The organism is Streptomyces sp. NPDC013455 (genome assembly GCF_040632975.1).
Taxonomy (GTDB): domain Bacteria; phylum Actinomycetota; class Actinomycetes; order Streptomycetales; family Streptomycetaceae; genus Streptomyces.
Genome location: NZ_JBEYCX010000001.1, coordinates 847,235 through 902,010, shown reverse-complemented (window position 1 = coordinate 902,010; position 54,776 = coordinate 847,235). Strand labels below are relative to the sequence as shown.

Here is a 54,776-nt window from a genome sequence, read left to right as displayed (position 1 = left end):
GGCTCCGCCGTCTCCCGCGCGGGGCGGTGGGGGCCGCTCGTTCCCGCCGGTGTTTCGACGGCGGGCCGGTGGGCGGTGCCGGGTTCCGGGCCCGCTTCGGCCACGGACCGGTACCCCGGCCCGGGCTCCGCCGTCTCCCGCGCGGGGCGGTGGGGGCCGCTCGTTCCCGCCGGTGTTTCGACGGCGGGCCGGTGGGCGGTGCCGGGTTCCGGGCCCGCGGCCGTGGGCCGGCGGGCGGTGCGATCCGGAGCCGTTTCGGGGAGGGGCCGGTGTCGGCCGGCGGGGTCCGGTCCCTGGGCGCCGCCCGTCCCGGGACGGGTCATGACGTGCGCCCCGGACCGGGTGCGCGGTGTGCTGTCACCGTCATCGCAGGGCCGCCTCCCCCGCCACCGCTCCCCGGCGTGCCGGTACGGTCGGGCGTTCGCCGGAGGCGAGCTGGTCGGCGCCCACCAGGGACCACCAGGCGGCCAGCCCGAAGCACACCGCCGTCAGCACGGTCGACGGGCCGCCGATGTCGGCGTACACGAAGTCCACGAGCTGCCACACCAGCAGCCCGCAGGCGACCAGCGCGCAGTCCAGGCCCCGGCCGCCCGCCGTGCGGGTCCGCCGCAGGCCGCGCAGCGCGCACACCAGCAGGGCGAGCCAGCCGCCCGCGAGGCAGAGCAGCCCGATCAGGCCCTGCTCACCGAGGACCAGCAGGTACATGTTGTGCGGGGAGAGCAGCGGCTGCCGCCGGTACGCGGCGCCCGCGCCCTCGGTGTCGCTGCCCGAGGACAGCGCCAGCGAGGCGTGTCCGTCGCGGTACTCGGGGAACCCCTTCAGGCCGACGCCGGTCAGCGGGCGGTCGCGCCACATGTCGGCGGCCGCGGCCCACATCGTGTACCGGTCGGTGACCGACTGGTCGGGCGCGTCGGTGACCCGGGTGATGCTGTCGATCCGCTCCTGGAGCATCGCCGTACCCACCCCCAGCCCGCCCACCAGCACCACGCCCGCGGCCACCACGGCCGCCCCGGCCCGCACCGCCCGGCGCGGGCCGGCCAGCACCAGCTGCACGGTCAGGGTGAGCGCCGTGGCGATCCAGGCGCCCCGGCTGAAGGACAGCGCGAGGGGGACCGTCAGGGCGAGCGCGCAGCAGAGGGCGATCGCGCGTTCCCGCGCAGCGGACCGGCCGAGCGCCAGCCCCACCGCGCAGACCAGCCCGAGGGACACCACGGTCGCCATGCCCATCACGTCCGACACCCCGAAGGTGCCCACCGCGCGGACGTCCTGCCCCTGGTACGAGGCACCCGTCCCGGTGACGTACTGGTGCACGCCGACCGCCCCCTGCCAGCCGGCGAGGGCCACGAACGACCAGGCCAGCAGCCGGAAGTCGGCCCGCCCGCGGACGAGGAGCAGCACGGCGGCCGGAACCAGGACGAACACCTGGAGATAGCGGCCGAGGCCGGTCAGCCCGGCGCCCGGCGACACCGCGTGCAGCGCGGCCAGCGCGACACCGGCCACCGGCAGGCCGAGGACCACCGCGGCGGTGCGGGTGAGCGGGCGGCGGCGCGCCCGCAGCAGTCGTGCCGCGCAGAAGAGGACGACGAGCGCGGACAGCGCGTCGGCGGGACCCGCGCCGCCGTCGTCGCCGGGGGCGACCGGCAGCGCGAGCAGCGCGACCACGGCCACCACCGGCAGCACGGGGGACAGCCGCGGGGGACGGCGGAGCGGCGGGGCGAGGGCCATCGGTCAGCTCCCCGTGGGCCGCACGAGGGCGGCGGCGGTGCGCAGCAGGATGCAGACGTCCTGCCACAGCGACCAGTTGTCGATGTAGGCGTTGTCGTACCGGGCCCGGTCCTCGATGGAGGTGTCCCCGCGCAGCCCGTTGATCTGGGCCAGCCCGGTGATCCCGGTCTGCATCCGGTGACGGGCCGCGTAACCCGGGTAGGTCTGGCTGAACTGGGCGACGAAATACGGCCGTTCGGGCCGCGGGCCGACCAGGCTCATGTCACCCCAGAAGACGTTCCACAGCTGGAGCAGTTCGTCCAGCGAGGTCTGCCGCAGGAACCTGCAGAAGGGACTCATCTGCCGCTCCCCGGCCACGCTCCACCGGGTGGCCGCCTCGTGCTCGTCCACCGGGCGGTGGGTGCGGAACTTCAGCAGGGTGAAGGGGCGGCCGTCCTTGCCGATGCGCTCCTGCCGGAACACCACCCCGGGCCCGTCGGTGAGCCGCAGCACCACCGCGCACACCAGCAGCACCGGGCTGACCAGCACCAGCAGCGCCCCGGACACCGTGACGTCCAGCAGCCGCTTGCCCACACTGCCGCGCCGGCGCGCCCCCAGGTCCAGGCGGCGCACACCGAACCCGGCGAGCTGGTCGCGCGCCTCGTACGCCGGGCAGTCCGCGTCGACCTCCCACACCGTGCAGCCCGACTCCGCGAGCGCCCGCAGCAGCGGCCCCTGCTCCGTGCGCACGCCCGGGTGCACGGTGAGCACGGCCCGTACCCCGTTCTGGATGAGGGCCCGCTCCACCTCCTCGCCGGTGGTGAGCACCGGCAGCCCGCCGGTGCCCTCCGGGCGCTCGGCGACCACACCCACCGGCCGCACCCCGCAGCGCGGGTGCCGCAGCAGGGCGGCCGCCACCCGCTGCGCGGTCGCGGCCGGCCCGATCACCAGGGCGGTGTCCGGGCGGCGCAGCAACAGCACGCGGCGCCGCCAGTGCACCGCTCCCCGGGCCGCGCAGGCCGCCGCCGCGTGCAGCGCGCAGCCCAGCAGCAGGGCCCCGGCGGTGAGGACGCGCTCGGGGTCGAAGGCACCGAGCAGCGCGGCCAGGCCCAGCCAGGTCACCGCGATCCGTCCGCACACGGCGGGCAGTTCGTCCAGCATCCCGGGCACCGGCCGCGCGGAGTGCGGGCGCAGCAGCAGTGCGCCGCACACCAGTGCGGCGAGCGGCAGCGGCCGGCGGGCGGCCTCGTCCAGCGCCACCGCGCCCACCAGCGCGGCGAACAGGTCGGCGGCGAGCAGCGGCAGCGACGAGGCGGGCCGGGCGGGCGGACGCCGCAGCGGGAACCGGAAGCCGCCGGCGGCACGGGCCGGCAGGACCGAGACGGGCGGGAATCCGTGGTCCCATGGCTGCGCGCCGGGGGAGGGGACAGTACTTTCCGCAGTCACGAGTGGATGGACTCCCTGCACTCGGAGGGCACGGGCTGGGCTGTTTCTCGGTTCGCCGCCGGGACGCGGCCGAGGAGCTCGCGGTAGAGGGCCGCGACCTGTTCGGCGGTGTGCCGCACGTCGTGCGTGGCCAGGACGTGCCGGTGGCCCTGGGTTCCGAGTGCCGCGCGCAGCGCCGGATCGGACAGCAGCGCGGTGACCGCACCGGCCAGCGCCACGGGGTCCTCGGGCGGCACCAGGCAGTGCGCGGCGAGCGCGGGCGGCAGGCTCTCGCGGGCACCGTCGACGTCGGTGAGCACGACGGGCCGCCCGCAGCCCAGCGCCTCCAGCGGGGCGAGCGCCATGCCCTCCCAGCGCGAGGGCAGCACCACCAGGTCGGCGGCCCGGTACCAGGGCACGACGTCGGTGACGGCGCCCGCGAACCGCACGGAGGGGTGCGCCCGGCGCCGTAACTCCTCGCGGTCCGGGCCGTCGCCGACCAGCACCAGCCGTGCCTGCGGCAGCACGGCGAGCACGTCCCGCCAGGCGCCCAGCAGCACGTCCTGGCCCTTCTGCCGGCACAGGCGGCCGACGCAGACCACGAGGGGCCGGGCGTCGTCGGCGGCCCGCGGCGCGGTCGCCGGTGCGAAGCGGGTCGTGTCGATGCCGTTCGGGATGACGGTGTACGCGGCGCGCACCCCGGCGCGCAGACCGGTCGCACGCTCGGCCTCGCTGACGCACACCACCTGGTCGGCCCAGCGCGCCCCCCACCGCTCCCAGCGCAGGGCGAGCGCCGCGGTGAGGCCGCCGACCGCCTCGAACGACCAGGCGTGCGGCTGGAACACGGTGGGGATCCGGCCGCGGACGGCGAGCCGTGCGGCCAGTCCGGCCTTGGCGCTGTGCGCGTGCACCAGTTCGGGCCGTACTTCGTCGATCACCCGCGCGAGCCGCCGCACCTCGCCCGGCAGGCCGGGTCCCGGGGACCGGGCCGCCTGCCAGTCCCGTACGTCGACGCCCAGTTCCCGCAGGCCCGCGCCGAGCGGGCCGCCGGGACAGGCCGCCGAGACCCGCAGGCCCGCCGCGAGCTGGGCCCGCGCCAGGTCGAGCACGACTCGGGCGACACCGCCGTCGACGGGTTGCGCGAGGTGCAGGACCCTGGGCCGCAGGGCGGCTGCTGACTGGTGCATTCGCGGAATACCTCGCTCACGGGGGCGCTCGGGACTGCGGTCGTGAACGCGCCTCTACTTGCGGGCGTCCACGGCGGCGAAGAGCGCACCGGCCCACGCCGCGTCCGGGTGGGAAACGAGCCGGAAGCCCGGCTGGTCACCGCCACCGCGCAGAGCCGGACCGAGATCGAACACGTCGGAGTCGTAGCCGAGCGTGTTGGCGTAGGCCGGAACCCGCCGGGCGGGTACGGCGTCCGGTTCACTGATCGTGGAGTTCAGTACGTCGTCCGGGGGACCGGCGGCGTCGCCCAGTGCGACGGGCGTGCGCCGGGGGGCGGCGGTGAGCGTGAACCGCTCGCCCGCGCTGCCCCGGTCGCCGTCGTACGCCACCAGGCCGGCGCGTCCGCCGCCCCCGGCCGGTACGCGCACCCCGGTCAGCCGGACCTCGACGGGCGTGTCCAGCGTGTCGAAGCCGTCCCACAGGGTCAGGTCCCGGAGCGGCTCGCCGGGGTTCTCGTAGGCCACCACGAGCGTCCAGCCGCCCCACGCCCCGGCCGCCGAGCGGCCCATGGCGATGTTGACCTGGGCGACGGTGTACAGTCCCGAACCGCTGTCCCGCACCAGGCGGGTGACGTCGGCCGTCGCCTGGAAGGCGTCCGCGCCGTCCGCCACCCGGTGGCCCACGACGGTGTCGGCGAGCACCTCTTTGTACTCCCCGCCCGGTTCGGCGATCAGCACCCGCCCGTTGTCGCGCGGCGGCTTCTGCTCGCCGACGCGCAGGTTGCCGCCCCAGTACAGCCGGGCGTAGGTCACCCGGCCGCCCTCGGGGACGCGGACCTCGGCCCGGGAGGAGTTGTAGGTGTTGGGGTCGCTGTCGACGTCGACGTAGAACATGTCGAAGTCGCCGTTGACCGCGCTCCGTCCCGCCCTCACCGCCCGGCAGTCGCTCGCCTCCGCGGCGCGGCAGCTGATCGAGGCGTTGGCCGCGCGGACGAACCCGCCGTGCTGCACCGCGTGGTGGCGCACGGCGAAGGCCAGGCGTGCCGCCTCGGGCGAGGGGAGCGGCGGGGCCGAGGGGCGCTCGGGAGATGCGGGAGGCGCGGGAGGCGCGGGAGGTGCGGGAGGTGTGGCGGCTCCGGCCGCGGGAGCGCAGAGGAGGGCGAAGGCGAGGGCACCCGCCGTCGTACGCAGCAGCGGGCCCAGGAACTTGCGCATGGCCGGGGTGCCCTTTCACACGTGCTGGAGAGATCCGCAACTCTAGTGGGCATCCGTACCAATCGGGAGAAACTGGGCAAGTGTGTCGGAATCGTGAAGGCATACCCCGCCGTGCATCACCCCATTGGCGGCACAACTCCGCCGGAGGGCCACGCGTTGACACAACGCCGGGTATCCCGCCCGGATGTTGTGTCGATCCCAAGGAGCACCACCTCATGTCGCGTATCGCGAAGGGCCTGGTTCTGACCTCCGCCGCCGTAGCGGCCGTCGCCGGCGGTGCCGGTGTGGCCTCCGCCGATGCCGGTGCGGGCGCCGTCGCCGCCAACTCGCCGGGTGTGCTGTCCGGCAACGTCATCCAGATCCCGATTCACGTGCCGATCAACCTGTGCGGCAACACCATCGACATCGTGGGTCTGCTGAACCCGGCGTTCGGCAACACCTGCGTCAACGACTGACGTCGGGACGCCACCCTTCGGCCGGCCGTCCGCCCCGCGCATCCGCCGCGGGGCGGACGGCCGGTTTTCCGCCCCCCGGACGGGTCACCCCGGGTGTGCAAGCGGTTGCGGGGAGCGATCGGTGAACTGACGGTGGGACCAGGTCCCACTGTTCACCGAAAGGAACACCCATGCGTGATCTGCCTGCCCGGCGTCTCGCGTCCACCGTCCTCTGCGCGGCCGTCCTGGTCGGCATCACCGGCCCGGTCGCCGTCGCCGCCGACGCGGCCCGGGAGCACGACCGCGCCGCCTCCCGGGCACCTGTCCCGGCAGCGGAGAGGGAGAAGCTGCTCGCCCAGGTCAGGGCCCTGAGCACCACGGGTTCCGTGCTCAATCCGGTCATCGACCTGCTCAACCGGTCGCTGGAGAAGGGGCAGCTCCCCGCCGACGAGGCCAGGAGGCTGGGCGAGGCGGCGAAGGCGGCCATCGCCAGGGCCGCGGCCGACCCGCAGCCGGTGACGCCCGTGGCGGCGGCCCCGACGACGCCCGCGACGCCCACGGCACCGGCCAAGCCCGCGCCCCAGACGGCGCCGACGGCCCCCGCGTCCCCGGCGACCCCGGCGAAGCCGGCCAACCAGACGACGCCTGCGGCTCCGACGACGCCGGCGACGTCCGCGGCGCCGACGACGTCTTCGACATCGGCGGCACCGACGACACCCGCGGCATCCACGACGCCGGCCACCTCGGCGGTGCCCGCCAAGCCTGCGACCTCTGCGGTGCCCGCCAAGCCTGCGACCTCGGCGGTGCCCGCCAAGCCTGCGACCTCGGCGGTGCCCGCCAAGCCTGCGACCTCGGCGGTGCCCGCCAAGCCTGCGACCTCTGCGGCGCCTGCGGCCCCGGTGTCGGCGGCGAGGCCTGCGGCGTCCGCGGTCCCGGTGTCGGCGGCGAGGCCCGCGGCTGCCACGCCTGCGGCACCTACTGCGTCCGCGTCCCCGGCGAAGCCCACGGCGCCTACTGCGTCCGCGTCCCCGGCGAAGCCCACGGCGCCTGCCGCGTCCGCGTCTCCGTCCAGGCCGACGGCGTCCGCGGTGCCTTCGGCTCCGGCCTCCGCGGCGCCTTCCGCTCCGGCGTCTCCCGTGTCCGCGGCGAGGCCCGCGCCTTCCGTGTCTCCGGTGTCCGCGGCGAGGCCTGCGGCACCTACTGCGTCCGCGTCCCCGACCACGTCGGCGAAGCCCGCCGCGTCCGCGTCCCCGGCCCGACCCACCACGTCCGCGGCGCCTTCCGCCCCGGCCTCTCCGGCTACGTCGGCGAAGCCAGCTACGTCCGCGTCTCCCGCGACGTCGGCGAAGCCCGCTGCGTCCGCGTCCCCGGTGACATCGGCCAAGCCCGCTGCCTCCGCCTCACCCGCGACGTCGGCCAAGCCCGCCGCGTCCGCGTCCCCGGTCTCGGCCGCCAAGCCCGCGGCGCCCACCGCGTCCGCCGCGCCGAGCACCCCCACCAACTCCGCGTCCCCGGCCAATTCCGCGTCTTCGGCCAATTCCGCGTCTTCGGCCAATTCCGCGTCCCCGGTCACGTCGGCGAAGCCCGCCGCGTCCCCGGCCGCCCCCCACTCTCCGGCGGCTTCGGCGCCGGCGGGCAAGCCGTCCTCCCCCGCGGTCTCCTCCCTCCCCGCGGGCTCCGCCGTACCGGTGACCCTGACCGACCCACTGGCCGTGCGGTACGCCCACATGCTCAAGCCGCCGTCGACCCGCGACCTCACCACTGACGCGCTCTCCGCGCTCCAGGCCGCGATCGACGATCTGGTGAAGGCGGTCACCGACCAGATCGACCAGCTCCTGTCGTCCGCCACCGACGTGGTGTCCGGCCTGGTCGACCTGCTCGGGGTGACCCTCCTCGGCAAGGACATGCCCGCGCCCAGCGTCGAGAACCTGCCGTCACTGCCCAGCCTCCCCGCGGACCCCGGCCTGCCGGCGACGAGCTGACGCGGGACACACCCGGCGGTCGCACAGGGATCTCATATGTCTTCTCGGTGCCGGGTTTCCGGTTCGCACGGGACTCGTTAGGCACGGCGTCATGTACCCCCGGGTGACGTGAGTTGCCGAAGAAAGGAACACGATGAAGTCCCTGAAGGCTGCCGCCGTGCTCGCTGGTTCCGTGGCCCTCGCCGGCGTCGCCGCACCCGCGTTCGCCTACGACGCCCACCACCTGCCCCCGATGAGCCTCAACGGCGCGGTGGCCGAACTCACCGAGAAGCCGCCCACCGTGAAGGACCTGCTGCCGGTGCAGCACCAGTCCGACGCGCTCAACACCGAGAACAAGGACTCCGTGCTGAGCGGCCTCAACGGCGCCACGGCTTCCCTCAACAAGCAGGGACTCCTCGGCGGCCTGCCCGTACAGCACTGAAGCCCGACCCACCGCCCGGGCCGGTGCCGCACCCCTGCGGCACCGGCCCTCGGCGCGTCCGGCGCCGCGGCATCCGCCCTCGGCGCGTCCGGCGCCGCGTCGCTCGATCGTGTGGCGCGGCCGCGGGCACTGCTCCGGAAGGGTGAGAAGGCACCGGGCGACGCCACGGCCCGTCGATATGGTCGCGCGGTGACCTCAGTATCAAGCGAACCCCGCCTCTTCCGCCCCGCCGACCTCGGCACGCTCGGCCTGATCCCCTGGATGGCCAGGAACGAGGAGGGCGACGGCAAGACCCCCTGCCTCCTCGCCTGCTCCCTGGGCGACGGTCCGGGTGGTCCGGAGGCCGCGTCCGCCGCCGTCACGCACCTCCTCGAGGACATCGGCCTGACCACGGGCGCCGAGCCCGTGAACGGCACCACCCGGCCGAGCCTGAAGGTCAGCCTGCTGGTCATCGCCGGCCAGATCGTCCTCCAGCTGCCGCACAACATCAGCAGCCAGGTCACCCCGCCGGCGGACTGGCTGAAGGCGGTCGAGGAACTCGGGTACGCCTACTTCATGTTCACCACCCGCATCTGCCCCTCGACCGGGCCCCGCCGGCCGGCCGAGGGCGCGGAGCTGGCCGCGTTCGCGGGATCACCGGACACCACGAACGCCGCCGCGCACGTCTACCTGCCTGCGCGCGGCCTGCGCGCTTGATGCGCCGCTACGCGGGCGGTGGCCGCGGGCTCGCCCTGCTGGTCGTGCTCACGGGCGCCGCCGGGCTGCTCGCCTCCTGGGTCATCACCCTGGACAAGTTCAAGCTGCTGGAGGACCCGGGCTTCGTCCCCGGGTGCAGCCTGAACCCGGTGGTGTCCTGCGGCAGCGTCATGCTGAGCGACCAGGCCTCGGCCTTCGGGTTCCCCAACCCGATGCTGGGCCTGGTGACCTACGGCATCGTGATCTGCGTCGGCGTGAGCCTGCTGGCCGGTGCCCGCTTCCCCGACTGGTACTGGCTGCTGTTCCTGGCCGGCTGCCTGTTCGGCGTCGGGTTCGTGTCCTGGCTCCAGTACGAGTCGCTGTACCGGATCAACGCGCTGTGCCTGTGGTGCTGCCTGGCCTGGGTCGCGACCATCCTGCTCTTCTGGTACGTGACGTCCGTCTGCGTACGCGAGGGTTTCCTGCCCGCGCCCGGCCCGGTGAAGGCGTTCTTCGCCGAGTTCACCTGGGTGGTCGCGGTGCTGCACATCGGCGTGGTCGGCATGCTCGTGCTGACCCGTTGGTGGGACTTCTGGACGAGCTGACTATTACGGCGATCGGGCGATTTGTGAAATGAAGGCGTTTTCCGCTCGTTACGCGGTACGGACGTCGAACCCCCGCATTCCGAAAGGGACCGTACCTGACATGAAGCCGACCACCCGAGGAACCCTTGCCGCCGTCGTCACGGGCGTCGCGGCCACCGTGGGAGCCGCCGCTCCCGCCGCGGCGGCCGGCACGGTCCCCGTCCCGCTGCCCCTGGGCGGCGTCTCCAAGGCGCTCGACATGGAGGTGCCCAGGCTCAGCGCCGAGCTGCCGCTGATCAAGCCCGGGGCCCCCGAAGGGCCCCGGTACGTCACGGGCCGGTTGCTGCCCGACCGGGCCCTGCCCCAGCTGCCGGTGAGCAGCGGGCTGCCCGGCCTGGACGCCAGGGCTCCGCTGCCGCACATCCTGGGCGACAACGGCTTCGACCACCTCGACGTGGTTGCACCGGCCGGCGACGTGCGGGCCCTGGCCCCCGGCCTGTCCGTGGACGCCCCCCTGACGGAGCCCGGCGGCGAGAACTTCGGTCTCCCCGCCACCAAGCTCCCCGAGGCCGGTGTCCTGGCCCCGGTCGTCCAGACCGTCGCCGGCGGCAACCTGGGCACGGGCCCGGGACTGTAGCCGGGACGCCCGCCCCCGTCCCCACGACCCGGGCGACCCGCAGAACCCGTACGGCCTCCCGACCCCCACAGGCCCCTACGGCCCTTACGGCCCCTACGGGTTCCTACGACCCCTAGCGGCCCCTACGGCCCCCAGGTCCCGCAGGGCTGTTACGGCCCCCTACGGCCCTGACTACTCCTACGGCTCGGGTGGCTCGTATGGCCCCTCGGTGGTGACTCCACGCGTGCTCGGCCGGTTAGCCGGTACGGACATTGGAACCCGGACGAGGAGCGAGCATGGTCGTCGATGTCGGCGGAGTGGGCGTCGGTGCGGAGCGGGAGGCCGGAGCGGGGGCGGCCAGACCGTCCCGCAGGGAGGTGGCGCGGGGGCTGCTGGCCTCGGCCGCCGCGCTGGCGCTGGCCCCGGTCGTCGCCGCGTCACGGCCCGTCCCCCCGGCCGAGGACCCCGGCCGCAGCTCCTTCGACGAGACCTACCGGGGCCGCCGGATCCAGGGGGCCCTGGTACCGGGCACCGGTCGTGAGGCGGCCGACGGCGAGTGGCGGATCACCGTCGACGGCCGCCCGCTGCACCTGATGCGCCGGGCCGACGGCACCTGGCTGAGCATGGTCGACCACTACACGTCGTACCGGACGCCGCTGGAGGCCACCCGTGCGGCCGTGGACGAGATCGGGCCCGGCCAGCGGCTGCGCGACCTGGCGCCGGGCCGGTTCGGCGGCGGTCACGCGGATGGCCACGCGGATGGCCACGCGGGGGCGCACGCGGGCGGACACGCCGGGGCACACGCCGCCGGGCACGCTGCCGGGCCCGCGGGTGGCCGCCCCGGGGGAGAGGAGGGGGGACGGCATGGCGTACGTGCGTAAGAACGTCAGCACCCTCACCGCGGGCGAGCGGCGGCGGTTCGTGAACGCGCTGCTGGAGATCAAGCGCCGTGGCGAGTACGACGAGTTCGTGCGCATGCACATCGACTTCTACGCCGCCGACGGCGAGGACGGCCTGCGCACCGCCCACATGGCGCCGTCCTTCCTGCCCTGGCACCGCAGGTTCCTGCTGGAACTGGAGCGGGCGCTGCGCCGTGTCGACTCCTCGGTGACGGTGCCGTACTGGGACTGGACCCGGGACCGTACGACGACCTCCGTGCCGTGGACGAAGGACCTGCTCGGCGGGAACGGGCGGCGCTCGGACCGGCAGGTGATGACCGGGCCGTTCGCGTTCGCGGCGGGTCACTGGACCATCAGGGAGGGCGTCACCGACGGCAGGTTCCTCACCCGGGACCTCGGCCGCTCCGCCGCCCCCATCCAGCTGCCCACCCGGAGCGAGCTCCAGTGGGCCCTGGACGACCCCGTCTACGACGCGTGGCCCTGGGACTCCACCGTCCGCAAGGGCTTCCGCAACAAGCTGGAGGGGTGGGGCGCCGGCAGCGGCAGCGCCTCCTGGAAGAACCACAACCGGGTGCACCGCTGGGTCGGCGGCGTGATGCTCGGCGGCGCGTCCGTCAACGACCCGGTGTTCTGGCTGCACCACGCCTTCATCGACCTGCTGTGGCAGCGCTGGCAGCGGGCCCACGGCGGTCACCGCTACCAGCCGGCCCGGCCGCCCGGCGTCGCCGACGCCCAGCACGAGCGGGTCGTCGCCCGGCACGAGAAGCTGCCTCCGTGGGACGAGACGCCGGACCAGCTGGAGGACGTGAGCCGGATCTACCGGTACGCCTGAGGGCGGCGGCCGGACAGGGGGAGAGCCCCGGCGCTCGGAATGCCGGGGCTCTCGCCTGTGGGTGCCGGTCGGCTCAGTTGCCGTAGCCGCCGTTGTCGTGGTCGTCGTGACCCGGGCCGGGGTTGCCGGGCTTGTCCTTGTCGTGACCGCCGTCGTTGATGCAGGTGTTGCCGAACGTCGGGTTCAGCAGACCGATGATGACGTTCACGGTGTTGCCGCAGACGTTGACCGGGATGTGCACCGGAACCTGGATGACGTTGCCGGACACCACACCGGGCGATCCGATGGCCGCGCCATTGGCCTCCGCGTCGGCCAGGGCCAGCCCGGCTCCGCTGAGCACCACGGCACCGGTGCCGACGGCGACAGCGGCTGCCTTCGCGATGCGAGACATCACGTTCTCCTTTTGTAGCTCGGGAAGCGCAGCGGCAGGCCACCGCCGCACTTCCCGTTCAACGGTGCCGCGCGGGGCTGGTCACGGTGATCGGCTGGGGATCACCCTTTTAACGGCAGCCCCGCCCAGGTGCGGCGACGGCCTCGCTCCGGACCGGGTCCGGGTGATGTTCAGGGGCGTCCGACGGGTGGGGCCGCCTACTCTCCCGGCCATGGACGGCGTCGACTTGCCAGGGGCGCGCGAGCGGTCCCGGCAGGGCCGGGCTCAGGGCAGCAGGCGTACCGGGGTGCCCGACAGGTAGGCCTGGATGTCCTCCACGGCCTGGCCGTAGTACGTCGCGTAATTGGCGTGGGAGACGTAGCCGAGGTGGGGGGTGGCGAGGAGGCGGGGCGCGGTGCGCATCGGGTGGCCGGCGGGCAGCGGCTCGATGTCGAAGACGTCGACGCCGGCGCCGGCGATCCGGCCCTCGTGCAGCGCGGCGAGCAGCGCGTCCTGGTCGACGATCGCCGCGCGGGAGGTGTTGACCAGGTAGGCGGTCGGCTTCATCAGGGCGAGTTCGGCGGCGCCGACGAGGCCGCGGGTGCGGTCGCCGAGGGCCAGATGCACGGAGACGAAGTCGCTTTCGGCCAGCAACTCCTCCTTCGACCGGGCCAGTTCGACGCCGACTTCCGCGGCGCGCTGCCCGGTGAGGTTGCGGCTCCACGCGCCGACCCGCATTCCGAAGGCGAGCCCGACCTGCGCGACCCGGCTGCCGATCTTCCCCAGCCCGAGCAGCCCCAGCCGGCGTCCGTGCAGATCGGCACCGACGGTCGACTGCCACGGCCCGTTGCCGCGCAGGGCGTTGCTCTCCTGGACGATCCCGCGGGCGAGACCGAGCAGCAGCGCCCAGGTCAGTTCGACCGGCGGGGTGCTGGAACTCGCCGTACCGCACACGGTGACGCCGTGCGCCTCCGCGGCGGCGTAGTCGATGACGCTGTTGCGCATCCCGGAGGCGACGAGCAGCTTCAGCCGGGGCAGGCGGGCGATCAGGGAGGCGGGGAAGGGGACGCGTTCGCGCAGGGTGACGATGATGTCGTAGTCGGCGAGGGCGGCGGCGAGGGCGTCCTCGCCGACGAGGTGTTCGCGCAGCGCGACGACCTCCACCCGGTCCTCGATCACGGACCAGTCGGCCGACTCGGTGGCCACACCCTGGAAGTCGTCCAGCACCGCACAGCGAAGTCGCACGTCGTCTCCCTCCCGGGAGCCGACTCTAGCGACCGCCCAGGAGGCGCAGTGCCCCGGAGTGGGTATGGGGTGCCCTAACTGTGCGATCTCCGCTCGGCGCGAGTCGTTTTCCGGCTGCTCTCCCTCCAGCCGACCCGCATCCTCGAATCAGCCGTCGTGGACGGCTATTCCTCCGCTGAGTCTCCCGGAATGAAGAGACCGGCAGGGGGCCGGTACGCGCTGGGTGCATCGCGAGAGGCGTGCTGGGCGGTTCATGTTCGCAGGGCCCTTGCCCGGCAGACGCCGGCCTCGTCGGCACGTCGAGGCGTTGAGGGATGACGTGATGTGCATCACAGTCTGATGTGCGGGTGTTCACCCGTTCGACCCGCGCCGGCCCGGGTCACTCGTTTGTCCGCCCACGCTCAAGCGCTGTGCGGCCCCGTGGCGGCCTCTCCGAGGGGGGGATACCAAAAACGACCCCCGAAAGCGGAGAGGTTACTGCAGTAAGTATGCGCGTAAGTACCGCAGACGTTTCTTTCTGCAGTATGGCCCGGCGTAAGTGGCGCCAGACAGGCGGGAGTTGCGCGCTAGTCTGTGGCGGCCGCTCATTCGCCGCGCGATATTTCCGTTCGACGATCGGGTGGTTGAGGAAATCCACCGCAGGGTGCGCTTCGGTAAAAGGGGAGCCCGGACCATGAGAGTTCGATCGGCCAGGAACGCTCGGAAACGTTTGCCCGGCCCGGGTCGTCGGCGGGTGAGCCTGTCGCCGCGGGGGCTGCTCGATGGCGTCGCCGCTCTCTTGGAGCAAGTGGCGCGGTCGGTCCGGCCGTGACCGGAACGGCCGGCCGCGATCCCGGCTCCGCGGGTGTGCTCCGGTCCGCCTGTTGCCGGGCCGGACCACGTGCGGGGGTGGCTGCCCCTCCTGCGGACGCCGACCGCGGTGTGCGCCGCCGGGTGTCGAGCCCGGCAGCTCCACTCGGGTGATCTCTTCTCCCGAATGAGCCATCGCATGCAAGGCCCTGTCCCGCCTCCGTGCGTCTTCGGCCGCCTGCCGGGTGGCGTGCTGAACCGGGAGCGGCCGGGAGTGGTCTGCGTCGAGGCGTCGAGCGGTTGCCGGGAGCGTGGCAACGGGTCCGGAAGGCGGCACGGCCACCCGCTTAAGTCCGGCGGCAGCTGTACGGGCCGGAGCGTGTCCTTGATCACCCGGAAGGCGCCCAGGGCTGGTCCGTATCGCGTGGAACCGCCCCTGATCAGCAGAAAGCCCTCCCGAGGGGGAGGGCGGAGACTTGCGCCCCCGGCAGGACTCGAACCTGCGGCCAAGCGCTTAGAAGAGAGTGCTCCTCTTCTGCGTGATCAAGGCGCTGACCAGCGGTGGCGCAGCGCGCGAGCGCCTACCAAGGGCCATATCACCGCGCATTCACCGGAGGCCAACCTTCCACCGACTCCGGGTTGGAACAATCGGTCACGAATCGATAACGGCGAAACTGTTGGTGCGGCCCTACCTCGCGGGCTGCTGGCATGCTGCTGGAACGCTCCACTTCACGATTACCAAGGGCTGCTGTCGCGTACGTCCAGCCTTCTGTGGAGCCACAGGCAAGACCAGAGGTCAGGGGCCAGCATCCTGGCTTGTGGCCTTGCCTGGGACACGTGCGCCGCGCACCGTGGTTGGGCGCGGCTCGAGACCTGACGTGTACAACAGTTGACACGGCGACAGGCGGTCTCGGCTTCGACCACTAGACAGAGTGGTCGGGCCGAGGCTGCCCGCACTCGGCCCGATCATCAGACTCGAAAGGTGATTCGGACCGTGGAGACGGTTGGTTGGGCTACCGCAACGGTGGCTGCCTTTGGGGGATGTGTACTCGTCCTTGGCTACGTCCTCGACCAGGTACCAGCACTTGCTGAGAAGGCTGTACGGGCTATCGATGCAGTGCGCCGCCTGCGCGACGTCTGGCGCGGCGAGTGAGCATGTCCGATGCGAGTGGGGCAGTGGCTCCGGAGAGCATGGTCACACCATGTTTGATTACGCCTTTGACCTGCAATGGAGCCTCGCGCGGCGCGTGGTCTCGCTTGGTTCACACGCCCCTCACACGCACGCGGGAAGATTACTTACTTCCCGTCTGGTTGAGGACCAGACGGGAAGGCGACGACGTGAGAGGCTGCCCCCGGATGTTGCAGCCCAGTCCGCACAATAATCGGACAGTCGGACACACAGGCAACCCCCATGGCGCCTACGTCGGCCAAGGGCCATCGGGCGAGGCTGGAAGTGTAAGAAAAGAACCGCCCTGGCCTCGAGACCGGAGCGGCTCCAACCTCATCAACGCTGCGGTCGGTAGCTAAGAAGGTAGTTGATCCCTGCTTTCAGTATCTCAGAGTCATCCTGGGCATAGCCCAGCATCCCGTTGCAGGGCTGGCACAGGATGCCGCGTACGCATTTGCCGCACGAGCGCCCGCCCTGAGGGCAGCACGAGTGGTCGTGGTCGATAGATAGCTCTCTGCCGCTAGCGCAGATGTCCTTCCGGCATATTGCGCAGGCTCCACCCTGTGCCTCCAGTAGTTCCGCGAACTGTTGGTAGGTGATGCCGTATCGCCAGCAGATGACGCAGCGGTTACACATGGACCGGAGGCCGTCATCTCCTGGCGTCTGCTTCGCCCGCTTGTGGAACTCGGTTGGGGGGAGCCAACGGAGGCACTTGCTGCATATCCGCTCGCCGCGCTCGTTGTAGCGCTCGCTCATAGGGATTATGCGGCTCTTCACTTGCGGGGGCGCAAACATCGAGATGCCCTTCGCTTTTCTCTGCAAGTGTAGATTGCAGAGGTCCCTCGCTCTAGCACGGTTAGTGCATCCCTTGATGGCGCAGAAAGGCATGCGCTCAGAGCGGTCCTTCTCGTAACACCCACTGCACAAGCCGCGGGCCTTAGCGGGCCGGCCGCAACCGTTAGAGCACTTTGGCTTTGAGTCTGTCGGCACATCCATGATCGTGGTTGAACCCTTTTTCCTAGGTTAGTGAAATCTGAATCCGGCCCCTTCGTCCGGGGTCTCGCCTGTTGGCGGCTGCATGCTCGGATGGCGGGGCGCATGAGACTGCCTGTCTCGCCCTCGGCCAGCTAGGTACCGTGAAACCAGCCCTTATGAGCAGGAGGCAACAGGCAAAGGGCTGCAACATTCAGGGGGGCAGCCCGTGCAGGGTCGGGCAGGTGGGGTACTGGCGCCCCCCAACGGAAAGTTCGACGCGTCGGACAACAGGGGCTTCAGGTAATACTCAGCTTTGCACCGAGCGACGCAGCCACCGCCATCGCGTCCGCTGGCTGAGCCGAAGAGACGGCGGGGCTGGCGGGGGCCAAGGAGTCACGATCTTCTCTGGCGTGTGTGTGTCCTCAAATGAGAGTCGACCACCCTTTATCTCGGCCTCCGTGAGCGAGACAGCCCCAGAAACAAAGTATGCGTCGTTGAACAGGACAGACGTTCCGGTCAGGCTTACGTCAAAACGGACGGACGATCCGCAAAAGTCTGCACCTATGAAGCTCAGGAATCCTCCTCGCAACTCGGCTGCCGAGAACCAAACGTCGCCTCCTGTAAATTTTGCTCCAAGCCAAACCGGACCTCCGAAGTTGAGCTCCCCTTCATCATCAATGATGCAACTCCCGAACGTCACTCGGCTCCCGCCGAAGAATGCTGCACCAAAGCTGACTTCGCCTCCTCTGAATTCGGCAAAAATGAACGATATGATGCCGCTCATGAAGTGGGCGCCAGTGAACAGGACCTGTGCTCCATTGAAAATGGCAGGCGGATCGTCGCCACTTCCAAAGTTCACGGTTGCGCCACTGAAACGAGCGTGATCGAAGGAGACGGTTCCGCCGATGAACTGGCAACCCGAAAAATTGACATCTCCTGATGTGAAGTGAGAACCGGAAAACGATCCGCCGTCGAATGTTGCGCCACTGAAGTCCAGGTCAAACCCGCACCATGCCGTCTCCTCTTCCGGGTCTTGCAAGTGCTCTGCGATTACTTTGATGGCAGTGAATCGCACTTCTCGCTCGCCGGGTCGCGCTTCCCTCGGATTGTAGGGCATGCGTATATAGGCGCACAGTAGGCGGCAAATGGTCTCGCGCTGAGTACTGTCATCATCGGCCAATTTTGAGAGAGCATATATTCCGGCGAGCCTGACTGCTGCACTTTCGTGTCCAAGTTGCTCGGCGGCGGCTTGGTAGCGAGACCCTAGGCTCTCGGAATCTTCCCTGTGGCTTGCGGCCTCCTCTATCTTCTGCTTCCGATACGAGTAGACAATCGCAAAGACTCCAGCCAAGAGCCCTGCTGCCGTCACAGTGCTTCTTGTTAGGTCGAAGAGTCTGTCTTTTGGTAGAGATGCGCTTTTCTGGGGCCAAAAGCCGATGTGTGCCCCCGTCAGTTCGGCAAGTCCGACGAAAATGGCCCAAGCCGCCACCGCTGCCGTTGCGAAGGAAAGGATCAGCGTAAGGGGAAAGCTGGGCATTCGTGGAGTATGTCTTCCGGCGTCCCGCCTTATTGCTCTTCTTCTGTGGCGCTGAATTTTCCTCAGCTTTTGGCGAAGGGGTAGCTGCATAAGCGAGGATCTTACCGAGCAGTGGTCGGGAACCGGGCAACTTTGCCCACTCCCCGGCGTGAAGCCCTGCTCGGACAGGTGGGACAGCCGCGGATCCCTCTGTCCCACGCATTTGGGCAGGTGAGCGCAGACAGTGATCACGCCGTCCCGATGCTCTAAGGATCAATGCTCCGCGCTGACCGGCCGTGAGGCGCGCTGAACGCGTCGGTGTGCTCTTCGTCATCGGCCGTCGGGGCGGGGGGCTTGCGAGCCATGGGACTCTTAGGGAAGTGACGACAGGCGAGCGGAGAGGGAGAGCGGGTGTCACAGCAGGCCAACCCTCGGGGAACCTTCCTGAAGATCGCTGACGCGTTGAAGACGCGGATCGAGGGAGACCCCGACATGACGGTGCTGCCGTCACTGACCGAGGTCGTGCGAGATTACAAGGTCTCGCGGGGCGTAGCTGTCCGTGCGTTCGGCGTGCTGAAGCAGGAAGGCGTCGCCGAACCGGCGCCGGGTGAGCGGTGGCGCGTCGTGCGTTCGGGGGCGCGAGTTGACCGGCGTCCCCTCCACCAGCGGATCGCGGACGTCATCACGGCTGATGGGCTGGGAGCAGGGGAAGCCTTCCCGAGTGCTTCGGTGCTTGCGGAGCGGTTCGGAGTCTCGCGTCCCACGGTGACCAAGGCACTGGAGAAGCTGGAAGCCGCCGGCGTGCTGGCGGGGGGAGGACAGGGCAAGGTGCGGACGGTCCGTGCCGTGCCGACGCGAGAGGAGCGTTTGTAGCTTGCCGAAGTTGACGGAGTGGGCCTATCCCCTGGCTGAGTCATTGCTCGCCGACCCGTTGCCGCGACGCTGGCGGCACTGCCTGGGGGTCGCTGAGAGGGCACGCACGATCGCCCTCGTTCTCGACCAGGACGCGGATCTGCTCGAGGCCGCAGCGGTGCTGCACGACATCGGCTATGCGCCGGACCTTGCCAAGACCGGCTTTCACCCGCTGGACGGCGCGCGCTATCTCCGGGATGTTGCCAACGCCGATGAACGAGTTGTCAATCTGGTCGCCCACCATTCCTGTGCCTGGATGGAGGCGGAAGCGCGCGGCTTGCTGGCTGAACTTGAGGGCGAGTTTCCTCGCGAAAGCGCGCACCTCAATGACGCCCTCTGCTACTGCGACATGAACACCACACCTGATGGCACACCCACGAATCCGATTGACAGGATCGACGAGATTGCCGGACGGTACGGGCCGGACAGTCTGATCGGCACGTTCATCCGCCGGGCCGAACCGGAAATCCTCGCGTGCACTTCCCGTGTCCTCGAACGCGTCTCGGCTGCCAAGCGTCAGCCGATGTAGGGAGCCGTGCGCGACCGGTCCATTGCGTGCTCGATACGGAGCCGCATCGTGGGGTGCACATCGAGAGTCATCAGGTCCGCCGGGGCAACCCAGCGGACCTGAGTCGTCTCGTTGCTCGTGCGGAGCTCCCCGCCGACCGGCCGGGCGCGGAAGCAGATGCTGAACTGCTGGCGGACCTCGCCGTCGTCGTACTGCATCACGTGTCCGGGGTCCGTGTAGATCCCGGACACGTCGACGACTTCCGCCTTGATCCCCGTCTCTTCCCAGACTTCGCGCACCACGGTGTTGCTGATGGACTCCCCGACATCATGACCGCCGCCGGGCAGTGCCCAGCGCCCGTTGTCAGAGCGCTGGATCATCAGCACATCTCCGGTCTCGTTCTGCACGAACGCGACGACGGACGGCACGACCGAGTTGGCCGGTGGGGCGTCGGGGTCGTGAAGGTAGTCGATACGTCCCATGGCTCAGGCTCCCGTGATGCTGGTTATGTCCTGCTCGGTGATCGGCCGGGCATTGTCCCAAGTGTGATCGATGCTGTTCGCATAGGTCTCGAACAGGCCGCCGCCGGGCAGGCGGCGAAGATGCAGCACCGGCGCCATATAGGCGCCGATGCCGTAGACGTGCGGGTTCACGAGCATCTCGTCGTCAGCCCGATAGATGGAGTTGTAGAGCGTCGAGTCATGCAGCCGGAATCCGATGTCCGGGTGACTCCGCATGAGGGGGCGGTACAGCACTAGGGCATTGCGGATCTTGCCGTCCATGATTTGGTGGCCCTCGTCGATGCCGCGCTGCCGGACGGCCGCACACCCCGGGTCCCCGAGCAGGATCCGCACCTGAGTCCCCGCCTCCACCTTCGCCTTGACCAGGTCGTGGAACAGGGGATCCTCCGAGAGGAACAAGCCGGAGTAGACGAGCACGTCCAGGTTGCGCTCAGCGCGGCCGTAGAGCTCTCGCCAGAGTCCGGCCGGCACCGTGTGCCGGTGCGGGTAGACGGTTGCTATCTCGGCTTTCGTTAGATCCGTCGCGCTGTCGACGGTCCGACCGTCGTCCCACAAGGTCGTCACGTCGACCTTCAGCGCGACCGCTGTCGCGTACTGGTGACGCCGGTACGGCACTTTGCCCTGCGTGATCCAGCGTTCGACCGTCTTCGGGTTGACCTCGATCGCTTCGGCGAGGTCCTGCACGGTCATGCCGCGGGCGAGGAGAGCGGACCGTAAACGTTCGTTCGGCATCTGCACCCCCGTGGGGACGTCTAGGGACTTCTTGACCGTAGCCAGAAGTCCCGGAGCTGTCCATCCGTGAGGTGACCAACTCCCCTGACCTGCGGTGATTCTGAATGTGCGCCAAGAAGTACCGGCGCGCAAACCAAGAGGTTCCGCGACATGCTTGACGGACCCTCATGCAGTACCTGTAAAACAGGTACTGCAACGACCGAACGCAAGACCTCGGTCGGAAGGCGGCTTCATGCCGCATGCGCAGAAGGCGGGGACGCTGCAATCCCGCTGAAGGCCAGGGGACAGGGCTTCAGCCCGACTGGCGAGGTGGCCCGGTGACCGCGAGCAACGGCCGGAGAGTGGGGACGTGGTCCCCCTTGCAGTGCTTCACACCTGTTGACCTCGACTTATGGGAAAGCCAGTGCACCGACGAAGAGCGTGGGCGCCGCCGCGACGGACCGGCCGGCGGACGCCAGTACGCCATCCGTGTGCGTGAGCGGAACGCGCGCTCACGGCCGATCCGGTCCGTTCTCTACCTGCTTTCGCAGCGGCTAGCGCTGCGGCCGGTTGCCTCCCTCGCCCGTCCGGCCCCGCACTCGGTGCGGCGGTCGTACGGGCGGGGCGTGGGGAGCCGGATCTACCCGCTTCAACGGCTCGCGGCTCCGGTGCTGACACACCGGAGCCGCTGTTGTCTGGGCCGTTCCCGTCTCACTGGAGTCCGTCCCATGAAGTACATCGTTGCTGGTCATGAGGCCGTAACCGACGCGGAGTTCACGGAGCTCGCGCTGGGTACCCCGGTTGAGCTGTGGCTCGGGGTCAAGGGCGAGACGGCCGAGGAACGCGCGGCCCGCCTGGACGCGGCGCGCGACATCCTCTCCGACCCTCAGTTCTGTGACCTGCCCGATGACCTGATCCGCCTGGCCGCGCGGGTCGTCGACGAGAACCCGGAGCTGTTCAACGTGGTTCCGCTGGTACGTCCCGCCCGTCGGCGTCCGATGCGCAAGGGGGTTGCGGCATGAGCGAGGGTCTGACACTGGACGGCTTGGCCGCGCCGCTGCGGGCGCTGCGCCTGCTGGCCGCAGACTTCGGGCATCTGGCGGCGCCGACCGTGCGGGTGACCCCGATCTATCCGGAGCGGCTGGAGTTGGCGTTCCATGACGACCTGGCCGGGTTCGAGGGCTGGCGGGATAGGTTGAGCATCTCGCCGGACGCGGTGACTCACGGCACGCAGAGCGGTGGCCGTACGCGCGTACTGCGGTTGTCCGTGGAGTACGCGGGCGCTGAGCTGGAGTTGGTTGCCTACGCCCCCATTCCGGCTGAGGTGCTGGTGGGAGCGGTGGCCTGATGTCGGGGGCGTTGGGCAAGTGCTTCGACCCGAACGGCGCCCGCTACGGCATCCCCACCTACCCGTGGCGCCTAGCCCCGGACGGCCTGGCCACCCGCCGTCAGCTCCGCGAGCGTGGCTTAAGGCCGGGCGGTCAGCCGATCGCCGCGCAGGTGATGCGGGTCAACCGCAGGTCCGGAGGCGTGCGGGTCGGCTACCTCTACCGCGTCGACCGCGCCAAGCTCGTGCGGCCGATGACCTCCCGCACGTGGGGCGCGCTCGCGCTGGCGATGCTCGCCCGGCGCACCTGCCCCCGCTGCCGGCTCGATGTCGGCTACTGCATCCCCCGCCGCTTCGGCGTCTGCGGGATGTGCATCGCCACCGAGGAACAGCGCACTACCTGACCCTGATCGAGACAGGAAGGTCCGATGAACGACACCCGAGAGCGGTCCCTGAGCAGGGGCCAGGCGCTCGTACTGGGTGCCGCGGTGGTGCCCATGGTCGCGTTCGGCGGCTTGGGCGCGGTCGGCACCTACAGCAACATCACCTCCGTGTTCCACCGGTCGGCCACCGCGCTGGGCGTGGTCGCGGCCGGTGAGGGCGCCACGCTGGTTCTGGCCCTGGTCCTGGTCGGCCTGACCATGCTGGGGCAGTCCTCCCCGGCGGCCGTGCGGGTCGGGCTGTGGACGCTGCCCGCCGTGGCCTCCCTGACCGGCGCCGCCGTCGCGCAGTCGACGACGGAAGCGGTGGTGTTCGCCGTCACCCCGATGGCCATGTGCGTGTCAGCTGAGGGCATGGGACTGCTGGCCCGCCGCATCGTGGTCTACCGCACCGGAGTGGACGCCGAAGCGCAGCGCCGCAACGCGGCCGTCATGCAGCGGCTCGCCTACCACCGCGCCCGTGCCGCGAACCACCCCGACGAGGGCGCCCGCAACGACTCCGAGCGGGAGTCGTGGAAGCTCGCCAAGAAGGTGGGCACCGGTGACGCTCTGCTCGGTGTGCGCCTGGTCGGCGTCCAGCGCGAGCGGATGACGGCCGGTGCGGACGCCGCGCTTGCGGGCATGTTCGCCGTGCCCGTCACGACCCCCACCCCGGGTGTGACGGCCGCCCCCGAGCCACCCGCCGTCGAGAGCGCGGGCGAGGAGGGCGTCACGCCCCCCGTGACGGAGGAAGACACGCAGGTCACGGCCGAAGCTGAGACCGTACCGCCGGAACCCGTCACGCCCGTCACGGCGCCCGTGACGCTGGAGGAGATCGCGGCCGTGGCCGGGGTGCCCACCCCGCAGGCCGGCGAGCCGCTGACCGATGCACAGCTCGTCGTCGTCCTGCGGCACCTGCGCTACTCCGACGACCCGCCGCTGTCCTACCGCCAGGCCGTGACCGGCTTCCGCGAGGGCGGGTTCGTCGGCGGGGAACAGAGGGTGCGCAAGGCGTGGGGCTCGCTGATGTCCCACGAGGAATCGGAAGCCTGACCGAGCGTCCGGCACACACCAATGAGGGCCAGCCCACGGCTATTGGGCTGGCCCTCGTTGCGACTGCCGGAAGCAGTCGACCGCACCAGTGAAGCAGACCCGGTGAGCCCCGGCGAGCGGCACCCTCGCAGACCCGGCGAGCAGACCCGGTGAGCCCGCCCCGGGATTCCGCCGGGGAACAGCGCACCGCCTCCATCACCCTCCGACCGAGGAGATTCACTGTGTCCAGCCGTACCCGCACCCGCGGCGTGAAGACGGCCGCAGGTGTCCACACCGTCCACATTCCGCGTCAGCGCGGGCGTCGCCGGAGCCAGCCGTTCGTCGTTGTCGTTCCGGAGCACCCCTCTCTGACCCGCGAAGCGCTCGGCTTCCTGGGCCGGGTGCTGTGGCGCTTTCGCGGCGCGCTCGCCCCCAGCTTCCTGGCCCTGCTGGCGTGGCCGCTGACCGCAATCCTGCACGCGCTCGCCTGGTGGTCCGGTCTGCTGGTGGCGCCCCTGGCCGTGGCCCCGGTGCTGTGGCTCGGCTTCGTCCAGATCCGCCGACCGGCGCGCGCGGCTGCGGTCGTCTGGCGGGCCGGTCTGGCCCTGCTCGCCACGGCCGGGTTCGCCTGGCTGGCCCTGGCCGCCGGATTCGGTCCGCTGGCGGGCCCGCTGCCCCTGCTCTGGCTCCTGGCCTGGCTGGTCGCTCAGACCGCGTGGCTCATCGTCCGCCGCTCCCACTGACCCGAAGGGACCCCCTGATGGCAACCGCCTACGCCGCGCCCGGTGCCGGAGCCAACGGCTCACAGGCCAAGCGCGCGATGAACACCAAGAACTTCGGCGCGACGTTCTCGCCCGGGTTCACCATCAACGTCAACGCCAACAAGACCAACAACGGCGTGCCCGCCGTCACCGGCGGCTCCGGCACCAACGGCCGCAGCAGGGCGGAAGCGCTGCTCCCGGCTCCGGAGTTCACCTCTCCGGCGCAGGTGCGGAACTACTGCAACAGCCTGCGCGCGGCGGCCGTGACGCTGTCCATCGAGGTGGCCATGGGCGCCGAGATCATGAAGGGCGTGCTGGCCGCGGTCCCGGACCCGGAGGGACGTCCGTTCGGCTCCCGGGTCCGCGCGGCGAAGGTGGCACGCAAGCTGCAGAAGTCCGCCGACGCGCTGCGGGACGCTGCGAAGAACGCCGCCGCTACGTACTCGACGTTCCAGCAGCAGTACGAGGAAGAGATCAACCGCGTCCGCCACCGCGCCCGCAGGCCGCAGCAGCCGGTCATGAACTGGGCACAGCAGTAAGGAGGTTCATCGATGGCTGAGCGCGACGCACAGCACCAGCTCGCCGAGCTGCTGGAACTTCAGCTCAAGGGCGGCTCGGACGCCGGCGGGGTGGGCAAGTACCTGCTCCACCGGGCCAAGCCCCACATCCCGCCGTGGCTCGGCTGGGCCGGGACCGGCCTGACCGGGGTCCTCGGTCACCTGCGGTGGGCCGACAGCGCCCCGGCGGCCGTGGGCCTCACCCTGGGCTCGGTGGTGCTGACCGGCGCCACCTGGCTGATCGGCAAGAACACCAGCCAGCAGCGGCGCCTGCACTCAGCCATCACCGTGGCGGCAGGCTCCGCTTGGCTGACCGCCGCCTGCCTGGCGGGTCCGACCGCGAACCCGGTCGGGGACCTGTACCTGATGGGCGGTCCTGCCCTGGCCCTGTCCTGGAACGTGCGCCTGGTCCTGCGGCACACCCCCGACGCGTCCGGCGAGAGCTCGGACAAGGGGCTGTTGGAGAAGGTGGGGCTGGCCAGGGCGCAGATCGGCAACGCGAAGGTTGAGCCGAACCGCGTCACGGCGCCGGTCGCGCTCGAGGCAGGGACGCAGACCAACGACGACATGACCAAGGCACTCGGCAACATCGCCTCCGCCCTGGACCTGCCGAAGTCGGCCGTCCGCTACACCCCGGATCCGGGTTCCGCCCGGCGCGGGGACCTGGTCATCGTGCCCGAGGACATGCTGGCCGAAGTCGTCGAGTGGGAAGGGCCCTCCAACCTGGGCGGCTCGATCGCTGAGCCGCTGGTCATCGGCCGCTACGACGACGGCGCCCCGCTGGTGATCTGGCTTCCGGGCGACCCCGAAGCGGGCCGCAACTCCACCCACGTCCTGGTGGCCGGCGGCACCGGCTCCGGCAAGGGCGACACCGCCCTGAACCTGCTCACCGAGGTCGTCTCCCGCCGGGACGTGATCGTGTGGTTCTCCGACCCGAAAGCGTTCCAGGACTTCGCCGCCCTGCGCCCCGGCCTGGACTGGGCTGTCGAGGGCGGCACCCAGACCGAAGTCCTGGTGGCTGCCGTCGAGGCCGCGATTCCGGCGCGTACGCGCTGGCTGGGTGCCCACGGCTACCGCCAGTGGGTTCCTGAAGCGGCACAGGCGCAGAACAGTCCGGAGCACACCTGCCGGACGGACGGGCGGCCGTGCGGCTGTGAGGGGATGCCGTTCCTGGTGGCCTGGTTCGAGGAGGCCGCCAACACCCTGCGCGCCATGGGCGACGATGCGTTCACCGGCATCGCGCAGGAAGCCCGGTCCGCGGGTATCTCGCTGATCGTGTCGCTTCAGCGGCCGTCCTACGACCAGATGTCCACCTCCACCCGTGCTTCGCTGCCGTCGGTGATCGCGCTGGGCTGCGACGCGCGCGACGAGGGGTTCTCGCTGCCGGACGAGGTCCTGGCCGCGGGCGCCCACCCCGGGGCGTGGGGCAACCGGCGTCCGGGCTACTGCTACGTCGTCTCCCCGGGCATTCCGGAAGACCGCTACCCGTCCCCGGGCCGGACCCGGCGCTTCACGCACCGGGCCGTGCCGGTCATGGAACTGCTCGCCACCTGGGCACAGCGCAACGGCGCCCACGCGGACCCTGTCACCGTCGGCGCCGCTTCCAGCGTCGCCGGACGCGCCTACACCGGCCGGGCCACGTCCGGCACCGAGCAGCCGACCGGCCTGCGGGCCGTCGAACAGGAGGACGACGACATGGAACAGGGCGGCTTGCTGGTGGACTCCGAAGACCAGGACATCGACCCGGAGGCCGACCTTCCCGCACCGGAGGACGGCGACGACGCCCCGATCTTCGGGCAGGAGACGGGCCGCAAGCCGTCACCGGAGGAAGCGCGCCGGCTGTTCGCGGACGCGCTGGCGGAGTTCGAGAGCGAGGGCCGGATGATCGTGGGCCCGAAGGACTTCACCGACTGGTGCGACCGGCACAACCTGTCTCGCTCTTGGGTGTCCCTGCGGCTGAAGGAGGCGGCGCAGAAGGGCCGGTTGGAGGCGACGAACGCCACCGGCCGGTGGCGCATCGTCCCCGCCCTCACGGCCGCCTGACACCCGTAACGCGTTACGCCCGCCTAACACCCAAACCCCTAGGCAGGCACGCGCGTTACCCGCCCTAACAGCGGCCGGTCACACGGCCTAACACCTGCTCGTAACACCCACCCGCGGGCCCGCGCACCCCGGTGCGCGGGCCCGCGGCCGTACCGAAAGGAACCGCCGTGACCCACCCCGAGCGGCCCACGGCCGTCGAACTCCACCACCCCCAGCCGATCACCGTCCCGACCGCCACGCCCCTCGTGCCGGTACAGCCGGGCCCGCCGCCGACGGTGCAGAGCATCGTCCTGCCCGACGGCCGGATCGTCACCGGCTACGCCCTCACCCCCGCTCCCGCCCCGGCACCGGTCGCCACGCGGCCGACCGTCTCCCGCACCGCAGTGAACATCGCGCTCGGAGGCATCGGGTTCGGCGCGGTCTGCGGCGGCCTGGTCCTGCTCACCTCGTTCATCGCCGCCCTGACCGCCTTCATCACCCAGCTCATCATCCTGGCCGCGGTCATCTTCGGCGGCTGGATCGCCGTCCAGATCTTCGGCGCCACCGGCCACCACGACCGTGGCGGGACCACGGTCAACATCCGCAAGGCCGTCATCAAGCGCAGCCACTTCCACGGCTGAACACGCCGAGAGGAGCGCCGTGTTCGAGATCCGCGTGATCTGCGAGCCGGACGACACCGACCGCATCAGCCGGGCCCTGGCTGACGCGTTCGAAACCGGCCCGGCACGCCAGTACCCCACCCGCGACCGCAGGCACACCCGCCTGTACTTCACCGCCGACCACCGGCCCACCACATCCGAAAGCGAGTGATCCCATGTCGTTCGGAGAGACCCCGATCACCCTCGTCGGCAACCTGACCGACGACCCGGAACTGAAGTTCACCGACTCCGGAACGGCGCTGGCGAAGTTCACGATCGCCGTCACCCCGCGCAGCTTCGACCGCACCTCGAACCAGTGGAAGGACGGCACCACCGCCTTCTATCGCTGCGCCGCCTGGCGCACCCTCGCCGAACACGTCGCCGAGTCCATGGGCAAGGGCTCCCGCGTCGTGGCCATGGGCCGGATGCGTCAGCACGACTGGACCACCGACCAGGGCGAGAAGCGCTCGATGCTCGCCGTCGAGGTCGACGACATCGGCGCCTCCGTCCGCTTCACCACCGTCCAGATCAACGCCCGGCGCACGAACGGCGCCGCCCCGGCCGGCGACCCGTGGAACACCGGGAACAACCGCCCGGAGCCGGGCGACGAGCCTCCGTTCTAGCTGTGCCCGGGGCGACCGTCTCTCTCGCCAAAGACACGCGGTCGCCCCGGCAGTCCAGTCCCATCCAAGAGATCTGGAGACCTACAGCATGACCCATCCCGTCGCGCCGTCGCAGGGCGGCAACATCAGCCTGTGCACCGGGTCCGGTGCGCTGGATTTGGCCGTGGAAGCCGTCACCGGTCTGCCCACGGTCATGGTCGGTGAGAAGGACCCGGCCGCGTCCCGGCTGCTGGCCGTCCGCCTGCCCCATGCCCGCAACCTCGGGGACATCACGGCCGTGGACTGGGCGGACCTGTCCGCCTCGATGCCGCGTCCGGCGGCGCTGACCGCCGGCTTTCCCTGCCAGGACATCTCCAACGCCGGACCTCGGGGAGGGATTGCCGGTGACCGCTCGGGACTGTGGAAAACGATCGCCCACGCCATTCGCCATCTTCGACCACGACTCGTCTTCCTGGAAAACGTCGCCGCCATCCGAAGCCGGGGGCTCGACGTCGTCGCCGCGGACCTGGCCGCGTGCGGGTATGACGCGCGGTGGATGTGCCTACGCGCTGGAGATCCCGAAGTCGGAGCCTGCCACCGGCGAGACCGCTGGTTCGCCCTCGCGTATCCCGCTGCTGAAGACCCCCACCTCCCAGCTCGGGCGCAACGGCGGGCCGCAGCACCCGGACAAGCGCAAGGCGGGTGGGCACGGGCCCACGCTGGAGGACGAAGTGGTGTTCTTGCTGCCGCCGACGGATGCCTGAGCTTGCTGCCCACCCCGGCCGCCGCGGACGGAACCGGCGGGCCGGGTACGTCCCCGAAGCGCAAGGGCGGGATGAACCTGCGCACCGCCGTGACCCTGCTACCCACTCCGGCGGCGCGTGACTGGAAGTCCGGCGCGTCCAACCTGCTGGGAACCAACTCCCGCCCGCTGAATGAAGTCGTGGTCAACCTGCTACCGACGCCCACGGTGGCGGACTCCCGGAACACCGCGAACTTCCGGCCTGACGGGACGCCCTACGGGAGCGGATACGGCCCGACCCTCATTGATGCCGCGCGACTCCTGTCCACACCGGAAGCGTCGGACGGGCCGCACGGCGGCCCGAACCAGTGCGACAGGAACGGGAACCACTACCTGCCCGGCCAGGCCGTCCGCTTGGACGGGCGGTGGGTGGCCACCAACGGCACCGACTACGGCCCCGCCATCCGCCGATGGGAAGCCGCCCTCGGACGCCCCGCCCCGGAGCCGACCGAACCGGGCACCAAGGGCAACCGCCGTCTGTCGCCGGCGTTCGTGGAATGGATGATGGGCGCCGATCCGGGCTGGGTGACGGATGCGGACCTGGGCCTGTCCCGCTCCGACCAGCTCAAAATCCTCGGCAACGGCGTGGTCATCCACCAGGCCGCCCATGCCTACCGCGCGCTGCTCGCCTCCCTCGCCGCCGAAGCCGCGGCTCCCGCCGTCCCGTCCCAGCTCGCCCTGGACATCGCCTAGACGCGCCCGGGGTGACCGCCTCTCTCGCCAAAGACACGCGGTCACCCCGGCAATCCAGTCCCATCTAAGAGACCTGGAGACCTACAGCATGACCCATCCCACGGGGGTGACGGTATGACCCTCATCAACGTCACCGACATGCCACTGGTTGACCTTGCCAACCTGCACCTACTGGCCTCCGCCCTCAGCGCCGCAGAGCAGGGCTGGCCGGTCATCCCTCTGCACCCCGGCAGTAAACGCCCGGCCGGGCACCCGGAACGCTCCTGCCCTGGCACCGGACGGTGCGAGGGTGGGCACCGCACCCCCGAGCAGCGCGCCACCACGGACCCGGAACTGATCCAGGCCGCATGGGCGCGCACCCCGTACAACGTGGGGATCGCCACCGGCCCGGCCGGGCTGCTGGTGATCGATCTGGACGTGTCCAAGTCGGGAGAGAAGAAGGGAGCGCCTGACGGCGCCGCTTCTTTGCAGGCGCTCTGCGAGCGCGCCGGCGAGCAGCTTCCGCCCACCTACCAGGTGCGGACCCCGAGCGGGGGTCGACACCTGTACTTCACCGCCCCGGCCGGAGGGAAGCTGCCCAGCAGCGTCAACCGGCTCGGACAGCACATCGACACCCGCGCATGGGGCGGCTACGTCGTCGCCCCCGGCAGCACCACTCCCGACGGTGCCTACGAGGTACTGGACGACGCCCCCGTCGCAGCGCTCCCGCACTGGCTCGCCCCGCTGCTTACCGAGCCGTCCCGGCCCGACGTGGCGCCCGCTCCGCTGCTCATCCACGAGTCGGTCACCCGGCGAGCCCGGGCGGCACTGGAGCGCGAGACGGACGCGGTGGCCAGGAGAACCGAAGGGAGCCGGAACAACCGGCTGTTGGAGGGCGCCCGCGCGTTGGGGCGGTTCGTCGCATGGGGCGAGATCCCCCGGAACGTGGTGGAGGAGGCTTTTCAGGCGGGGGGAGAGACAGCCGGCCTGTCCGCGTCCGAGTGCCGGGCCACCATCCGCAGCGCGTTGGAGTGGTCGATTCGCACATGCCGTCCCAGGGACGTCGCATGACCCCCCGCCCTGAAAAGCCCACCCAACCCAAGCCCGAGCGTTCGCGCCCGGAGGGTGGCGGCGCCAAAGCGGGCCGTGGCACGAAGAGCGACGGCCGTCAGGCCGTCCTTTCAGCTCTTCGTTCTGGCCCGCACTGGACCGGCAACGCCCGCCAGGACGGCGAGGACCCGACGCCGGACCGGCCGGGGATTCGCATCTTCGCCCCGCCGGTCTACCGCCACCACTACGACGGCGCCCGCTGGTCCAAGCGCTACGGGGCCACCCCCACCGCCGCCTACGCCTGCCCCTGCGGCCAAACCGGCATCGCCAAGGGGCAAGACGCCGTGGCTGCCCTGGTCACCGAGTACGAGGCCCACAAGCACTTCTGCAACGGCACACCCACGCCCCGCACCGAAAGGAGGAACGTCGCATGACCAGCCCCAACGTGTCCGCCCCGTCCATCGACGGCGCCGCACTGCTCGATGAGGTCGAAGCGTTCCACCGCCGCTTCAACATCTTCCCCACCGAGTCCGCGTACGTGGCCGTGGCGCTGTGGGACGCGCACGCGCACCTGATCGACGCATTCGACGGCACGGCCCGGCTCGCGTTCCTCTCGCCCGAGCCGGGATCGGGCAAGTCCCGTGCGCTGGAGATCGTGGAGACACTCACCCCGCGAGCGGTCACCACGGTCAACGCGTCCGCCAACGCCCTGTTCCGGCTGGTGGAGGCCGACGGGGGAACCCCGACACTGCTCTTCGATGAGATCGACACCGTGTTCGGGCCCAAAGCCGGGGGCAACGAAGAGGTCCGCGGCTTCCTGAACTCCGGTTACCGGCGCGGCGCCAAGTCCCTGCGCTGCGTCGGGGACGGCTCGAACCAGTCCACCGAGTGGTTCTCCTCGTTCTGCGCCGTCGCCATGGCCGGACTCGGCTCCCTGCCGGACACGATCCTGACCCGCTCGGTCATCATCCGGATGCGGAAGAAGGCCCCTAACGAGAAGGCAGAGCCCTACCGCCGGCGCGTCCACGAGAAGCAGGGCCACGCCCTGCGTGACCGGCTCGCCGAATGGGCCACCACCGTGCACGACCAGGTCGCCGAAGCCTGGCCCGAGATGCCCGAGGGCGTCACCGACCGGCCCGCCGACGTCTGGGAACCCCTGCTCGCCGTCGCCGACGCGGCCGGCGGCCACTGGCCCGAGCGCGCCCGCGCCGCCTGCGTCGAACTCATCAAGGCCGCGGGCGAGGGCAACGAAGCCTCCCTCGGGGTCCGCCTGCTGACCGACCTGCGCGACAAGGTGTTCTGCGGCGCCGACCGCATGCCCACCGCCGCCATCCTCGAAGTCCTCCACGGGCTCGATGACGCCCCCTGGGCCGACCTGAACGACGACGGCAAACCGCTCACCGCACGCGGCCTGTCCAAGCTGCTCAGCCAGTACGTCCGCCCCGACAACACCCCCATCCGGCCCCGCGGCATCCGCGTCGGCAGCGGCACCCCGAAGGGCTACTACGCCGAAGACCTGACCGACGCCTGGGCACGCTACTGCCCCCCTCCCCCCGAGAAGTCCGCAACATCCGCAACATCCGCAACACCGCAGGTCAACGAAGGTGAATCCGTGGCGGAAGACCCCGACGAAAGCCGCCACATGCTCGCCGAAACCGGCACACGCCCGCTACGCGCCGTCGGCTGACGGCTCCCGCCACAGCGCCGCGGACACAGCCTGCGCTCTGTGATAAAAGGACAGCGGCCCCCACCCCGCCGACATCGGGGTGGGGGCCGCATGCTGGCCGGGTTAGAACTACTCGACGATGCCGCGGATCTTCCGACCGAGTTCCGTGGACGGGTAGAGGATCGCGTCGGCGACCCGGCCACCGGAGTCCTTCGCACCACCGGCGAACGACACCCCGGTCACCTGCCCGTCCTTGATCAATGCCTTGCCGCCGACACCATCCCAGTACTGCGCCGACCGGTCCCACTTGACGGACGTCACCATGTTCATGAGCGACTCCTCCGTGATCCGGTCGGTCTCCGCCCACTCGGTTGCGTGGTGCACTGCGACGCCGAGCCCGGTGAGGATCGCCGGCGCGTTCAGCGCTGTCCCCTTCGGGCCCTTGGCCAGCTCCGGGGCAAGCTGCGTGAGGACGCCCGAGAGCAGCAACACCACCCGCTCCTTCTGCTCCTCCGCCGACACCTTCTCCGTGTTGATCAGCGTGGATTCCGTCACCGTCGCCGACGTCTTCGCGATCCCGGACTTACCGAGGAGCGCGGTGGTGACCAGCGCCCGCAGCCCGGACAAGGTGATCAGCTTGTCGTCCGACGCGGCGAGCTGCCGCCGCTGCGACTGCAGCAGCGAGGCGAGGGGGACGACGCCGTCGGCGGTGGAGATCTTGACTCGCTCGGCGATCTTGTGGGCGAGCTGTGTCCCCAGGTCACGCTGGTCCATGGACATGGCCAGGTTCTTGTCCACAGTGATGCCCTTGACGTTCCGGTCGTGGAAAACCTGTCGGGCCTCCTCAACGCTCAGATCCCAGTACAGCTCCACCGGGACCCGGACGTCGCGGAGCTGCTCGATCGTCAGCCCATACTCTTCGGGATCGGCAACGATCTGGTGCAGCGCCGTGCACTGCGTCTCGCCGTCGATCGGTACCTCGTGTGCGCCAACCGGGATGAAGACCTCGTACAGTCCCGAGCCTGCCGCCTCCGCCACCTCCTTCGCCTTGGCGGTCGGCGTCCCATCCGGCTGGGAGGGAATCCAGATGGTCACCGGCGGCGTCGACCAGCCGTTGAAGAGGTCACCACGCAGGCCCGCGGCGATGTAATCGGCGTACTCGTTCGCGTTCTTGCCCTTCGCCCCGGCGAGGGTGCGCTGAACGAGAAGCCGAATCTCAGCGTGCGCCTTGAGCAGGGCGCTCGCCTGCGCCAGGTTCTTCTTCCCCTCCTCCTTCCGCGGGTCGGGCACCGTCTGGACGAGGGAGAACAGTTCGACGGTGGTGACGGCGACGCCAGGCCGCACGATCATCGCGGGCACCGTGATGCCCTGTCGTCCGAACGCGGACAGGCTCATCTGACCTCCAGAGTCAGGAAGTTGCCGCGGCACCACTTCGGTGCCGCCTCGCCTTGAAGGTAGAGCATCGCGACCTTCCGCGGAAGCGAAATTCGCAGAATTTAGCTCCTCGAACTGGCAATCGCCCTGCCGCGGCACCGCACTGACGGGTCATCACTGTGAGTTGAGACAGTGGAGTCCAAAAGTGACTGACCGTTACGAGATCGGCCCTCACGTTGGCGTCTATGCCCACTAGTTGTCCCGGGACAGGTCCCGAGGTGCACCGTGCCGCCGCACGACCGCGCGGCGGCACCTATCCGCAACACAACCGGCATCCGCAACAGATCCAAGTCCCTGACCTGCGGTGTTGCGGCGTGGCGGATGTTGCGGATTTCCCAGAAGGCCCCCAGACGTTGATCAAAACAGAAGAGAGGACGGCGGTATGAGCGCCGGCGCGCGAGACGACAAGCTCACGCTCGCGGAGATCTGCAGGGACCTGAAAGTCTCCCGCTCCACCTTCTACGACTGGCGAGCGAAAGGGCGCGCCCCTCGCTGTATCAAGCTGCCCAACGGTGACATCCGGGTCCGGCGCAGCGACTACGAACACTGGTTGGACGCGCGGGAGGACGCCGCCTGATGGACGGCACGACGTACAACGTCAAGATCTGGAAGACGGCGGTCTATAAGGGTAAGCGCAAGACCACCCACACCGTCCGATGGGAGTTGGAGGGCAAGGAGTGGCGAGCGCCGTTCGACACGAAGGCACTGGCGGACGCCTTCCGCTCCGAGCTGGTCAGCGCGACGCGCCGTGGTGAGGCGTTCAGCCTCGCCACGGGGCGCCCCGTCTCGCATCAGTCCGGCGCGAGCGCGGTGAACTGGTACGACTTCGCCGTACAGTTCGCGGACGCTCAGTGGCACCGGACGGGCGGGAACAACCGCAAAAACACGTCCAAGGCGCTCATGGCGACCACCGTTGCTTTGCTGCGCACACCGCCGACCGCGTTCCGGCCGGTCGACGTGCGCACGGCACTGCGGGAGTTCGCGTTCAACACACGGCGCCGGGAGGACGCCCCACCCGAGGTGGCCACCATCCTGAAGTGGGTGGAGCGCAACACCCTGACCATGGCGGCATGGGAGGACCCCGCCAAGGTTGACGAGGTACTCCGGGCCGTCGACTCGAAGTTGGACGGCACGCGTGCCGCGGCAAGCTCAGTCAAACGCAACCGGCGGATCCTGAACGTGGCCATGGAGTACGCCGTCAAGCACCGGATTCTGCGGGCGAACCCCTTGCCGAAGGGGAGAGGGGCGGCGCCCAAGACGTCATCTGCGGTCGACAAGAGGTCTCTGCTAAACCCGGAACAGGCGGCGCGTCTGCTGGGCTGGGTACGCTGGCGTCCCCGCGGCGGCGATCGGCTCCACGCCTTCTTTGCCACGATGTACTACGCCGGGCCACGCCCGGAGGAAGTTGTGGCGATGGGCGTTGCGGACGTCCGCCTGCCCGCCGAGGACGCCGAAGACCAGTGGTGCGAGTTGCTGTTCCACACCGCTCAGCCGGAGGTCGGGAAGAACTGGACAGATGACGGCGAGATCCATGAAGAGCGCGGGCTGAAGGGACGTGCTTCGGATGACACGCGAGTCGTACCAGGGCACCCGTCGCTGACGAGGATCCTGCGTGAGCACATCAAGGCGGAGAGCCTGAAGCCGGGAGATCTCCTGTTCCAGGGCGAGAGGGGCGGCATGCTCGCGGGCTCGGTCATCCGCCGAGCGTGGCGGACCGCTCGCGCGGAAGTGCTCTCTCCGGACGAATTCGCCTCGCCGCTCGGCAGGCGGGTGTACGACCTCCGGCACACCTGTCTGACCAACTGGCTCAACGACGGCATCCCGCCGGCGCAGGTAGCCGAGTGGGCGGGCAACAGCGTCCCCGTACTGCTGGCCATCTATGCCCGATGCATCTCGGGGCAGCTCGGTGACCTCAAACAGCGGATTTTGGCTCGCGGGGACCTCCCCGACCTGCCCGAGACCGGCTGACGGCCACCCGGAGAACTTCTCCGCGTATTCACCGCAGCCACCCGCAGAAACCCGGTGACAGCCGGACAGCGCCGGACCTTCCCGCGAGCACCGGGGAACGGTCCGGCGCTCTTCTGCTCGTGGCTGTACCCGCCCTGACCAGCAAAAACGCCCTCCCGAAGGAGGGCGGTGCAGGGGCGCCCCCGGCAGGACTCGAACCTGCGGCCAAGCGCTTAGAAGGCGCCTGCTCTATCCACTGAGCTACGGGGGCCGGATGGGTGGCCTCGTATCCGGTGCCCTGGTGCGGGCTGATCCGTGACGTTGCCGGGGACAAGGATAGGGCTCCCGGTTCCTTGACCCTGTCGCTTCGCCTCCGTGGCTCGATGTGGAGGTTCGGTGAAGCGGTCCTGATAATCGCAGGCAGGTACGAATCGTGCACCGCTTTTGGCGCTTGGCGCACCGGGTGTTGTGCACTCGTTATGCCTGGCCTGTGACCGTGTCCCGGTCATCCCTTCTGCCCGTTCTGTTCCGTCGGCACGCAGACATGTCCATATGCTTCAGAATTCCCCTAAAATTGGGCATTCTTCGCATGTGGTGACCTTGGACGTACGGCCTCAGCTGCTCGACACACTTTCCGCTCTGCGCGACCGTGTCGCCGCCGCACGCTTTCCGCTGCCCCTCGCGGGGGCCCCACGCGCGCGTGCCAACCGCGACGAACTCCTCGCGCAGCTCGACGACTATCTCGTACCCCGGCTACGGCAACCCGAGGCCCCGCTGCTGGCCGTCGTCGGCGGCTCCACCGGCGCGGGCAAGTCGACGCTGGTCAACTCCCTCGTCGGCCGACGGGTGAGCGAGGCCGGCGTGCTGCGCCCGACCACCCGGACACCGGTGCTCGTCTGCCATCCGGAGGATCATCACTGGTTCAGCGGCATGCGTGTGCTCCCCGACCTGACCCGCGTGTGGGCGCCCAAACGTGACGTCGGCGACGATTTCCTGCTCGCCGACGAGGATCCCGGGCGCGTGCTGCGCATCGAGACCGCCGACACCCTCCCCCGCGGGCTCGCCCTCCTGGACGCCCCCGACGTCGACTCCCTCGTCGCCGACAACCGCGTCCTCGCCGCCGAGCTGATCTGCGCCGCGGACATCTGGATCATGGTCACGACGGCCGCCCGCTACGCCGACGCCGTCCCCTGGCACCTGCTGCGCACCGCCAAGGAGTACGACGCGACGCTCGTCACCGTCCTGGACCGGGTGCCCCACCAGGTGGTCTCCGAGGTCTCCCGGCAGTACGGCGCCCTGCTCACCAAGGCCGGGCTCGGCGACGTACCCCGCTTCACCGTGCCCGAGCTGCCCGAGTCCGCCTGGGGAGCGGGGCTGCTGCCCGCCACCGCCGTCGCACCCCTGAAGAGCTGGCTCGTCCACCACGCCCAGGACCCCGCCGCCCGGCAGCAGGCCGTGACCCGTACCGCCTACGGCGTCCTCACCTCGCTCAAGTCCCGGATGCCCGAGCTGGCCGCCGCGGCCGCCGCCCAGTACGCGGCGGCCCTCCGGCTCACCTCCGCCGTGGAGACCGCCTACGACAAAGAGCACGCGCGCGTACGGGGACGCCTCCAGGCCGGTGCGGTCCTCTCCGGGGACGCCCTCAAACGCTGGCGCGCCTTCCCCCTGGACTGCACCGCCGGGGAACTCCTCGACGCCCTCGTCGAGAGCCTCGCCGCCCTGCTGCTGTGCTCCGTAACCGCCGCCGACGAGCGCGTCGACGACGCCTGGCGGCGCGAACCCGCCGCGGACGCCCCGCAGCTCGCCGGCCGGGAGACCTCCCTGGAGCGCGCCGAGCACCGCATCGGCCTCGCGGCCCGGCGCTGGCGGCGCGAGCTGGAGGAGTACGCCGAGGACGAGGTACGTCACCTCGAACGCACCGGCGCCCCCGACCCGGAGGCCGTCGCCGCCCTCGTCGCCACGGCGGTACTGGGCGGTCGCCGGGCGCGCAACGCGGGCGAGGGGATCGCCGAGCGGCTCGGTGCCCACGGCGCGCTGCGGCTGCGCGACCGGGCCGGGCGGCTGCTCATCGAGCACGTGGACCGCGTCATGCACGCCGAACGGGAGCGGCGCCTCGCCCCGCTCGACGCCCTGGACGTCCGGGCCGAGCCGCAGGCCGACCTCATCGCCGCGCTGTCCGTACTGCTGAAGGAGAGGTGACCGGTGACCGCCGTCACTGACCACGACCACATGGATCACACCGACCACATGACGCGCACCGAACGCGGCAGCGACAGGGGCGACACCGGATCCATGGACGGCGGCGCTCGTCACGACGCCGGGGGCGCCCGCCGTGACGCCCCGGACGCCCGGCCTGGCGCCACCGGCGTCCGCGGCGCCGTGGACGGGACGGGGGCCGCGGGCACCGCCGGGCCCGCCGCGGGGGTGGGCAGAGCCAGGAGGGACGGGGACAGCACGAGGAGTGAGGGCGGGGGTGCTAACGGGGGCGCCCGCCCCGGCGGCGACGTGGACGACGGCCGTACGGGTGGCGGCACGGGCGGGGACGCCGGTGACGCTCCTCACGCGCGCGTGACGGACACCGGGGATGCTCCTCGCACGCGCGGGACAGAGACCGACGACGCTCCTCGCACGCGCGGGACAGAGACCGACGACGCTCCTCGCACGCGCGGGACAGGGACAGCCGACGCTCCACGCACGCGCGGGACGGACGCCGGCCCGGATCCGGACGGTCCCGCCCGTGGGAAGGGCGAGAGCGACGGAGGCCAGGACCGCCCCGCCCGTGCGGAGGACGACCCCGGCAGCCGGGACCGTGCCGCCCGTGGCAAGGACGAGGGCGACGCTCATGGCCGTCCGGTCCGGGCGGATCAGGAGCGCGACGGCCGGAACCGCCCGGCCCCGGGGAAGGACGAGACCGACCGCCGGGGCCGTCCCGCCGCCCGCGCAGAGGACGTCGAGGACGCCGAGGACGACACAGGTGCCAAGGGTGCCGAGGACGCCAAGGACGACACGGGTGCCAAGGACGCCCAGCACGCCAAGGGCGCCAAGGGCGGCGAAGCCGTCTCCGTACCCCGTCCGCACGGCCCCGCGTCCCAGACCGCCGCGGCCCACACCCCCGCGCCCCAGGCGCCCACCTCGCCGAAACCGCGCGCCGCGGCGGACGGCACGCCTCCGCCCAAGGCCGCCGCCGACGCTGGGAGCGACGCCGACTCCCAGGAAGCCTGGGACGACGGCCTCATCGCGCGCCGCGTCACCGAGGCGAACGCCGCCGCCCTCGCCGCCGAGCGCGCCTCCGCGACGGAGCCCGCACACCGCGGACCGGGCAGCCACACCCCCGCCCCGCTGGCGTACGACGGACCACTGCGCTCCCGCCTGGACGCCCTGCGCGAGCTCGTCGGACTCTCCCGCACGCGTCTGGACGGCCGGACCCTCGCCGAGGCCGGCCGCGTGCTGGACGAGGCCGCCGCGCGCCGCAGACTCTCCGGCCGGCACACCGTCGTCGCCCTCGCCGGAGCGACCGGCAGCGGCAAGTCACAGCTGTTCAACGCGCTCGCCGGGGTCGCCATCTCGGAGACCGGGGTACGGCGTCCGACCACGGCCGCGCCCATCGCGTGCAGCTGGAGCGACGGTGCGGCCAGCCTCATCGACCGGCTGGGCATCCCGGGCCGGCTGCGCCGCCGCCCGCTGCACAGCGCGGACACCGAGGGGCAGCTGCGCGGCCTCGTCCTGGTCGACCTGCCCGACCACGACTCCGCCGCCCTACAGCACCGCGAACAGGTCGACCGGATCCTGAAGCTGGTCGACGCGGTCATCTGGGTGGTCGACCCCGAGAAGTACGCCGACGCGATCCTGCACGAGCGCTATCTGCGGCCGATGGCCGGCCACGCGGAGGTCATGTTCATCGTCCTCAACCAGGTGGACCGGCTGCCCGGGGACGCCGCCGACCAGGTCCTGGACGACCTGCGGCGGCTGCTGGACGACGACGGCATCGCGCTCGGCGAGCACGGCGAGCCCGGCGCGACCGTGCTCGCCCTGTCCGCGCTGACCGGCGACGGCGTCGGTGACCTGCGCGAGGCGCTCGGCGAGTTCGTGGCGGAGCGCGGCGCGGCGGCCCGCCGGGTGGCGGCCGACGTGGACGCCGCCGCGGCCGAGCTGCGGCCCATGTACGCCACCGGGCGGCGGGTCGGCCTGAGCGAGGAGGCGCGCGAGGAGTTCGCCGCGCGGCTCGCCGACGCGGTGGGTGCCACGGCGGCGGGCGAGGCCGCCGAACGCGCCTGGCTGCGCAACGCCAACCGGGCCTGCGGCACCCCCTGGCTGCGGCTGTGGCGCTGGTACCAGGGCCGGGGCGAGTCCACGACGGGACGGCTCCCGGTACGCGCCCAGGCGGACGAGGAGGCCACGGCCCGCCAGCGGGTCGAGCAGGCGGTCCGCACGGTCTGCGACCGGGCTTCGGCCGGGCTGCCCACGCCCTGGGCGCAGGCGGTGCGGGAGGCGGCCGTACGCGGCTCCCACGGGCTGTCCGAGGCGCTGGACGAGCTGGCGGCGCGGGCCGGGCTCCCTCCGGGCCGCCCGCCGCGGCCGGGCTGGTGGCCGGTGGCCGTGCTGGTGCAGGCGGCGATGACGCTGCTGCAGGTCGTGGGCGGCGCCTGGCTGGCGGGGCAGATCGCCGGGGTGATGGCGCCCAACCTGGGCGTCCCCGTGCTGCTGATGGTGTGCGGGATCGTCGGCGGGCCGCTGGTGGAGTGGGCGTGCCGGATGGCGGCACGGGGGCCCGCCCGGCGCTACGGCCAGGAGGCGGAACGGCGGCTGCGGGAGGCGGCGGCGAGCTGCGGCCGGGCCCGGGTGCTCGATCCGGTGGCGTCGGAGCTGCTGCGCTACCGGGAGGTGCGGGAGCAGTACGGCAGGGTCGCGCGCTCCGGGGCCGGGGCGGGGGTGGGCTGAGCCCGGGCCGGGATTGGGGCCGGGGTGGGCTGGGCCTGGGCTGGGATTCGGGCTGGCGTGGGCTGGGCGCGCGCCGGGGCCGGGGTGGGTTTGGCGCGCGGACCGGTGCGCAGCTGCCGTCGGCGGCCTGCGGCCTGCGGCCTGCGGCCTGCGGCAGGGGGCTCCGGCGTGACGGGGCCCGGCGCACCCGGGCGGGTGACGGGGTTGTCCACAGGCGCCGGGCCGTCCACAGCGCTCGGCGGGCCCGGCCCGGCGCGGGCAGTCTGAGGCCACGGCGATCGCCCGGCGGGCCCGGCCCCGGACACGGAGGGCACTGCGGGCGGTCGGCGTGCGGTGCGGGCGGTCACGGCAGGCGTGGGGCCCGCACGGCGGACGCGGCCGCACGGCACATGGTCGTGCGGCGGACGCGGCCGCATGGCACATGGTCGTGCGGCGGACGCGGCCGCACGGCACATGGTCGTGCGGCGCGCGCAGCCGTACGGGACAGGGGCGTGCGGTGGACGCGGCCGTACGGGACGGGCCCGTACGGGTGTCCGGCCGGCCGGAGGGGCCGGGCGGGGGAGGGGAGCGAGATCGTGAACGAGACCATCGTGTGTGTGGTGGGCAACGTGGCGACCCAGCCGGTGTACCGCGAGGCGGTGACGGGGCCGTCGGCCCGGTTCCGGCTGGCGGTGACCGCGCGTTACTGGGACCGGGAGAAGAGCGTCTGGACGGACGGGCACACCAACTTCTTCACGGTGTGGGCCAACCGCCAGCTGGCGGTGAACGTGGCGGCCAGCGTGGAGGTGGGCCAGCCGGTCGTCGTCCAGGGCCGGCTGAAGGTGCGCACGGAGGCACGGGACGGACAGCAGCAGTGGGCCTCCGCCGACATCGACGCCGTGACGATCGGTCACGACCTGTCGCGCGGCACGGCGGTCTTCCACCGCGCGGCCAAACCGGAGGCGCCGCCGACGGCGGCCCGGCCGGAGCCGGACTGGGAGACGCCACGGCCGGTGGACCCGCAGGAGCCGGAGACGGCACAACAACCCTGCGACAGCGCAGCGGTGACGTAACGTCAGCCGGGCACGGCCGCGCGGACTGCCGGTGATCCGCCCCGCACGAGCTGTCCGTACCGTCCAACACGCCGTGCGCAGCGGTGGATTTGTCGATACGGGCAGCTCATGGACGGTCCGGGCGATAACGATTACAGATCGGATCGGCCATCGGATGATCCGACCGGCGGGTCGGGCTCCGGCTGATCCATAGGATGCCGGGCGTGCCCCTAGGGGCTGCCGATTCTGCAGGTGGGACCGTCCCCCACGTCCAACGGGTCCTGCTCGAAGGGGAATTCTGTGCTTGCTGCGCTCTCTGGGTTCTGCCGGTCCACCGGAACGGCCCGCCTGGCCGCCGCCACCACGGTGTCCGGCCTGGTGACGGCCGGCGTGCTGTCCGGCGCCGGTACGGCCGCGGCCGAGGGGACACCGCAGACCGAGGGCGGGGCCACGGCCACGATCAACGGCCTGAAGACCTACGGCGAGGCCGTGGTCCACGAGGACGGCGGCGAGCAGCGGGTGTCCGCGGGCCTGTTCGAGATGTCCGTGGACGGCGGCGGCACCCTCCAGACGTACTGCGTCGATCTCCACAACCCGACCCAGCGGGACGCCCGGTACCAGGAGACTTCCTGGAGCGGCACCTCGCTGGGCACCAACAAGGACGCGGGCCGGATCCACTGGATCCTCCAGCACTCCTACCCCCAGGTCAACGACCTCGCCGCGCTCGCGCGGAAGGCGGGCGTCAGCGGGCTGACGGAGCAGGACGCGGCGGCGGGCACCCAGGTGGCCATCTGGCGCTACTCCGACGGCGCGAAGGTCGACGCCGCCGACCCGCAGGCCGAGAAGCTCGCCGACTACCTGGAGAAGAGCGCCCGCAGCGTCGCCGAACCGCAGGCCTCGCTCACCCTGGACCCGCCCGCGGTCTCCGGCCGGCCGGGCGACCTGCTCGGACCGGTGACCGTGCACACCAACGCCGGCGCGGTCACGGTGAGTCCGCCGGCGGACGCGGCGACCAGCGGGGTGCGGATCATCGACAAGACCGGCAAGGTGATCACCTCGGCGAAGGACGGCAGCCGGCTGTTCTTCGACGTTCCCGAGGACGCGGCGGACGGCACCGCGCAGCTGACCGTGCAGGCGTCGACGACCGTGCCGGTGGGCCGGGCCTTCGCCGCCGAGAGCCGCAGCCAGACCCAGATCCTGGCCGGCTCCAGCGAGTCCACCGTCTCCGCCACGGTGACGGCCGGCTGGGCGGCCGAAGGGGCCGTGCCGGCGGTGTCGGCCCGGGAGAACTGCGCCGAGGGCGGCCTGGACATCAGCGCGGCCAACAAGGGCGACAAGCCGTTCACCTTCCGGCTGATGGGCACCGAGCACACCATCCCGGCGGGTGCCTCCCGCACGGTGACCGTCCCGCTCCAGGAGGACCAGGCCTACGACGTCACGATCACCGGCCCGCACGGCTTCAGCCACCGCTTCACCGGCGTACTGGACTGCAAGACCCAGGGAGCGATCACGACGGAGACGGCCCGGCTCCCCAACGAGCCGAGCCCCGCGACGGTGGGCGGCAACACGGTTCCCGACACCAACCTGGCCGAGACGGGCGGCTCCGAGATCACGCCGATGATCGCGGGTGTGGCCATCGGCCTGGTGGTGATCGGCGGCGGGGTCCTGCTCGTGCTGCGCCGGAAGGAGACGCCTCCCGGCGCCTGAGCCGGCGGCGGCCACCGAAGGCGGCGGCCACCGAAGGCGGCGGCCACCGAAGGCGGCGGCCACCGAAGGCGGCGGCCACCGAAGGCGGCCGTCACCGAAGGCGGCCGCGCGGCCGGTCAGCAGCCGATCGGTGCGGAGCCGACGGCGACGTCGTCGAACCAGAGGGTGTCGTCGCCGGTGCCGTAGCTCTCCCAGCCGAGCCGCAGAGCCGTCGGCCGGGGCGGCGTGGTCCGGGCGAGCCACTGCTGGTCGACGTCCTGGGTCGGTACCCCGTCGGCGTGCAGTCCGGGCACCTGCTCGGCGCCCAGCCAGGTGTCCAGCCCGGGCTTCGAGGTGTCGACCGCGAAGCGCAGGCACTGCCAGCTGCCGGTCGGGAGCGGCCTGCTCAGCGCCACCCCGGCCGGGCTCTGGGCGGGGAGCGTGGCGTCGTCGCTCTCCCGGTTCCACTGCAGGGCGCCGTTCTGGCCGCCGACCCGCAGCGCGCGGCCGCCCTGGGCGGTGTCCGGCATCGACACGAAGGTGACGTGGGCGGAGGGCAGGGCGGTGGTGTGCCGGACCCACAGACGGACGTACATCACCGGGCCGACCGACGACAGGTCGGCGGTGGCGGCGACGAAGGCGTGGTTGCAGTAGCCGGCCCGTCCGTCCACCCGCAGTGACCTGGTGCCGCTGTGTGCGACAGCCGTGTCGACGGCGGCCGTGCCCGTCCCCTGGCAGTCGGGCGCCGTGAAGCGCCAGCCGCCGGAGGGGGAGGTGCCGGTCTGGTCCTCGAAGTCGCTGCAGAGGGCGGCGCCACCGCAGCCGGCCGGTGGCTGTGTGGGGTCGGGGGTGCCGGGCGGGGTGGTCGGCGGAACGGTGCCGTCGTCCGAGCAGGAGACACCGTTGAGGCTGAAGTCGGTGGGCGCGGGAGCGGCGGACTGCCAGGTTCCCTGGAGGCCGAACTCGGCGGCGGCACCGCTGGGCAGGGCGGAGTTCCAGTCCGTACCGGTGGCGGTGACCGCGTGGCCGGTCTGGGTGACGGTGGCGTTCCAGGCGGAGGTGACGTGCTGGTCGCCGCCGTAGGTCCAGGTCAGCCGCCAGCCGTTCAGCGCGGGGCCGAGGTTGGTGACGCGGATCTGGGCGGTGTAGCCGCCGGTCCACTGGTTGGCGGTGTAGTCGACGCGGCATCCGGCGGCGGTCGCGCCGGCGCCGCTTGCGGGCGCTGCGACCAGGAGGGAGGCCAGGAGGGACACCGCCAGTGCGAGTATCGCCGCGGCCGCCGTCAGGGGTCTGCGCAGCCGGCGCGGGCACTGCGCGGGCAGGGGGGACATGTGCGCCTCCTGGGGAGGGGAGCGGGCGGGGGAGGGGGTGCGGCAGGGGAGCGCCGGATTGGGAGCGCTCCCAATCGCGGTCGGACGGGCGCGGCCCGGCCCTGGGGCCAGACCGCGCCCGGCGGGGTGGTGGCCGGTGGGTGACGGCCGGTGGCGTGGGGATCAGCGGAAGTTCACGTCACTGCACAGGAAGTACGTCTGGTCCATGTGCGAGGCCTGCCAGATCGTGTAGACGACGTGACGGCCGGTGTAGCCGGAGGTGCTCACGGGGATCGAGTAGTTCTGGCTGGGGGCGTACCGGCCGGTCCGGGTGACCAGCTGGAGGTCGTTCCAGGTCAGCGGCTGGGTGGTGGGGTCGAAGCCCTGCCGGGTGACGTAGACGAGGAAGTAGTCCGCGCCGTGGCTGGCCTGGTCGTACAGCTTCACGGTGAAGTTGGCGCCGATGTCCGTGGTCTTCCAGGGGCCGACGGCGTCCAGGGCGTTGTAGCGGCCGCCTTCGGTCCGGCCGCCGCTGCACAGCTGTCCGTTGGGCACGACGGCCTGGAAGTTGCCGGCGGAGCCGTTGCGGTACAGGCCGTTCCAGTTCCACATGGCGTTGGGGTTGGCCTGCCACGCCTGCCAGCACATGGGGTCCTGCTGGGCCATCGCCGGATTCTGGAAGTCGCTGCCCCAGCGCAGCCAGCAGCCGTAGTTGCGCGAGGCCGGGTCGACCACCGATCCATGGGCGGAGGCCGTGCCGCCCCAGGTGATCAGGCTGACGAGTACCGCGACGAGGGTGCTCAGCACGAGCGCCACGCGCCGGCCCGTGTGATGTACATGCTCATGACAATGCATGTCGGAGTTCTTCCTGTGGGGGAACCGGTTCACTGTGGGGTTGCGGCGGAAGGCCGTGGGAGCGCTCCCGCGCCCTCCAGGCTGCGCGGCGCGGGACGAGGCGGCAACGGCTTGTTTCCGCCAAACCTGAACGCGGCGGCCCGACGGCGGCCGACGGCGACGCGGGAGCCCCCGCCGCCCCCCTTCGAAACCCCAGGTCGCGGACCGCCGGCCCGACGGGTTTCCCTCCAGAGGTGGCGGTCAGGCAAGATGGGGTGTATCTGCCCACTGCCAGATTTCAAGTTGCCGGACGGTTTCTCTTGGCTGAGTACATCTACACCATGCGCAAGGCGCGCAAAGCGCACGGCGACAAGGTGATCCTCGACGACGTCACCCTGAGCTTCCTGCCGGGGGCGAAGATCGGCGTCGTCGGGCCGAACGGTGCCGGAAAGTCGACCGTCCTGCAGATCATGGCCGGACTGCAGCAGCCGTCGAACGGCGACGCCTTCCTGTCGCCGGGCTACAGCGTGGGCATCCTGCTCCAGGAGCCGCCGCTGAACGAGGCGAAGACCGTCCTGGAGAACGTCCAGGAGGGTGTCGCCGAGATCAAGGGCAAGCTCGACCGGTTCAACGAGATCGCCGAGCTCATGGCCACCGACTACTCGGACGCGCTGCTCGACGAGATGGGCAAGCTCCAGGAGGAGCTCGACCACGCCAACGCCTGGGACCTCGACGCCCAGCTCGAGCAGGCCATGGACGCCCTCGGCTGCCCGCCCGGCGACTGGCCCGTCACCAACCTCTCCGGTGGTGAGAAGCGCCGCGTCGCGCTGTGCAAGCTGCTGCTGGAGCAGCCCGACCTGCTGCTCCTCGACGAGCCCACCAACCACCTCGACGCCGAGTCGGTGAACTGGCTGGAGCAGCACCTGGCCAAGTACCCGGGCACCGTCGTGGCCATCACCCACGACCGGTACTTCCTGGACAACGTCGCCGAGTGGATCCTCGAGCTCGACCGCGGCCGCGCCTACCCGTACCAGGGCAACTACTCCACCTACCTGGAGACCAAGGCCACCCGTCTGAAGGTCGAGGGCCAGAAGGACGCCAAGCGGCAGAAGCGCCTCAAGGAGGAGCTGGAGTGGGTCCGCTCCAACGCCAAGGGGCGGCAGGCCAAGTCCAAGGCCCGTCTCGCGCGGTACGAGGAGATGGCCGCCGAGGCCGAGAAGATGCGGAAGCTGGACTTCGAAGAGATCCAGATCCCGCCGGGCCCGCGGCTGGGCAACGTCGTGGTCGAGGTCAACAAGATCAACAAGGCCTTCGGTGAGAAGATCCTGGTCGACGGCCTGAGCTTCACGCTGCCGCGCAACGGCATCGTCGGCGTCATCGGCCCCAACGGCGCCGGCAAGACCACGCTGTTCAAGATGATCCAGGGTCTGGAGACCCCGGACGCCGGTGACATCAAGGTCGGCGAGACCGTCAAGATCTCCTACGTCGACCAGAGCCGCGAGAACATCGACCCGAAGAAGACGCTGTGGGAGGTCGTGTCCGACGGACTCGACTACATCAACGTCGGCCAGGTCGAGATGCCGAGCCGGGCGTACGTGTCGGCCTTCGGCTTCAAGGGCCCGGACCAGCAGAAGCCGGCCGGCGTGCTCTCCGGTGGTGAGCGCAACCGGCTCAACCTGGCGCTGACCCTGAAGCAGGGCGGCAACCTGCTGCTCCTCGACGAGCCCACCAACGACCTCGACGTCGAGACGCTGTCCAGCCTGGAGAACGCCCTGCTGGACTTCCCCGGCTGCGCCGTCGTCGTCTCCCACGACCGGTGGTTCCTCGACCGTGTCGCCACGCACATCCTCGCCTACGAGGGCGAGTCGAAGTGGTTCTGGTTCGAGGGCAACTTCGAGTCGTACGAGAAGAACAAGATCGAGCGGCTCGGCCCGGACGCCGCGCGTCCGCACCGCGCCACCTACAAGAAGCTGACCCGGGGCTGATCGAACCTTGCGGCACATCTACCGCTGCCCGCTGCGCTGGGCGGACATGGACGCGTACGGCCACGTCAACAACGTGGTCTTCCTCCGCTACCTGGAGGAAGCCCGTATCGACTTCCTGTTCCGCCCGGACAAGGAGTTCAAGCAGGGGTCCGTGGTGGCGCGTCACGAGATCGACTACAAGCGGCAGCTCGTCCACCGGCACCACCCCGTGGACATCGAGCTGTGGGTCACCGAGATCCGCGCCGCGTCCTTCACCATCGCCTACGAGGTGAAGGACGGCGACGTGGTCTACGTACGGGCCTCCACGGTGATCGTGCCGTTCGACTTCGAGACGCAGCGGCCGCGCCGGATCACCGAGGAGGAGCGCGAGTTCCTCCGGGAGTACACGGACGACGCCGAGAAGGAGGCCGTCGCCGCATGACGGTGCTCCACCTGGCCGACGAGACGGAGGCGGCGGACCTCGCCGCCTTCCTCTCCCGGCTGCTCCACTACGACCGTGGAGCCGCGGTGCGCCTGCAGGCGGCCGGCACCGCCCTCGCCGTCTTCGGGCGGCCGCCGTCCTTCGAGGTGCTGGCGGTCCGCGCGGTGCGGCTGGCCAAGCCGTACGAGGACGGGCTCGACGCCACCCTCGACGTGACCGTCTCCGCCGGTGAGCTGCTGGAGTCCGTGGACGAGCGGGCGGCCACCGCGGTCGTCCCCGCACCCGTCACCGGACCCCCGTGGGCCGGTGTGCTGCCACCGCGCGCCGGCTGGCGGCCCGAGCCCGGACTGCCCGCCCCGGACGCGCTGCGCGCCACGGTCGCCGCCGCGGTGGCCGAGTTCCGCTCGCGCACCGAGGAACTGGGTCCCGACGGGCGGACCCGCGCGGAGCTGGACCGGATCGGACGGGACATCTGGTCCCGGCAGATCAAGGGGACCCGACTGCCGGTGCGGGCCGTGCACGCGGCCCAGTCGCTGGGCTTCCTGCGGCCGGGGACCGGTCCCGGGGACACCGGGCTGTACTCCTCGGGGACATGGCTGCGGCTGCGGACGCCGTACGGATCGGTGGCCGTACGGCAGGCCGGGCTCGGGTCCTTCGGACTCAGCGTGCGCTGAGCCCGACGGACCCAGCGTGCGCTGAGCCGCGCGTCCCCTCCGCTCCGGCTGCCTGTCCGGGCCTTCCGGGTCCCGTCAGTCCGGGGTGTTCACCATCGACGCGGCGGCGTAGGTGAGGTAGTTCCACAGCGTCCGCTCGTGCTCCTCGGACAGGCCCAGCTCGTCGACGGCCGTCCGCATGTGCCGCAGCCAGGCGTCGTGGGCCGCCCGGTCCACGGTGAACGGGGCGTGCCGCATCCGCAGCCGGGGGTGGCCGCGGTTCTCGCTGTAGGTGGTGGGGCCGCCCCAGTACTGCATCAGGAACAGGACCAGCCGCTCCTCGGCCGGACCCAGGTCCTCCTCCGGGTACATCGGCCGCAGGAGCGGGTCCGCCGCGACCCCCTCGTAGAAACGGTGGACGAGCCGGCGGAAGGTCTCCTCCCCGCCGACCTGCTCGTAGAAGGTCTGCTCCTGAAGCGTGCCGCGCCGAATCTCATTCACCCGTCCATCGTCTCAGACCCGGTGACCCAGGTCTTCAGGCCTAGGACCCGGACCGCCGGCCCCTACTGTGGACGCATGGGTGCCTACGACACCGAGACCGAGCAACTCGCCGCCGTGGCGCGGGCCGCGCTGGTGCGGGAGATCGACGCCGAGGGGGCCTGGGACGAGGATCCGGTGTGGCGGGAGGCGTTCGCCGCGGTGCCCCGGCACCTCTTCGTGCCGTACTACTACGTCGCCGGGCCGCGCGGCTACGAGCGCCGCTGGGGTGAGAGCCCCGAGCCGGAGGCCCGCGAGCGCTGGGTGCGCGGGGCCTACGCGGACGTACCGCTGGCCACCCGGCTGCGCGACGGCGAGCTGGTCTCCTCCAGCAGCCAGCCCTCCCTGATGGCCCGGATGCTGGTCGCCCTGGGCGTCGAGGACGGCGACCGGGTCCTGGAGGTGGGCGCCGGCACCGGCTACAACGCGGCCCTGCTCGCCCACCGGCTGGGCGCCGACGACCTGGTCACCACCATCGACCTGGAGCCGGAGATCACCGAGTCGGCGCGCCGGCACCTGGCGGCGGCCGGCCACCGCCCGGCCGTCGTCACCGGCGACGGGGCGCGCGGGGTGCCCGAACGCGCCCCCTTCGACCGGATCATCGCCACCTGCGAGCTGCCGACCGTCCCGCGCGCCTGGCTCGCCCAGTGCCGCCCCGGCGCCCGCGTCCTCACCCCGCTCGCCACCGGCCTGCTCGCCCTGACCGTGCGGGACGCCGGACACGCCGAGGGCCGCTTCCTGCCCACGGCCGCCTTCTTCGTGCCCCTGCGCGGCGTGGGCAGGGCGGAGCCGGAGCCCGTCCCGCCGGCCGGGCTGCCCGGCCGGACCCGCGAGCAGGAGCCGTTCCGCTTCCTGCTCGCGCTGACCCGGGGCACCCTCGACCCGTGGGAGGCGTACGCGCTGTGGGAGCGCGAGGACGAACCGGACCGCGCCCGGTACGGCGTCACGGTCGACGGCCGGTACACCTGGGCGTGGCTGGACGACCCGCAGGGGCCGTACGCCTGGCCCCTGCCGTAACCGTCCGGCCGCCCGCGGCGCTCAGCCCCGGCGGACGGTGATCGTCGTCCAGGCCCCCACGTGCACCCGGTCGCCGTCCTGGAGCGGCACCGGCACGAACGGCTGGATCGGCTCCTCCGACATGTTGACCGTGGTGCCGTTCGTCGAGTTCTGGTCGACGACCGCCCAGCCGCCGTCCGGCTGCTGCACCAGCACCGCGTGCTGGTGCGAGACGCCCGGGTCCTCCGGCGGCACCGACAGGTCGATGTCGGGGGTGTCGCCGGTGGAGTGCCGGCGGCGGCCGATGGTGACCTGGTTGCCGGTGAGCGTGCGCTGCTGCTCCGGCGAGTACGCGGGCAGGTTGAGGCCCGCGGCCTCGGGGCCGGAGCGCTGCATCATCGCCATGAAGTACTCGCGGTCCGGGCCGATGGTCGCCGTCCACGTGGCCGGCTGCGGCGCCTGCGGTGCCTGCGGGAAACCGCCCGGTCCGGCAGGGGCCTGGGTGGCACCGGCCTGCGGGTAGCCGTACCCGCCGCCCTGGCCGCCCTGGCCGCCGTGACCGTGGCCCTGGCCTTGGCCCTGACCCGGGCCGGAGCCCGACGGCGGGGACAGCACCCAGTCGTCGTCTCCGCCGCCGAAGGAGGGGCCGCCGGGGGGCGGACCGCCGGCCGGGGGCCGGCCGTTCTCCCGCGGGAACGCCGGCGGCGCCGACGGTCCGGACTGCTGGAACGCCTGCGGGGCTCCGCCGGGGCCGCCGGGCGGCGTCGGGCCGGGCGGTGGCGGCACCGGACGGGACGGGTCGCCGCCGAAGCCGCCGGGACCGGGTCCCGCGGGCGCGCCGGGACGGGAGGGCTCACGCCCGAAGGCCGCCGGGCCGGAGGCGTTGCCGGGGCCCTGGCCCTGACCGCCGCCGAAGCCGGACCGGTCACCGGCACCCGGACCCTGCCCCTGACCGCCGCCGAAGCCGGACCGGTCACCGGCGCCGGGACCCTGCCCGGGACCGCCGCCGAAGCCGGACCGGTCACCGGCGCCGGGACCCTGCCCGGGACCGCCGCCGAAGCCGGAGGGGCCGCCCGGACCGCCGGCACCCGGACCCTGCCCGGGACCGCCGCCGAAGCCGGACCGGTCACCGGCGCCGGGACCCTGCCCGGGACCGCCGCCGAAGCCGGAGGGGCCGCCGGGACCACCAGGGCCACCGGGACCCCGGCCCTGGCCCGGACCGCCGCCGAAGCCGGACGGACCGCCCGGACCGCCGGACCCCGGGCCCTGCCCCGGGCCATGGCCTTGCCCTGGGCCATGGCCTTGCCCCGGGCCTTGGCCGTGTCCCTGTCCCTGACCCTGGCCTGCACCCGGGCCCTGGCCGTGACCCTGACCCGGTCCCTGGCCGTGACCCTGGCCAGGGCCCTGGCCGAAGCCGGAGGGCGGGCCCGGCGGGCGCTGGCCGCCCGCCCCGAAGGGGGGCGCACCCGCGGGACCGGGAGAGGTCGGCGGGCCGGACGGGGCGCGTTCGCCGCCGAACGGCGTCGGCCCCGACGGCTCGCTGCCGAAGGACGGGATCGGCTCGGCCGGCCGGTTCACCTGCGAGGGCCGGGAGCCCTGGTACTCGTACCCGTCACCGCCGCCGTACGTCGCGCTCGGCGGCTGGAACCGCGGCTGCGCCGAGCGCGGGGCGGCCGGGGTGTAGGAGGTCGCCGTGTTGGTCAGGAAGTTCCACCGGCACTCCTCGCAGAACGGCGCGCCGCCCTCGCGGGGCGTACGGCACTGCGGGCACAGCTCCGGCTCGGGGGCGGACCCGGGGGCCGGGTGCGGCCGTCCCCCGCCGGCCTGTCCGCCGGGACCGCCGGAACCGGCGGGCGGCGGGAAGCCGTAGCCGCCGGCCGGGGGCGGCGGAGGGGGCGGAGGTACGGCACCGGCCATGCGGTGACCGCAGACCTCGCACCAGTCGTCGGAACCCGACTGGTGTCCGTTCGGGCAGGTCGGCATGTCGGTGCTTCCCCTTCTCCTGAGGGTCCGTCTCGATGTCCGCTGGCTTGTGGCAGCGTCACTTCTTTACACGAACAGTCTTTGTGGACCGGGTCTCCAGAGTCATCTCATCGGCCTCCGCGACCCTCGTCTTCAACCGCACAGTACCTGTCGCGGCGTCGACCACGTCCACCACCTTCGCAAGCAGTTTCGCAGTATCCGCGTTCCCCGAGGTGCTCGCGAGCTGAACAGCGCGCCCCAGTTTGGCCGTTGCTCCATCGAAATCGCCCGCTTTGCGAAGATCCAGCCCCTGCTGGATGACTTGGGCCAGTTCGGCCTGCCCGGTGTAGTGGGCGACTTGGGGGCTGATCGAGGTGGAGGCGGCCATGTCGTCGGTCCACACGGCGCGTACGAGCCCTTGCGCGCCCAGGTTTTGTGCCGTTCCGTCCGCTTGTGGCACGACCAGGGAGACACGCGCGGCGAGCATCTCCCGGCCGACCCCGGCCGGCGGGACGTGGACGCACAGGTGGTAGTCGCGGGACTCGTCACCCCAGGACCCGGTCGGGTAGTCCCCGGCACGCGGCCCGGCCTCGGTGCGGCGGGCGGTCAAGTCCTCCACGCTCGGGGCGACTTGCTTGACGAAACGGATGGTCGTGCCGACCGGCGTCCACACCCGCAGGGCGACGTCGGCGACCTCCTTGCCCATCGCCGTCTCCATCATCCGCGTGAAATCGGCGGCGAGTCCCGCCGGGTCGGCGACGATGTCGGCGGTGCCGAGCAGCGCGGAGGCAATCCCTGTGACTTCTTTCACTTCCCAGTCGGTACCCACGCCCCGCGCGTCACAGGTGAACCGCCCGGCGCACTCCTCCAGCGCGGCCCGCAGATCCTCCGGTGACTCGTGCTCGTTGCGGCCGTCGGTGAGCAGGATGCCGTGCCGGATGGTGACGTCCGCGGCGGACAGCAGCCGGTCGGCGAGCCGCAGCCAGGTGCCGATGGCCGTACCGCCGCCCGCGCTCAGCCGGCGCAGCGCCTGCTTGGCCTGCTCGCGGGTGGTGGCACCGGCGACCGCGAGCCGTCCGCCGCCCGGATACACCTCCTGGGCGACGTGCGTGCCGCCGATCACCGCGAAGCGGGTGCCGTCGCGCAGGGTGTCGATCGCCGCCGCCGTGGCGTCCCGGGCGTTGCGCATCTTGTCCGGCGGGTAGTCCATGGACCCCGAGCAGTCCACCATGAGCGCCACCGCGGCGGCCGGCCGCCGTCCCGGCGGGTACACGGGCGCGGAGACCGCGCTCCCGATGGTGCCGCCGCCGGTCGCGGTCACCGTGACGATGGCGTTGACCTCGCTGCCGCCCTCGGGCAGGTACTCGTTCTGGTACACGTCCACCGAGAACCGCGGCACGTTCGACTTCGCGAAATTGGCCATGCTCGATCGCATCCCCCTCGGACCCCTCGCTGACGCGAGGCGATGACTGTGAGCGGACCGGTCCCCTCCGGTCCGCCCCGGCTTCCCCGTGCCGTACCCCCGTGCCGTACGGCCCTCAGGCCGATCCTGCCCCCTGCGGCGGCGCCGGGAACGGCAGGACCGCCACTGTTACGTTGTCGTGGCCCCCGCCGTCCAGGGCGTGCCCCACCAGGACCCGGGCGCCGTGCAGCGGGCGCACCGCCGCGTCCGGCGGGACGACCTCGGACATCTCCTCGGCCGTCTCGGCGTAGTTCCACAGACCGTCGGTGCAGACCACCACGGCACCGGGCCGGTCCGGCTTGAAGGAGGCGGTGTGCGGCTCCAGTTCGTAGGCGTCCGCGCCGAGCCAGCCGGTGATCGCGTGCGCCCGCTCGTCGGCGTACGCCTCGGCCTCGCTCATCAGGCCGGCGGCGACCATCTGCGCGGCCCAGGAGTCGTCCTCGGTCAGCCGGGCGGGGGGCGCGCCGCGGTCGGTGGGCACCCAGTAGGCGCGGCTGTCGCCGACCCACCCGACGACCAGCAGCCCGGAGGTGACGATCGCGCCGACGATCGTGCAGGCCGGGGCGTTCTGGTGCGGGGCGTGCTCGCGGGCCGTGGCGGGCTCCTCGGCGAGCGCGTTGACGGCCTGCGCGGCGGCGACGATCGCCTCGTGCATCGCCTGCTGCGGGTGGGTGCCGCGCGGCAGCGCGGCCAGCAGCAGGTCCCCGGCCACCCGGGAGGCGGCCAGCGAGGCGTCGTCGGGGCGGGTCGCGGAGGACACGCCGTCGCAGACCACGGCCAGCGCCGCCGGGGTGCCGTCGGGCAGCGTGGTGTGGCCGACGGCGAAGGCGTCCTCGTTGCGGTGGTGGCGCAGCCCGCGGTCGCTGACGGCGGCCACCGGGCCCGACTCCCGCTCGACGTGGTCGCGTTCGCGCGGCTGGGCGTGCCCGCAGTTCTCGCAGTAGCCGTCGCCGTCCACCCGGCCCGCCCGGCAGGCCACGCACAGCTGGGCGGACCCGGCCGGCGCGGCGGTGCCGGCGGCCAGCCGCGGATCGGGTGCCTGCAGCGGGTACTCCTCGGGCTCCGGCGCCCGGTCGAACCGCACCCCGGCGCCGGCGGACCCTTCCGGGTCCGGCTCGTGCCCGGGCAGCGGTGTGTCACCCGAGTCGGTACCGGGCAGGTCCGACGGCAGGTGCGCCGCGGACGGCCCGCCGGAGCCGGCCGGGCCCGGGTCGGGCCAGGCGACACCGTCTCCTGGCGCGGCGGAGCCGGTCATGGTGAGCGTCGGATGGTCCTGCGGCGGTCCGGGCAGCACCGAGAGGTCCTGTCCGCACGCTCCGCAGAAAAGATCACCCGACTCCACG

Annotated in this window: 51 protein-coding genes, 1 tRNA gene and 1 pseudogene (1 of these 53 cut by a window edge); 34 read left to right on the top strand and 19 right to left on the bottom strand. The window is 71.7% G+C overall.

Features of this window, described 5'->3' with window-relative positions; translation table 11 throughout:
• Nucleotides 1–363: 363 nt before the first annotated feature.
• From ABZ576_RS03975 to ABZ576_RS03960, 4 genes are read right to left on the bottom strand one after another with little or no spacing between them, the layout of a single operon-like run.
• Nucleotides 364–1,725 (bottom strand): O-antigen ligase family protein, encoded by a 1,362-nt coding sequence (locus ABZ576_RS03975; RefSeq protein ID WP_360735444.1) that lies wholly within the window; start codon nucleotides 1,723–1,725, stop codon nucleotides 364–366.
• A 3-nt stretch (nucleotides 1,726–1,728) separates the two neighbouring features.
• Entirely contained in the window at nucleotides 1,729–3,150 is a 1,422-nt protein-coding gene (locus ABZ576_RS03970; RefSeq protein ID WP_360735442.1) for an exopolysaccharide biosynthesis polyprenyl glycosylphosphotransferase, read from the bottom strand.
• Nucleotides 3,147–4,316: a glycosyltransferase gene (locus ABZ576_RS03965; RefSeq protein ID WP_360735440.1), complete on the bottom strand. Its 1,170-nt coding sequence runs from the start codon at nucleotides 4,314–4,316 to the stop codon at nucleotides 3,147–3,149. The genes ABZ576_RS03970 and ABZ576_RS03965 overlap by 4 nt, the downstream gene beginning before the upstream one ends.
• Before the next feature lie 54 nt (nucleotides 4,317–4,370).
• The gene (locus ABZ576_RS03960) at nucleotides 4,371–5,510 is read right to left on the bottom strand and encodes a DUF3344 domain-containing protein (RefSeq protein ID WP_360735438.1); all 1,140 of its coding nucleotides are present in this window, start codon (nucleotides 5,508–5,510) and stop codon (nucleotides 4,371–4,373) included.
• Between the two features lie 215 nt (nucleotides 5,511–5,725).
• Between ABZ576_RS03960 and ABZ576_RS03955 the strand changes: the two genes are divergently transcribed.
• A complete protein-coding gene (locus ABZ576_RS03955) occupies nucleotides 5,726–5,965 on the top strand; it encodes a chaplin (RefSeq protein ID WP_360735436.1) in 240 nt (79 codons plus the stop codon).
• Here ABZ576_RS03955 and ABZ576_RS03950 read toward each other — a convergent pair.
• Nucleotides 5,955–7,583: a hypothetical protein gene (locus ABZ576_RS03950; protein ID WP_360735434.1), complete on the bottom strand. Its 1,629-nt coding sequence runs from the start codon at nucleotides 7,581–7,583 to the stop codon at nucleotides 5,955–5,957. The genes ABZ576_RS03955 and ABZ576_RS03950 overlap by 11 nt on opposite strands.
• Nucleotides 7,584–7,632: 49 nt before the next feature.
• Here ABZ576_RS03950 and ABZ576_RS03945 point away from each other — a divergent pair, with 49 nt between their 5' ends.
• From ABZ576_RS03945 to ABZ576_RS03915, 7 genes and pseudogenes are all read left to right on the top strand, one after another.
• Nucleotides 7,633–7,926, top strand: a complete 294-nt coding sequence (locus tag ABZ576_RS03945) for a hypothetical protein (RefSeq protein ID WP_360735432.1) — start codon at nucleotides 7,633–7,635, stop codon at nucleotides 7,924–7,926.
• Nucleotides 7,927–8,059: 133 nt separating this feature from the next.
• Nucleotides 8,060–8,347, top strand: coding sequence for a hypothetical protein (locus tag ABZ576_RS03940; RefSeq protein WP_360735430.1), 288 nt, complete (start codon nucleotides 8,060–8,062; stop codon nucleotides 8,345–8,347).
• A 189-nt stretch (nucleotides 8,348–8,536) separates the two neighbouring features.
• Nucleotides 8,537–9,043: a DUF5949 family protein gene (locus ABZ576_RS03935; RefSeq protein ID WP_360735428.1), complete on the top strand. Its 507-nt coding sequence runs from the start codon at nucleotides 8,537–8,539 to the stop codon at nucleotides 9,041–9,043.
• Complete coding sequence (locus ABZ576_RS03930; protein ID WP_360735537.1) at nucleotides 9,043–9,627, top strand: vitamin K epoxide reductase family protein; 585 nt, start codon at nucleotides 9,043–9,045, stop codon at nucleotides 9,625–9,627. Before ABZ576_RS03935 ends, ABZ576_RS03930 begins: the two co-directional genes overlap by 1 nt.
• 100 nt (nucleotides 9,628–9,727) lie before the next feature.
• A complete protein-coding gene (locus tag ABZ576_RS03925) occupies nucleotides 9,728–10,243 on the top strand; it encodes a hypothetical protein (protein ID WP_360735426.1) in 516 nt (171 codons plus the stop codon).
• A gap of 275 nt (nucleotides 10,244–10,518) precedes the next feature.
• A pseudogene (locus ABZ576_RS03920) lies at nucleotides 10,519–10,947 on the top strand (tyrosinase cofactor); the annotation flags it as partial.
• Nucleotides 10,948–11,086: 139 nt separating this feature from the next.
• On the top strand, nucleotides 11,087–11,953 hold the full coding sequence (locus tag ABZ576_RS03915; protein ID WP_360735424.1) for a tyrosinase family protein: 867 nt from the start codon (nucleotides 11,087–11,089) through the stop codon (nucleotides 11,951–11,953).
• Nucleotides 11,954–12,026: 73 nt separating this feature from the next.
• On the opposite strand, the gene ABZ576_RS03910 is transcribed toward ABZ576_RS03915, so the two are convergent.
• The 4 genes from ABZ576_RS03910 to ABZ576_RS03895 form a co-directional block, all read right to left on the bottom strand.
• On the bottom strand, nucleotides 12,027–12,344 hold the full coding sequence (locus ABZ576_RS03910) for a chaplin (protein ID WP_360735422.1): 318 nt from the start codon (nucleotides 12,342–12,344) through the stop codon (nucleotides 12,027–12,029).
• A 264-nt stretch (nucleotides 12,345–12,608) separates the two neighbouring features.
• On the bottom strand, nucleotides 12,609–13,568 hold the full coding sequence (locus ABZ576_RS03905) for a D-2-hydroxyacid dehydrogenase family protein (protein WP_360735420.1): 960 nt from the start codon (nucleotides 13,566–13,568) through the stop codon (nucleotides 12,609–12,611).
• 2,293 nt (nucleotides 13,569–15,861) lie between these two features.
• Nucleotides 15,862–16,161 (bottom strand): endonuclease VII domain-containing protein, encoded by a 300-nt coding sequence (locus ABZ576_RS03900; protein WP_360735535.1) that lies wholly within the window; start codon nucleotides 16,159–16,161, stop codon nucleotides 15,862–15,864.
• 646 nt (nucleotides 16,162–16,807) lie between these two features.
• Entirely contained in the window at nucleotides 16,808–18,037 is a 1,230-nt protein-coding gene (locus ABZ576_RS03895; RefSeq protein WP_360735418.1) for a pentapeptide repeat-containing protein, read from the bottom strand.
• Between the two features lie 390 nt (nucleotides 18,038–18,427).
• On the opposite strand from ABZ576_RS03895, the gene ABZ576_RS03890 reads away from it, so the two are divergent.
• Nucleotides 18,428–18,889 carry a GntR family transcriptional regulator gene (locus ABZ576_RS03890; RefSeq protein WP_360735416.1) on the top strand — a complete coding sequence of 154 codons (462 nt, stop codon included), beginning with the start codon at nucleotides 18,428–18,430 and terminating at the stop codon, nucleotides 18,887–18,889.
• Between the two features lies 1 nt (nucleotide 18,890).
• Nucleotides 18,891–19,457, top strand: coding sequence for an HD domain-containing protein (locus tag ABZ576_RS03885; protein WP_360735414.1), 567 nt, complete (start codon nucleotides 18,891–18,893; stop codon nucleotides 19,455–19,457).
• On the opposite strand, the gene ABZ576_RS03880 is transcribed toward ABZ576_RS03885, so the two are convergent.
• Complete coding sequence (locus ABZ576_RS03880) at nucleotides 19,445–19,918, bottom strand: NUDIX domain-containing protein (RefSeq protein ID WP_360735412.1); 474 nt, start codon at nucleotides 19,916–19,918, stop codon at nucleotides 19,445–19,447. The genes ABZ576_RS03885 and ABZ576_RS03880 overlap by 13 nt on opposite strands.
• A gap of 3 nt (nucleotides 19,919–19,921) precedes the next feature.
• A complete protein-coding gene (locus tag ABZ576_RS03875; protein ID WP_360735410.1) occupies nucleotides 19,922–20,647 on the bottom strand; it encodes an XRE family transcriptional regulator in 726 nt (241 codons plus the stop codon).
• A 749-nt stretch (nucleotides 20,648–21,396) separates the two neighbouring features.
• Between ABZ576_RS03875 and ABZ576_RS03870 the strand changes: the two genes are divergently transcribed.
• The 14 genes from ABZ576_RS03870 (at nucleotide 21,397) to ABZ576_RS03805 (ending at nucleotide 32,258) form a co-directional block, all read left to right on the top strand.
• Complete coding sequence (locus ABZ576_RS03870; RefSeq protein ID WP_360735408.1) at nucleotides 21,397–21,690, top strand: hypothetical protein; 294 nt, start codon at nucleotides 21,397–21,399, stop codon at nucleotides 21,688–21,690.
• On the top strand, nucleotides 21,687–22,016 hold the full coding sequence (locus ABZ576_RS03865) for a hypothetical protein (RefSeq protein WP_360735406.1): 330 nt from the start codon (nucleotides 21,687–21,689) through the stop codon (nucleotides 22,014–22,016). Before ABZ576_RS03870 ends, ABZ576_RS03865 begins: the two co-directional genes overlap by 4 nt.
• Nucleotides 22,016–22,399 (top strand): RRQRL motif-containing zinc-binding protein, encoded by a 384-nt coding sequence (locus tag ABZ576_RS03860; RefSeq protein ID WP_360735405.1) that lies wholly within the window; start codon nucleotides 22,016–22,018, stop codon nucleotides 22,397–22,399. The genes ABZ576_RS03865 and ABZ576_RS03860 overlap by 1 nt, the downstream gene beginning before the upstream one ends.
• Before the next feature lie 24 nt (nucleotides 22,400–22,423).
• The gene (locus ABZ576_RS03855; RefSeq protein WP_360735404.1) at nucleotides 22,424–23,467 is read left to right on the top strand and encodes a hypothetical protein; all 1,044 of its coding nucleotides are present in this window, start codon (nucleotides 22,424–22,426) and stop codon (nucleotides 23,465–23,467) included.
• Nucleotides 23,468–23,688: 221 nt separating this feature from the next.
• Complete coding sequence (locus tag ABZ576_RS03850; protein WP_360735402.1) at nucleotides 23,689–24,189, top strand: hypothetical protein; 501 nt, start codon at nucleotides 23,689–23,691, stop codon at nucleotides 24,187–24,189.
• A gap of 17 nt (nucleotides 24,190–24,206) precedes the next feature.
• Nucleotides 24,207–24,746, top strand: coding sequence for a plasmid transfer protein TraA (gene traA, locus ABZ576_RS03845; protein ID WP_360735400.1), 540 nt, complete (start codon nucleotides 24,207–24,209; stop codon nucleotides 24,744–24,746).
• Between the two features lie 12 nt (nucleotides 24,747–24,758).
• Entirely contained in the window at nucleotides 24,759–26,807 is a 2,049-nt protein-coding gene (traB, locus tag ABZ576_RS03840) for a plasmid transfer protein TraB (RefSeq protein ID WP_360735398.1), read from the top strand.
• 167 nt (nucleotides 26,808–26,974) lie between these two features.
• On the top strand, nucleotides 26,975–27,427 hold the full coding sequence (locus ABZ576_RS03835) for a hypothetical protein (RefSeq protein WP_360735396.1): 453 nt from the start codon (nucleotides 26,975–26,977) through the stop codon (nucleotides 27,425–27,427).
• A 19-nt stretch (nucleotides 27,428–27,446) separates the two neighbouring features.
• Entirely contained in the window at nucleotides 27,447–27,617 is a 171-nt protein-coding gene (locus ABZ576_RS03830; protein WP_360735394.1) for a hypothetical protein, read from the top strand.
• A gap of 4 nt (nucleotides 27,618–27,621) precedes the next feature.
• Nucleotides 27,622–28,068 (top strand): single-stranded DNA-binding protein, encoded by a 447-nt coding sequence (gene ssb, locus ABZ576_RS03825; protein ID WP_360735392.1) that lies wholly within the window; start codon nucleotides 27,622–27,624, stop codon nucleotides 28,066–28,068.
• 88 nt (nucleotides 28,069–28,156) lie between these two features.
• On the top strand, nucleotides 28,157–29,542 hold the full coding sequence (locus tag ABZ576_RS03820) for a DNA cytosine methyltransferase (protein WP_360735390.1): 1,386 nt from the start codon (nucleotides 28,157–28,159) through the stop codon (nucleotides 29,540–29,542).
• A gap of 114 nt (nucleotides 29,543–29,656) precedes the next feature.
• Nucleotides 29,657–30,592, top strand: a complete 936-nt coding sequence (locus ABZ576_RS03815; protein ID WP_360735388.1) for a bifunctional DNA primase/polymerase — start codon at nucleotides 29,657–29,659, stop codon at nucleotides 30,590–30,592.
• Complete coding sequence (locus ABZ576_RS03810) at nucleotides 30,589–31,005, top strand: hypothetical protein (protein WP_360735386.1); 417 nt, start codon at nucleotides 30,589–30,591, stop codon at nucleotides 31,003–31,005. Before ABZ576_RS03815 ends, ABZ576_RS03810 begins: the two co-directional genes overlap by 4 nt.
• Complete coding sequence (locus ABZ576_RS03805) at nucleotides 31,002–32,258, top strand: DUF3631 domain-containing protein (protein WP_360735384.1); 1,257 nt, start codon at nucleotides 31,002–31,004, stop codon at nucleotides 32,256–32,258. Before ABZ576_RS03810 ends, ABZ576_RS03805 begins: the two co-directional genes overlap by 4 nt.
• Nucleotides 32,259–32,366: 108 nt before the next feature.
• On the opposite strand, the gene ABZ576_RS03800 is transcribed toward ABZ576_RS03805, so the two are convergent.
• On the bottom strand, nucleotides 32,367–33,632 hold the full coding sequence (locus ABZ576_RS03800; RefSeq protein WP_360735382.1) for a DNA sulfur modification protein DndB: 1,266 nt from the start codon (nucleotides 33,630–33,632) through the stop codon (nucleotides 32,367–32,369).
• A gap of 421 nt (nucleotides 33,633–34,053) precedes the next feature.
• Between ABZ576_RS03800 and ABZ576_RS03795 the strand changes: the two genes are divergently transcribed.
• A complete protein-coding gene (locus ABZ576_RS03795; protein ID WP_360735380.1) occupies nucleotides 34,054–34,248 on the top strand; it encodes a helix-turn-helix domain-containing protein in 195 nt (64 codons plus the stop codon).
• Entirely contained in the window at nucleotides 34,248–35,639 is a 1,392-nt protein-coding gene (locus ABZ576_RS03790) for a site-specific integrase (protein ID WP_360735378.1), read from the top strand. Before ABZ576_RS03795 ends, ABZ576_RS03790 begins: the two co-directional genes overlap by 1 nt.
• 177 nt (nucleotides 35,640–35,816) lie before the next feature.
• Here the strand turns inward: ABZ576_RS03790 and ABZ576_RS03785 are convergent.
• A tRNA-Arg gene (locus ABZ576_RS03785) sits at nucleotides 35,817–35,889 on the bottom strand.
• Between the two features lie 320 nt (nucleotides 35,890–36,209).
• Between ABZ576_RS03785 and ABZ576_RS03780 the strand changes: the two genes are divergently transcribed.
• The 4 genes from ABZ576_RS03780 to ABZ576_RS03765 all read left to right on the top strand — a co-directional run bounded on the left by ABZ576_RS03780 (nucleotide 36,210) and on the right by ABZ576_RS03765 (nucleotide 43,294).
• Complete coding sequence (locus tag ABZ576_RS03780) at nucleotides 36,210–37,817, top strand: dynamin family protein (protein WP_360735376.1); 1,608 nt, start codon at nucleotides 36,210–36,212, stop codon at nucleotides 37,815–37,817.
• 3 nt (nucleotides 37,818–37,820) lie between these two features.
• Nucleotides 37,821–40,556 (top strand): GTPase, encoded by a 2,736-nt coding sequence (locus ABZ576_RS03775; RefSeq protein ID WP_360735374.1) that lies wholly within the window; start codon nucleotides 37,821–37,823, stop codon nucleotides 40,554–40,556.
• Between the two features lie 575 nt (nucleotides 40,557–41,131).
• Entirely contained in the window at nucleotides 41,132–41,608 is a 477-nt protein-coding gene (locus ABZ576_RS03770; protein WP_360735372.1) for a single-stranded DNA-binding protein, read from the top strand.
• Nucleotides 41,609–41,935: 327 nt separating this feature from the next.
• Entirely contained in the window at nucleotides 41,936–43,294 is a 1,359-nt protein-coding gene (locus tag ABZ576_RS03765; protein WP_360735533.1) for a Cys-Gln thioester bond-forming surface protein, read from the top strand.
• Nucleotides 43,295–43,410: 116 nt separating this feature from the next.
• On the opposite strand, the gene ABZ576_RS03760 is transcribed toward ABZ576_RS03765, so the two are convergent.
• Both ABZ576_RS03760 and ABZ576_RS03755 read right to left on the bottom strand, forming a co-directional pair.
• Entirely contained in the window at nucleotides 43,411–44,604 is a 1,194-nt protein-coding gene (locus tag ABZ576_RS03760) for a cellulose-binding domain-containing protein (RefSeq protein ID WP_360735370.1), read from the bottom strand.
• 162 nt (nucleotides 44,605–44,766) lie between these two features.
• Nucleotides 44,767–45,438 (bottom strand): lytic polysaccharide monooxygenase, encoded by a 672-nt coding sequence (locus ABZ576_RS03755; protein WP_360735368.1) that lies wholly within the window; start codon nucleotides 45,436–45,438, stop codon nucleotides 44,767–44,769.
• A 299-nt stretch (nucleotides 45,439–45,737) separates the two neighbouring features.
• On the opposite strand from ABZ576_RS03755, the gene ettA reads away from it, so the two are divergent.
• The 3 genes from ettA to ABZ576_RS03740 are packed head-to-tail and all read left to right on the top strand — an operon-like array spanning nucleotide 45,738 to nucleotide 48,497.
• Nucleotides 45,738–47,402, top strand: a complete 1,665-nt coding sequence (gene ettA, locus ABZ576_RS03750; protein ID WP_360735366.1) for an energy-dependent translational throttle protein EttA — start codon at nucleotides 45,738–45,740, stop codon at nucleotides 47,400–47,402.
• A gap of 7 nt (nucleotides 47,403–47,409) precedes the next feature.
• On the top strand, nucleotides 47,410–47,823 hold the full coding sequence (locus ABZ576_RS03745) for a thioesterase family protein (protein WP_360735364.1): 414 nt from the start codon (nucleotides 47,410–47,412) through the stop codon (nucleotides 47,821–47,823).
• Entirely contained in the window at nucleotides 47,820–48,497 is a 678-nt protein-coding gene (locus tag ABZ576_RS03740) for a hypothetical protein (RefSeq protein WP_360735362.1), read from the top strand. The genes ABZ576_RS03745 and ABZ576_RS03740 overlap by 4 nt, the downstream gene beginning before the upstream one ends.
• 75 nt (nucleotides 48,498–48,572) lie before the next feature.
• Here ABZ576_RS03740 and ABZ576_RS03735 read toward each other — a convergent pair whose 3' ends face one another.
• The gene (locus ABZ576_RS03735; RefSeq protein ID WP_360735360.1) at nucleotides 48,573–48,977 is read right to left on the bottom strand and encodes a globin; all 405 of its coding nucleotides are present in this window, start codon (nucleotides 48,975–48,977) and stop codon (nucleotides 48,573–48,575) included.
• A gap of 75 nt (nucleotides 48,978–49,052) precedes the next feature.
• On the opposite strand from ABZ576_RS03735, the gene ABZ576_RS03730 reads away from it, so the two are divergent.
• Nucleotides 49,053–50,030, top strand: coding sequence for a methyltransferase domain-containing protein (locus ABZ576_RS03730; protein WP_360735358.1), 978 nt, complete (start codon nucleotides 49,053–49,055; stop codon nucleotides 50,028–50,030).
• Between the two features lie 21 nt (nucleotides 50,031–50,051).
• Here ABZ576_RS03730 and ABZ576_RS03725 read toward each other — a convergent pair whose 3' ends face one another.
• The 3 genes from ABZ576_RS03725 to ABZ576_RS03715 form a co-directional block, all read right to left on the bottom strand.
• Nucleotides 50,052–51,992, bottom strand: a complete 1,941-nt coding sequence (locus ABZ576_RS03725; RefSeq protein ID WP_360735356.1) for an FHA domain-containing protein — start codon at nucleotides 51,990–51,992, stop codon at nucleotides 50,052–50,054.
• Nucleotides 51,993–52,050: 58 nt separating this feature from the next.
• Entirely contained in the window at nucleotides 52,051–53,394 is a 1,344-nt protein-coding gene (locus tag ABZ576_RS03720; protein WP_360735354.1) for a VWA domain-containing protein, read from the bottom strand.
• A 115-nt stretch (nucleotides 53,395–53,509) separates the two neighbouring features.
• A protein-coding gene (locus ABZ576_RS03715) for a protein phosphatase 2C domain-containing protein (protein ID WP_360735352.1) crosses the window boundary here: on the bottom strand, nucleotides 53,510–54,776 show its 3' portion. It continues 56 nt past the right edge of the window; the window shows 1,267 of its 1,323 coding nt (coding positions 57–1,323); its start codon lies off the right edge, out of view; the stop codon is at nucleotides 53,510–53,512.

Coding starts and splice junctions, on each gene's coding strand:
- ABZ576_RS03975 (WP_360735444.1), bottom strand. CDS start 1,725: ATGGCCCTCGCCCCGCCGCTCCGCCGTCCCCCGCGGCTGTCCCCCGTG.
- ABZ576_RS03965 (WP_360735440.1), bottom strand. CDS start 4,316: ATGCACCAGTCAGCAGCCGCCCTGCGGCCCAGGGTCCTGCACCTCGCG.
- ABZ576_RS03960 (WP_360735438.1), bottom strand. CDS start 5,510: ATGCGCAAGTTCCTGGGCCCGCTGCTGCGTACGACGGCGGGTGCCCTC.
- ABZ576_RS03955 (WP_360735436.1), top strand. CDS start 5,726: ATGTCGCGTATCGCGAAGGGCCTGGTTCTGACCTCCGCCGCCGTAGCG.
- ABZ576_RS03940 (WP_360735430.1), top strand. CDS start 8,060: ATGAAGTCCCTGAAGGCTGCCGCCGTGCTCGCTGGTTCCGTGGCCCTC.
- ABZ576_RS03930 (WP_360735537.1), top strand. CDS start 9,043: ATGCGCCGCTACGCGGGCGGTGGCCGCGGGCTCGCCCTGCTGGTCGTG.
- ABZ576_RS03925 (WP_360735426.1), top strand. CDS start 9,728: ATGAAGCCGACCACCCGAGGAACCCTTGCCGCCGTCGTCACGGGCGTC.
- ABZ576_RS03915 (WP_360735424.1), top strand. CDS start 11,087: ATGGCGTACGTGCGTAAGAACGTCAGCACCCTCACCGCGGGCGAGCGG.
- ABZ576_RS03910 (WP_360735422.1), bottom strand. CDS start 12,344: ATGTCTCGCATCGCGAAGGCAGCCGCTGTCGCCGTCGGCACCGGTGCC.
- ABZ576_RS03900 (WP_360735535.1), bottom strand. CDS start 16,161: ATGTGTAACCGCTGCGTCATCTGCTGGCGATACGGCATCACCTACCAA.
- ABZ576_RS03895 (WP_360735418.1), bottom strand. CDS start 18,037: ATGCCCAGCTTTCCCCTTACGCTGATCCTTTCCTTCGCAACGGCAGCG.
- ABZ576_RS03880 (WP_360735412.1), bottom strand. CDS start 19,918: ATGGGACGTATCGACTACCTTCACGACCCCGACGCCCCACCGGCCAAC.
- ABZ576_RS03875 (WP_360735410.1), bottom strand. CDS start 20,647: ATGACCGTGCAGGACCTCGCCGAAGCGATCGAGGTCAACCCGAAGACG.
- ABZ576_RS03870 (WP_360735408.1), top strand. CDS start 21,397: ATGAAGTACATCGTTGCTGGTCATGAGGCCGTAACCGACGCGGAGTTC.
- ABZ576_RS03865 (WP_360735406.1), top strand. CDS start 21,687: ATGAGCGAGGGTCTGACACTGGACGGCTTGGCCGCGCCGCTGCGGGCG.
- ABZ576_RS03860 (WP_360735405.1), top strand. CDS start 22,016: ATGTCGGGGGCGTTGGGCAAGTGCTTCGACCCGAACGGCGCCCGCTAC.
- ABZ576_RS03855 (WP_360735404.1), top strand. CDS start 22,424: ATGAACGACACCCGAGAGCGGTCCCTGAGCAGGGGCCAGGCGCTCGTA.
- traA (WP_360735400.1), top strand. CDS start 24,207: ATGGCAACCGCCTACGCCGCGCCCGGTGCCGGAGCCAACGGCTCACAG.
- traB (WP_360735398.1), top strand. CDS start 24,759: ATGGCTGAGCGCGACGCACAGCACCAGCTCGCCGAGCTGCTGGAACTT.
- ssb (WP_360735392.1), top strand. CDS start 27,622: ATGTCGTTCGGAGAGACCCCGATCACCCTCGTCGGCAACCTGACCGAC.
- ABZ576_RS03820 (WP_360735390.1), top strand. CDS start 28,157: ATGACCCATCCCGTCGCGCCGTCGCAGGGCGGCAACATCAGCCTGTGC.
- ABZ576_RS03815 (WP_360735388.1), top strand. CDS start 29,657: ATGACCCTCATCAACGTCACCGACATGCCACTGGTTGACCTTGCCAAC.
- ABZ576_RS03810 (WP_360735386.1), top strand. CDS start 30,589: ATGACCCCCCGCCCTGAAAAGCCCACCCAACCCAAGCCCGAGCGTTCG.
- ABZ576_RS03805 (WP_360735384.1), top strand. CDS start 31,002: ATGACCAGCCCCAACGTGTCCGCCCCGTCCATCGACGGCGCCGCACTG.
- ABZ576_RS03800 (WP_360735382.1), bottom strand. CDS start 33,632: ATGAGCCTGTCCGCGTTCGGACGACAGGGCATCACGGTGCCCGCGATG.
- ABZ576_RS03795 (WP_360735380.1), top strand. CDS start 34,054: ATGAGCGCCGGCGCGCGAGACGACAAGCTCACGCTCGCGGAGATCTGC.
- ABZ576_RS03790 (WP_360735378.1), top strand. CDS start 34,248: ATGGACGGCACGACGTACAACGTCAAGATCTGGAAGACGGCGGTCTAT.
- ABZ576_RS03760 (WP_360735370.1), bottom strand. CDS start 44,604: ATGTCCCCCCTGCCCGCGCAGTGCCCGCGCCGGCTGCGCAGACCCCTG.
- ABZ576_RS03755 (WP_360735368.1), bottom strand. CDS start 45,438: ATGCATTGTCATGAGCATGTACATCACACGGGCCGGCGCGTGGCGCTC.
- ABZ576_RS03740 (WP_360735362.1), top strand. CDS start 47,820: ATGACGGTGCTCCACCTGGCCGACGAGACGGAGGCGGCGGACCTCGCC.
- ABZ576_RS03730 (WP_360735358.1), top strand. CDS start 49,053: ATGGGTGCCTACGACACCGAGACCGAGCAACTCGCCGCCGTGGCGCGG.
- ABZ576_RS03725 (WP_360735356.1), bottom strand. CDS start 51,992: ATGCCGACCTGCCCGAACGGACACCAGTCGGGTTCCGACGACTGGTGC.
- ABZ576_RS03720 (WP_360735354.1), bottom strand. CDS start 53,394: ATGGCCAATTTCGCGAAGTCGAACGTGCCGCGGTTCTCGGTGGACGTG.